The following is a 56,531-nucleotide window of genomic DNA, read 5'->3' as shown; positions in this document are numbered from 1 at the left end:
GACGCAGTCAGCTGACCGGCTACCAGGCCCCTGATGCGGCGTTCCTGGGCTGCTCGGACTCCCGTGTCGCCGCCGAGATCCTCTTCGACTGCGGTCTCGGCGATCTCTTCGTGGTGCGCAACATCGGCCAGATCGCCAACGAGAACACCGTCGCCACCATGGAGTTCGCCGTCGCCGAGCTCGGTGTCGCCGTGATCGTAGTGCTCGCGCATGGCTCGTGCGGCGCGGTGAAGGCCGCGATCGACCAGACCACCGCCCACCCGAGCACGGTCACGCCCGCGATCCGTCGCGAGCTCGAGCTGATCCAGCCGGCCGTGCAGCGCGAGTGGCTCGCCAGCCACCAGGACACCCCGTACGTGGACATGGCGAAGATCGACGCCGACGCCGTGGGCCGCCGCCACCTCGACGAGACCATCCACGCCCTCATGCGCTCCTCGCGGGTGATCAGCGACGCCGTCGCCGCCGGCGAGCTCGGCATCGTGGGCTGCCAGTATCAGCTCGAGGAGGGCCGCGTCGCCCCGATCACCTCGGTGGGGCGCCTGGACATCCGGCGCTGACGGACGACGGCTGCCGGTCCTGCCCGGCAGCCCCATCCCTGCCCCGCTCGGCCCCACCGTCCGGTCGGCCTGCCTCGCCTTGCATAATCCTGGCCAAGCTCGGAGACTCGCAGTTCATCACTGTCGAGCCGAACGAGGTCTCCATGTCCCAGCAGGTCCAGCGCACGGTCGAACTGCTCGACAAGTCGTTCCCGGCGGGCCTCGTCGGCCGCCCGATCACCGCGCTGGAGGCGCCGCTGGCGGATTTCTCCACCCCGCTGCTGGTGCTCGACGAGCAGGCGATGGCGCACAACCTTCAGGTGATGGCCGCGTGGACCAGCGAGCGCGGGCTCGAGCTGATGCCCCATGGCAAGACGACGATGGCCCCCGTGCTGTGGCGCCGTCAGCTCGACGCCGGCTGCACCGGGATCACCGTGGCCACCGGCTGGCAGGCCGATGTGGCGCTGCGCGAGGGCATCCCCACCGTGCAGCTCGCGAACGCCTGCACGGATCCGGCATTGCTGCGCCGGCTCGCTGCACACCTGGCCGAGCATCCCGAGCAGGAGCTCGTGTGCTGGGCGGATTCGCTCGCCACCGTCGACCTGCTGGAGCGCGAGCTGCCCGACGGCTCCCGCCTCGGCGTGCTGGTCGAGCTCGGGGCCGACGGGGGCCGCACCGGTGCCCGGGACGAGGCCACCGCCGTCGCGATCGCCGAGCGCATCGCCGCCTCCACCACGCTGACCCTGTACGGGGCCGCGGGATACGAGGGCGCGCTCGCCCATGACCGGGCTGAGGAGTCCCTGCGGGTGGTCGGCGCCTACTGCGACGCTCTCGCCGCGCTGGTGGAGCGCCTGCGCCCGCTGATCGACGGGACCCCGTGGGTGAGCGGCGGCGGCAGTGCCTACTTCGATCTGGTCGCCGCGAGCTTCGAGACGCTGACCGACGTGCGGGCGATCCTGCGCTCGGGCGCCTACATCGTGCACGACTCCGGTTTCTACCGGGGCATCTCCCCGCTGGACACGACGCGCGAGGTCGCGACGGAGCAGGCCCTGCTGCCTGCGATGCGCGCCTATGCCCGGGTGGTCTCGATGCCGGAGCCCGGCCTCGCCCTGCTCGACGCCGGCAAGCGCGACGTCCCCTTCGACGAAGGCCTGCCCACGCCGGTTGCCGTCGCGAGCCGGCTCGGCGGCGCGGAGCGCCCGTTCACACCCGAGGCCGCCGCGGAGATCACCGCGCTGAACGACCAGCACACCTTTCTGCGCTACACGGGCGATCCGGGCATCGCGATCGGTGACGTGGTCACCCTGGGGCTGTCCCACCCCTGCACAGCCTTCGACAAGTGGCGCCTGATCCCCGTCGTCGACGCCGACGGCAGCACCGTGCTCGAGGCGGTCGAGACCTTCTTCTGAGCCGCCCGCCCGCTACAGGTCGGTGAGCGGGCGTCTGCAGCGGGCAGCCGGGAGGGCCGCCGGACCCGCAGCTCAGAGGACTTTCGGAGCACCGCCGTTGCCGTCCGTCACCAGGACCTCGCCATCGCGCAGTCCCCAGAACGGCTCTCCTGCCGTGGAGTAGCGTGCCGCGACCTCCCCGAGCAGCGCAGTCTCCGGATGTTCTGGTGACTCGAGGTGCGGGACGACTGGTCGATCGAGGATTCCCAATCCGTCGTATCGCACGGTGCCGTGCTCCGCGATGCAGTCCTCCACGGGGTCGCAGTGCTCGAGCCCCGCGAGACTCGGGGCGAGCACGCACGCACCGGCGCTGAATCCGGCGTAGACGAACGCATCCTGGCGCAGGCCCTCGATGATCACCTCGTCCAGGCCGGAGCGAGCCATCGCCATGCGCGCCGTGAAGACATTCCCTCCGCGGATCCACAGGAAGTCCGGCTCTCCGACCTCGTCAGCGATCGTGTCCGGGTCGTGCTGGCGAAGATCGAGGTCGGTCGCCAAGAGTCCGAGCTCGGCAAGCTGCGCGATCTGTCGGCGGGTATCAGCTCGGCGGCGTTCCTCGTCGTAGCCGTCCAACGCATTCGAGACCACTCGCCCCCGCCGCTGCCCGCCGACCAGGCCCGCGAGCACGTCGCCGTGGAGACCGATCTGGTACGACGACAGATAGAGCCTCATGCGGTGACCTTTGCGCGATCCTGCGCGCTCCGCACCTGAACACCGCCGACGAATAGGCGGTCAGCGTGAGCGTTCCTGCTCGTGGCCTCGCGGGAGGAGTGCGAGCACGCCGGCGAGCAGCACTGCGAGGAGCATGACGATGTTGTGGCCGTATTTCGCCGCTGCCGTCACCTCACCCGCCAGCGGGTAGTAGGTGAAGGCCAGCAGCCCGCGCTCGAGGAGAAGTCCGAACGCGACGGCCGCCATCTGCCGCCCCGTCCACCAGGACCGTCGGGAGGCCACGAGCACCCCGGTGCCGAGCGCCGCGGTGACAGCGATCGACAGAGCGGTCCCGAGCCACGTCGGCGGCATGAGATCCGGAACGAGCCCGGCGACGAGGCCCACGATGATCGCCATCCAGATCGGGACCCGTCGGCGGCCATCGCGACACTCGGCCGGCGAACCGGCCCCTCGGGACCTGCGCCCGCACAGCACGGCGATCCCCACCAGAGCGGTGACCACCGCCCCTGCGCCGAACAGCTGGGCCACGCTGCCGGAGTGCGAGGACTCGTCCCCGAGGATCATCAGCGCCGCGAGCAGATAGGCGAGCGCGGCGATCGTCGTGCCGACCCGGCCGAGCCAGGGCGTGCGGGCCCGCCGTGGGGACCAGGCCTCGGCGAGCGCCATCGGTGCCGCGAAGCTGTAGACCAGGTGGCCCATCAGGAACGAGTAGGCGTTGAATCCGCTGAAGCCCAGCGCGGGGATCAGTGTGGGCTCGCGGTTCTCGGCCCAGCCCGCGTACCCGCCGTAGTCGGCGGAGAACAGCGACTGGTCGATGAGGCATGCCTGGGTCACCCCCAGCGCCGCGAACAGGCAGAGCATGCTCGGCCAGCCCCAGCCCCAGCCGAGGCGTCGTGCGAGGTCGCGGGCGAGCAGTGCCGGAGTCCCGTAGAGCGCTGCGAAGAGCACCAGGGAGAACGCCACGCCGCCGAGGTCACCGGTGGTCTCGGCGTACGCGGCCAGCAGCTCCGCACCGATCCCGGCCAACGCCAGCACCGCGAGGATCTGGATGGTGCGGCCACCGCGATGGGTGGGGGCGTCTCGTCGGGCCCTCTCGGGGAGTGTCTTCTCGGAGTGAGGCATACCCGCCACGCTAGGGACGCGCTCTCTGCTCCGCATCGGCCGCGTGGCGGGTTCGCAGCTGCTCGTGCATCAGCTGATCGGATGGTCGAGCCGGCAGTGCACGGACCGGGACGTACGGACGGCACACCCCGTCAGGCCCGCCCCACTCCCCCGGGATCAGCCGCGGCGGATCTCGTCGAGATAGCCGTAGACCGTCACGCGGGAGACCCCGAGCCGGGCGGAGACGAGATCGGCGGCGCGCTTGATGCGGAAGGCGCCGCGCTCCTCGAGCAGGCGCAGCACCTCGATCCGCTCGGGCTTGGTCAGCGCCGGCACGGGCTTGCCGACATGCGCGATGGACTCGTCGACCATCTCCTCGAGCACACTCGAGATATCGGGTCCCACCAGCTCCTTCGGCCGTTCGGCGACGTCCTCGCGGGCCGTGGGCAGGAGGGCGTCCAGAGCGGTCATCGCGGTCTGGACCGGCGTGAGATCGACGTTGATGCAGAAGGCGGCGATGACGTTTCCGTCGTGGTCGCGGTAGTAGGTCGAGGAGCTGATCAGCTCGCGACCGTCGGCGGTGCGGCCGCGGTAGCCGTGGGCATCGTGGTCGGTGCTCTGGTCACGCAGCACCTCGACACCGAGGTTCGTCGATGGCCCGCCGACGGTGCGACCGCTGAGGTGCCCGTTGACGATCGCGGCGACGGAATGGTCGAGGTCGCCCCGGCTCAGGTCGTGCAGCACCACCTCGCAGTGCAAGCCCACCACCGACGTGATCGCCTCCATCAGCGGGGTCAGCGTGCGGTAGGCGTCCTCGAAGGTCGCGAAACGGGCCCGGGGCAGCCCGCCGGCAGCCGTGCTCGCCGCCGCGCCCGGCCCGGCGCTCGGAGCCATGCCCGCCCCCGTCCCCGACTCGGCAGCGGCGCCGGTGCTCGGCCCGGCGCTCGACGTGGTGCGTGCGGGGGTGCTCGGTCTGGTGCGCTCGGCCGTCATCTCCACATCATGACACCCGGGGTAGACATAATCTCTGTCAACCATGTATACAGTCAGTCAACTATTGCTCGTCGAGGAGGACAGCATGTCGTCGATACCAGGCGTCACCGTGCAGCCGGACGCCCCGATCCCCGGAGATCAGGGCCCCGCCGCCACGCTCAGCAGCACCCAGAAGCGCACCATCGCGGGCGGCGCCATCGGCACGCTCATGGAGTACTTCGACTACTACCTCTACGGGCTCGCCTCGGCGGCGGTGTTCCCCGCCGTCTTCTTCTCGTCGGACTCCGCCTTCGTCGCGCAGCTGTCGAGCTTCGCGACCTTCGCCGTCGGATTCCTGCTGCGCCCCATCGGCGGGCTGGTGTTCGGGTACATCGGCGACCGCTTCGGCCGCAAGCTCACCCTGCTGATCACCGTGATCGGCATGGGTCTGACCACCGCCGCGATCGGCCTCATCCCGTCGGACGCCGCGATCGGTCTGGCCGCCCCGATCCTGTTGGTCATCGCGCGCATGTTCCAGGGACTGTTCGTCGGCGGCGAGATGGGCGGCGCGGCGACCATGGTCGTCGAGCACGCCCCCGTCGGCCGCCGCGGCCTGTACGGAGCGCTCCTCATCAGCGGTGCCGGCATCGCCAACGTGGCCTCCGCCGGCATGATGGCGGGCCTGGGCCTGGGCCCGGAGTCGTTCTTCATGACCTGGGGCTGGCGCATCCCGTTCCTGTTCGCCCTGGTGCTCGCGATCATCGCGGTGCTCCTGCGCCGCCACCTCGAGGAGTCCGAGGAGTTCACCCAGCACACACGCGACGTCGCGGACAAGAAGGTCGCCGCGACCTCGCCGCTGCGCGAGGTGGTGCGCCATCCCAAGAATGCGATCCTCGGGATCCTCATCGGCCTGCCGCAGTCGATCGCCGGGTACGTGGTGCTCACCTTCGGCCTCGCGTTCATGGTGGCCGACGGGGTCCCCGCGCAGGTCGGCTTCATCGGCACGATGATCGTGGGCGCCCTGCAGATCGTGATGGCGCCGCTGTACGGCGCGCTCTCGGACAAGGTGGGTCGCCGGCAGGTCTACATCGCCGGCTGCGTCGGTTTCGCGGTCCTGGTGTGGCCCGCCTTCGCGCTGTACGGCACCCACCAGCCGGTCATGATCTGGCTGGGCATGATCATCGGCTTCGTAATCCCGGGCATCGCCATGCAGGGCACCTTGCAGACCATGCTCACCGAGATGTTCGACGTCGAGCAGCGCACCACCGGTGTGAACATCGGCTACCAGCTCTCCAACACCCTCGGCGGCGGCCTCGCCCCGCTCATCGCGACCGCGCTCGTGGGATGGGCGAGCGGCTCGATCTGGCCCGTGGTCGTCTACGTTGTGGTGATCTGCGCGATCGGCGCGGTCGCCACCGCGACCGCCTCGATGCGCCCCGATACGGCCGACGCCGGCCGCCTGAACGCCCTGGAGGGAGCCCGATCGTGACCAGACTGCTGATCCGCGGGGGACGCGTCGTCGAAGAAGGCTCCGTGACCGCTGCCGACGTGCTGATCGAGGGCGAGCGCATCGTCGCCGTGGGCCGCCTCGATCCGGCCGACGCCGCGGGCGCGCAGGTCCTCGAGGCCGACGGCCGCCTCGTGGTGCCGGGCTTCGTGGACGCGCACTCCCACGCCGAGGGCGTCGTCTTCGACCCCGAGGTGCAGCTGGCCCTGCTGCGCCAGGGCGTGACGACCGTAATCGGCGGACAGGACGGCGTCTCCTACGCGCCGGGAGACGGCGCCTACGGTGCGCAGTACTTCGCGGCGATCAACGGCCCGCACCCCACCTACCGCGGGCCTCGCGTCGCGGATCTGCTCGCGACCTATGACGGCGCAGCCCCGCTGAACGTTGCCTACCTCGTTCCCGCCGGCACCGTGCGCCATCAGGTGCTCGGCAGCACGGACCGCCCTGCGAGCGCCGAGGAGATCGCCCGCATGGTCGAGCTGGTCGCGCAGGGCGTGGCCGACGGGGCGGTGGGGCTCTCCACCGGACTCGACTACACGCCCGGCCTCTACGCGGGAGCGGACGAGATCGCGGCGCTGTGCGGTCCGCTGGCCGCCGACGGCCTGCCGTACGTGACGCACATGCGAGGCGGCTACGAGGACAACTCGCAGGTGGGGGTCGAGGAGGTGGCCCGGATCGGCCTCGACGCGGGTGTGCCCGTGCACGTCTCCCACTTCCACACCCGGGCCGACGAGGCGGACCGGCTGATGGCCTGGCTCGAGCACCAGGGCGTCGACGCGAGCTTCGACGCCTACCCGTACACGCGCGGCTGCTCGATCCTGGGGATGACGCTGTTGCCGCCCGCCGTGAACGCCATGGACCCCGAGGAGGCCGCGACCCTGCTGCGTGATCCGGCCGAGCGGGAGCGCCTGCGCCGCGACTGGTTCCCGGGGGTCGACGCGTATCCGAGCCTGGGGCCGGAGTGGCCCGAGCTCATCACGATCGCCCACACCGTCGCCCCCGAGTTCGCCTCGGCGCACGGCCTCACCCTCGCCGAGCTCGCGCAGCGTCGCGGCATCGACCCCATCGACGCCGCCCTGGATCTGCTGGCGGCCTCCCGCCTCGAGGTGAACGTGGTGATGGCGGTGCGCGACCAGCGGCCGGTCGAGGACCTCGGCCGCCTGATCGCCCATCCGGGACACCTGGGTGGCTCCGACGGGATCTTCATCGGCGCCCATCCTCATCCGCGTTCCCGCGGCACCTTCGCCACCTACCTCGCGACCTATGTGCGCGAGCACGGCTTCCTCACCTGGCCCGAGGCGATCGAGCACCTCTCAACCCTGCCCGCTGAGCGGTTCCACCTCGGCCAGCGCGGCCATATCCTGCCCGGGCACATCGCCGACATCGCCCTGGTCGACGGGGACGCGGTGCGCGCGACCGCCACCTACGACGACCCCACCGCCCTGGCCATCGGCATCGACGACGTGCTGGTCGCGGGCCGTCCGGTCCTCTCCGGCGGCCGGCTCACCGGCGACCTCCCCGGCAGCGGCCTGCGCGCCGCACCGGGCCCGCGCTCCCCCGACGCCCGTCCCGCGGCCGGCTTCCGCGCCGAGCCCGACCCCCTCCGCTCCGGCGGCCATGACTCCGACGGCGGATGAACGACCGCCCGTCGGCCCCGCGGGGCCCGTGCCCCGCACCTGACCGTGATCACCCACGACCTCGAGGAGAACGATGACCAAGGAAGCCCTCCACACCGACAACGCCCCGCAGCCCGCGGGCCCGTACAGCCAGGCGATCGTCAGCGGCGACCTGATCTTCACCGCCGGCTTCGGCCCGCAGGATCCGGCCACCGGCGAGGTCTCCTCCGACGTCGGCGAGCAGACCCGCCAGGTGCTGCGCAACATCCAGGCGGTGCTCGCCGAGCGCGGGGCCACCCTGGACGACGCCCTGAAGACCACCGTGCACCTGGCGGACCTCGCCGACTTCCAGGAGTTCAACGCCGCCTACCGCGAGTTCTTCTCCGAGCCGTTCCCCGTGCGCACCACGGTCGGCTCGCAGCTCGCGAACATCCTGGTCGAGATCGACCTGGTGGCCCGCATCAGCGCCTGACCCGCCCCTCGAGTGCGACCGTGGAGCACGTACGCAGCACGGAGAACGCCTCCTCGGCCGCACTCGAGGTCACCGACTCTGCCTCCGCCCGCTCCCGGAGGCGGGTTTGGCGCGATGATCTATGGTCAGGATCTAGGGGTGCCACCGGGTGCCCAGGATCGGACGCACGTGCTGCCACGCCAGAACGACCAGATCACCCAGGACATCGAGAGCGACCGGAGCGGACCGACGACGGACCCCGCGTTCACCCTCGGAGTCTTCGGATTCTCCCGCAAGACGGACGAGTGGCGGGTGCCGATCCACCCCGCGCACCTCGGCCGGATCCCCGCCGAGCTGCGCAGCAGGATCCTCCTCGAGGCGGGCTACGGCGAGCGCTTCGGCATCCCCGATTCCGAGCTCGCCCCGCACGTGGGCCGGATCTGCAGCCGCGCCGAGCTGTTCGAGCAGGCCGACATCCTCGCGCTGCCCAAGCCGCAGCACGAGGACATCCGCGCCATGCGCGAGGGCCAGATCCTCTGGGGATGGCCGCACTGCGTGCAGGACCGCGACCTCACCCAGCTGGCCATCGACAAGCGCCTCACGCTCATCGCCTTCGAGGCGATGAACCACTGGAACCAGGACGGTTCGTTCAACCTGCACGTGTTCCACACCAACAACGAGCTCGCGGGCTACTGCTCGGTGCTGCACTCCCTGCAGCTGCTCGGCTCGACGGGGAACTACGGCCGCCGCCTCACCGCCACGGTCATCGGATTCGGAGCCACCGCCCGCGGTGCGATCACCGCGCTGGGCGCCCTCGGCATCACCCAGATCCGAGTGCTCACCAACCGCGCCGTCGCCGCAGTCGCCTCCCCGATCCACTCGGTGGACATCGTCCAGTTCGCCCATGAGGACGAGCCCTACATGAGCGCGGCCATCACCGACGAGGGCCGGGTCCCGTTGGGCCCGTTCCTCGCCGAGAGCGACATCGTGGTCAACTGCACCCTGCAGGACCCCAACGCCCCGCTGCTGTACCTGCACGAGGGTGACCTGCAGCAGTTCACGCCGGGCAGCCTGATCATCGACGTCTCCTGCGACGAGGGCATGGGCTTCTCCTTCGCCCGGCCCACCTCGTTCGACGAGCCGATGCTGCGCCTGGCGGGCGGCGTGAACTACTATGCGGTGGACCACAGCCCGTCGTACCTCTGGAACTCGGCGAGCTGGGAGAACAGCTCGGCGCTCCTCCCGTTCCTGGAGACCGTCATGGCCGGCCCCTCCGCCTGGGCGGGTGTGGAGACCATCGACAGCGCGATCGAGATCCAGGACGGCGTGATCCGGAACCCTGCCATCCTCGAGTTCCAGGACCGCGAGGCCGCGTACCCGCATCGCTGAGCCGATCGGGTCACGACGAGAGGGTCACGACGAGGGCCGGGCTCGGCGCTCGCTCCGTCTCGAGACGTGCGATCAGTGAGGCGATGCGGCGGGCCGCGGTCGCCTCGCTCGGCGCCGTGAGGATCGGGTGCAGCGCCGAGTAGCGGGCGGTGCGACCCAGCCGCGCGAAGGCAGCCTCTGCGGAGGGCGACGCCGCGAGCGCCGCTGTCAGCTCGGCAGGGGCCTCCGCCGTGGCGGGACCGGCGTAGGCGCGTCCCCAGCGTCCGTCGGCCCTGGCCCGGTCGACCTCGCGGACACCGCCCTCGCGCAGCCGGCCCTCCGTCGCGAGCCGCGCGATGAGCTCGACATTTCGCTGGGACCAGAGCGATCGAGCACGGCGCGGTGTGAAGCGCTGGCGGAAGCTGAGCTCGTCGAGCGTCCTGCGCTGACCGTCGATCCAGCCGCCGCACAGGGCCTCTTCGAGCGCCTCCTGGTAGGTGAGCGTCATCGGCGCGACCTTGCCCTTCTTGGCGAGCATCAGCCACACCCCGTCGGACGAGCCCTCGTTCTCCATCAACCACTCGTGCCACGCCGCGAGATCAGCGAGGACGAGCGGATCCGGTGTCTGCTCTGCGGCCATGTTCTCAGCATGCCCGCTGACGAGGACAGGAGCTGTCCGCCACACGCCGCCTCTGCCGGTCTCGGCGCCTGGAGGACCGCAACCTCCCGTCGAGGGGCGCACTACAGTTCTCGTGGGGACAGTGCGACGGGGGCCGCCAGCAGTTGGGGACCGTTCTCCGCGCGTGGACCGAGGTGCGTGGACCGCGCACCAGCCATCGACGTATGAAGGACGTGAATCGCGCTATGTCGCACCCATCCGACGGGGACCGCTTCGACTCGCCGTATCCGGAGCAGAACCTCTCCGCCGACCAGCCCTGGGCCGATTCCGAGCAGCAGGCCTCGCCGTACGGGGACCAGCAGGCCTCCGGTGCAGCATCGGGCTCCGAGATTCCCAGCCAGGCGGCGCCGGTCTACAGCCAGGGCTCGCCGGCGTCTGGCCAGGGCTCCCCGGCGTACGGACAGGGATCACCCGCCTACGGCCAGGGCTCGCCGGCCGCCGGCGCGCAGATCCCTCAGGACCCGTCCTGGGTCCCCGCACCGAAGCAGGACGGCGAGGCGGGCTTCTTCCGCGCCCTGTTCGACTTCACGTTCACCCACTTCATCACGGTGAAGTTCTCGGCCTTCCTGTACATCGTGGCGTTCGTGGTCGCGCTCCTGCTGTGGCTGGGACAGATCCTCTGCGGCATCATGTTCGGCGCGATGCTGGGCAGCTTCAACAGCTTCTACGGGGAGTCGAGCTTCAACGCCGTGCCCCTGATCCTCGCGATCGTGTTCGGCTGGATCCCCTCGGTCATCGCGCTGATCGCGATGCGTCTGGGTCTCGAGTTCAGCGTCGCGACGGTTCGCACCGCTCAGAACACGAAGAAGATCGCCGAGCAGGCGCAGGCCGCCTGAGGCCAGGGCGGGCAGACCAGGAATACGGGCAGGTCAGCGGCGCAGTCCTGCCCCGATCTCGGCGAAGGTCTCTCGCGTCGTCTCGTCGTTCCAGGACCACACGTCATCGCCGCGCAGCACCACGTCGGCGCCGCCGTCGCAGTAGATGGTCTGCCCGGCGCAATGGCTGTTCTCGACCGAGGTCAGCCAGATCAGCAGGTTCGCGATGGATTCCGGACCCTGATGGCCGTTCAGCGGCATGGGCACATACGCATCGGTCATCGTCCTGCCCGTCTCGCTGGCCAGGAGATCCGTCGTCATCGGGGTGACGACAGTGCCGGGGGCGACGGCATTGACCGGGATGCCGGCCCCGGCCCAGCGGGCGCTGGGCGCCTCGCGCCGCACCCAGCGGGAGATGGCGCGCTTGGACGAGGGGTAGATGACGTTCGCGAGGCGGGCGTCCTCGGCCATGCGGGTCGCGATCTCGTGAGCCGCGATCTCGTCATCCGCGAGCAGCGCGTCCACGAGGGCCGGGACCACGGGCTGCATCGAGGCCATCGAGGACACCAGGGAGACGCGGGGTGCCTCGGAGCGGGCGAGAGCCGGCTGCATGGCCTCGAGGAACTCCGTCATGCCGAAGTAGTTCACCGTCGCCGTGATCGGCTTCGGGATCGACAGGCCCGCGCAGGCGATGACGGCGTCGACGGTGGCCCCGGCGAGGCGGGTGGCCTCCTCGGCGGCGGCGACGCGGCCTTCAGGCGTGGAGAGGTCGCCGGAGACCTCGACGTCGCGCAGGTCGACGCCGATCACGGTGTCGCCGCGCGCGGTGAGGATCTGGGCGGTGGTGCGGCCGATGCCGGAGTCGGCGCCGGTGACGACGTAGGTACGGGACATGGTGGGGTCCTTTCGGGACGGTGGGTCAGCGGGTCTGTGAGCCAGGGCGGTAAGCCGGCGGGCGAGCAGGTCAGTGGGTCGATGGGCCCGGGGTCAGTGGGCGGATTCTGACGTCGCGGACGTCATCCGGCCCACGGATGGAGCACCCTCCGCGGGGGCCAGGAGCGCGTCGGTGAAGCGGACGAGCAGGGTGGACAGGGTGCGCACGTCCTCCGCCTCCCAGTCGGAGGTGGCGTCGGCGAGCATCGCGACGCCCGCGGAGACGAGCTGCTCGTAGGTGCGGCGCCCGTCGGCGGTCAGCGCGATGCGCGCAGAGCGGCCGTCGGACGAATCCGGGGTGCGCTCCACGAGACCGGCGGCCGTCAGGCGCGCGATGAGCTTCGAGGTGGACGGGCGCGTGAGGTGCAGGTCATCGGCGATGACGCTGGGGCGCTCTGCACCTCCCGCGATGCCGAGCACGTACAGCGCACGCACGCCGACGGGGTCCAGCGAGACCCCGCACTCGGCGGTGATCCGGCGCTGGAACTCGAGCGAGGACCACTGCGACATCAGCGCGGTGAGCGCCGTGAGCGTGGTGCGGTGCAGAGCGAGGGTCGGCGCGTCCATGGCGGACACCGTACGCCCATGTGATTGCCTCAGGCAACTACATCGTCGCCTCGAGAACCGCATCGCCTCGCCCCAGCAAGCCTCCGTGACTCCCGTCCACACCAGTCGCACCATGGTGGAGTTGGAGCCGTCACCCTGATACCCTTGAGGCAATAGTTCAGCCCGCCCAGCTACGTCTGGTGTGGGCTGGATCTATCTTCAGGGGAATCATGGCGACAACGACGCCGTTCACAGACATCCCAGGTCAGCTGGCGATCTTGCGTGGCCGCGGCATGTCTGCAGACACGAAATTAGCTTCGCAGTGGCTATCGAGCGTCGGGGACTACCGCCTCAGCGGCTATTGGTACACCTATCGTGGACACCACGCTGATGGCACTCCAACCGACCAATTTCTACCCAACACCTCGTTGGCCGACGTCACCATGCTCTACGAATTTGATCGCAAACTGCGCACCCTGATCCACGACGCCATCGAGCACGTCGAGATCGGAGTCCGGAGTCATGTGAGCTACCACCTTGGCTCTTCTGACCCACTCGCGCACGAGAACAGCGTGCTTTTCCGGCCTTCCTTCGATCACTCCCGCTGGATCGACGTGGCGCGGCGGCGGATTGCACGCGCCCGAGTCCACAGTGAACCCATCCGGCACCACCTCTCCCGCTATAGCGGGAGCGTGCCGATCTGGGTTCTTACCGAAGTTCTCGACTTCGCAGACATCTCAAAACTCTACGAAGGCATGCACTCTCGCGACCAGTGGGCTATCGCCAACCGACTCGGCGTCACCATCGACCTGTCCACCCTGTCGAAGAACCAGCAGCAGAGAGCCAAGAAGGAACACCCGCTCGCGAGGTGGCTCGAGCATCTCTCCATCTTGCGCAACTCCATCGCTCACCACGCACGGGTGTGGAACCGTTCATTCACACCAGCCCCAACTGCCGCTCTCCGAACGATCCCGACACTATCGTCGTTGCCCCGCGGCCAAAGCGAACAACTCTATGGGGCACTTGCCCTCCTCGCCCATCTATTGGGCGGTCTTGCCCCAGGCTCCACCTGGAATCTGACAGTGCACTCCCTGGTCGAGGACGAGTTTGAGCACATCGAGGGTCGGACAACGTCAGAGATGGGCTTTCCCAGCGATTGGAAGCACTATGACCAGTGGTCAATGCGTTGCGGAGACTAGTGACACGTCCATGTGGGCTGCGCTGCTGAGAGAGAATGAACCATGGCCCCGCAGCTCACGATCACCGAGGACTTCCAGCGCGCACTGGACCTGTTGGACGCCGGCAGCCACCTGTTCCTTACCGGCCGCGCCGGAACCGGCAAATCCACTCTGATCAGGCGTTTCCTGGAGACCACGGACCGCAACGCGCTCACGGTCGCGCCGACCGGGATCGCCGCCCTGAACGTCGAGGGATACACGATCCACCGCCTCTTCTCCTTCCCGCTCGGAGTGAGCGAGGAGCTGGTGCGCGGGCCCCGCTACTACCCGGGCCGGTTCGCCGAGACCCTCGCACAGCTCGACACCCTGGTCATCGACGAGGCGTCGATGGTGCGCGCCGACCTGTTCGACGCCCTCGCCGCCGCCCTGGAGCGGTTCGGGCCGCACCCCGGGGAGCCGTTCGGCGGGGTGCAGCTGGTGCTCTCCGGGGACCTCTACCAGCTGCCGCCGGTGGTGCACGACGCCGAGGCGGAGCACATCGAGCACCACTACGGCACCCCGTACTTCTTCTCCTCACGCGCCTTCGACCGGGACTCCTTCCCGGTGATCGAGCTGTCCACCGTGTTCCGCCAGCTCGGGGAAGACCGCCTGGTGGACCTGCTCAACGCCGTGCGCGAGGGGACGCTGCTGGAGGATGCGCGCGCCGAGCTCAACGCCCGCACCGACCCGGAGTTCGAGCCCGAACCGGACGAGTTCTGGCTGACCCTCGCGACCACCAACCGCATCGTGCGCTCCCGGAACCGGCAGATGCTCGAGCGCCTCCCGGACGCCTCGCAGACGTTCACGGCGGAGATCACCGGGGACACCGACGGCTTCGAGCACCCCACCGAGGACCGTCTCGATCTCGCTGTCGGAGCCCAGGTCATGATGCTGAACAACGATCCGTGGGACCGCTGGGTCAACGGCACGCTGGGCCGCGTCACCGCGATCGGCCGCGACCGCGAAGGCCCCGCGATCGAGGTGCTGCTGCGCGACGGCCGCAGCGAGCAGGTGCGCCCCCACACCTGGGACGTGACCCGCCCGGTGGCCGAGGGCGGCAGCCTCACCCACCAGGTGCTGGGCACCTTCACCCAGCTGCCGATGAAGCTGGCCTGGGCGATCACGATCCACAAGTCGCAGGGGCAGACATTGGACCGCGTGGTCGTGGACCTCACCGGCGGCACCTTCGCCAACGGCCAGCTGTACGTCGCGCTCTCGCGATGCACGAGCCTCGAGGGTCTCGTGCTGCGCCGCGACGTGCTCCCGCGCGACCTCAAGTCCGACCCCCGCATCCGCCGCTTCCTGGCGACCGGCGAGGACCGCGCGAGCTCGCTGGGCGAGGTGTACCTCGCGGCCCTGATGGTCGGGAACGTCGGCGACCGCTACCGGCCACGCCCGGTGGAGATCGGCGTGGTCACGGCCGACGGGGACGAGGCGACCACCATCGTGAACCCCACCAGCGACCTGTTCGCCGCCCGCACCGAGTACGGCATCACCACCCGCGACGTGCAGCTCGCCCCGGTGCTCACCGAGGCCTGGGCGGCGCTGTCACCGCTGCTCGCGGGCCGCATCCCCGTCGGCCCCCGGATCGACGAGCAGCTGGGCTGGATCGATTTCGAGCTCAAGCGCAACGGCGTCGTGGAGCGCATGCCGCTGGGCGTCGACGTGCCGGCCACCGGTCTCACGGCCGACGAGCGCGCGGCCCTGCGCGCCCCCACCGCGCTCGAGCGGGCGCGGGCGATCCGCGACCTCGTCGAGCGCCGTCGCGCGGGAGTCGCCGGAACGGGGGCCGACGGCAGCACGACCACCCTGACCGCCGCTGCCGACGCGGGCACCCCGTTCCCGCATCTCGCCCGCGGCCGCGGCTATCTGCTCTCCCGCAGCAGCGGTGAGCTCGGGAACCCCGGACCGGACGGCTTCGTCGTCGGCGGCAACCTCTCCGCGCAGGACGACGCCGCCCAGGTCCTGGCCGAGGTGCTCGAGGCCGCCTGGGCGCGGGTGGTCGCCCACGACCAGGACGTCGTGGACCGCCTGCGCGACGTCGAGACCCATTTCGGCGTGCAGGTCCTGCCCGAGGGACTGGAGATCGCGGGACCGATCGACCTCACGGAGATCCTCGTGCCCGGCGCCCGGGTGTGCTTCACCGGCGAGGTCGTCTCCGCCACGCACGGATCGGTGGATCGCTCCGAGATGGAGCACCTCGCGCGGCAGCGCGGGCTGACCCCGGTCCCGAACCTCACCAAGACGCGCACCGACGTCCTGGTGGTCGCCGAGCGCGGCACCCAGTCGAACAAGTCGAAGAACGCCGCCCGCTGGGACAAGCCCGTGCTCGAGGCCGAGGAGTTCCTGGCGTGGGCGCACGGCGCGGTGTGACGCCCATCGTCCCGAGCCGCACAGCCGGGATTCCTCGGCCGACGACGGCCCGAACAACCTACCGATAAGTACGCTTCACCCCTCCTCGGGATGATCAGCGCATCCGCCGAATCTGTCACGCGGGAATACGCTCACCAGTTCAGGTCACGATTCGCACCAGTTGCTGCAACTGACGGCAACTGGTTTCAGCGGGCAGGTGAGCATCGCATGCTGTGGCAACCCCGAGGACGCAGCCGTCCCGGGATGCATTCGGGAATTCCCGGTGCATCCTGCGGACCCGCCGCAGCCACGAATTCGAACAATGCTGTTTGACGCCGCTTCATGCGGACTCCGAGAGGAAACAATGGGCAATACCCCTATGGGCGATGATCTCTCCGCCCCCGGCACGGTGACCACCGAGACCGGCACGATCCTTGCGCGACCCACGAACCTCGACCCGGGCGTCGCCATCGTCGAGAGCGACGGGCGCCGCCCGGACGCGACGGGCACGAAGGGCACGAAGGGCACCGGCAAGGCCATGGCCGCCATGGGCTTCTCGCAGGCCGTCGACAACTCCGAGGGCGGGTTGATCACCACCTTCTTCCCGCTCATCGGCGCCGCCTTCGGAATCGGCGAGGGAATGCTCGGTCTCCTGAGCGCGATCAGCAAATTCGCCCGCATGATCTTCGGCCCGTTCTGGGCGATGATGGCGGACAAATACGGCCGCAAGAAGATCCTGATCCTGGTCACCGGCGTCTGGGGCCTGTGGACCGTCGCCGCCGGATTCGCCCCGAACTTCACCTGGCTGCTGATCCTCTACGCGATCTCCGTGGTGGGCACCGTCGCCTCGGAGCCGATCATCAACGGCCTGCTGCCTGACCTGTTCAAGCAGTCCCAGCGCGGCAAGGCCTACGGCACGATCCGAGCGATCGGCGCCGGCGTCGGCATCCTTCTCGGCCCGGCGATCGGCCTCTTCGCCCGCGGCGACGACCCGAGCCCCGACGCCTGGCGCTACGCCATGTGGACCATGGGCGCCATCTCCATCCTCTCCGGCGTGCTCATCGCGATGTGGGTCAGGGATCCTCGACAGAACACGGCCTGCGACGACATGATGGCCGAGGCCGGGACGTTCAAGATCTCCGACGGTGTGAAGCTCTTCAAGATCCCCACCATCTACCTCATGGCCGGCATGGTCGTGCTCGTCACGAGCCTCGTGCTGCTCGCCTTCTACCCGAACTTCCTGGTCGTCGAACGAGGGCTCAGCGTCTTCGAGACCACTTTGACCATGTCCTGCTTCTCGATCGGCGCAGTGTTCTCCGCCTTCCTCGGCGGCCGCCTGGCGGACCTGTTCGTGCGGAAGTACGGCGAGAAGGGCCGCATCATGCTGATGCAGATCTACCTGGTCTCGTTCGCCGCGACCGTCGCGATCGCGACCCAGCTCCCCTACGAGGGCTTCGGCGCCGCCGCCCCGATCACCTTCCTGCTGGGTCTGGTGTTCTCGATCGGCTTCTCCGGCTGCGTGCTGCCGATGGTCTCCAACGTGGTGCCCACCCAGCTCAACGCCACCGCCTTCGCGATGCTGTTCTCCCTCATCCAGGGCGGCGTCACCGCCCTCATGGCCCTGGGGCTCGGCTTCGTCGCCGAGGCCTTCAGCAGCCAGACGATGTTCCTGTGGTTCGTCGTCGTGCCGTACCTGCTCAACGCCCTGTACTGGACGCTGTTCTACAGGGTGTACCCCCGGGACGTGGAGCGCCAGCAGGAGCGCAGCGACCAGGTGGCCGCCGGCAGCTTCTGAGCCGGCAGCTTCTGAGCCGCCACCTTCTGAATCGGCACCTTCTGGGCCGACATCGGCGCGGACGACCTGCGGGGGAACCCGCGGAGGTCCGCGCCGATCTGCGTCCGGCCCGGTCCAGCCGACCTCATCCAACCGGCCTCTGCTGCCCGGCCTCGACTATGAGGTTGATGGCGTCTCACGGGCGGCCCGCGCGGAGGCGACGTCGTCCACGATGACGGCGATGTGCAGCATGCTCGCGATCAGGGAGCCGTAGAGCGGCCAGGAGCACCGCGGCAGCTCGGTGTTGTCGGCCAGGTCGAGGGCGAGGCCCGAAAGCCGGTCGGCGATCGGCTCCACCTCCGCATCCGGATCCGCGATCGACCGGCCCGCGTCGCGGACGATCGCGACCCAGCGCTGACGGAAACGGTCGTCCCACTCGCCCTCGGCATAGGCGCCTTCGCGGAGCGTGCGCGACAGGTGCCGGAGGTGCGAGATCCCTTCCTCGACCCGGGCCAGGATCTCCTCGTAGGAGGCCTCCTCGGCATCATCCGCCGGGGTGCCGCGGTGACGGCGGAGGAGGGCACCCGCGCGCCGGGTGCGGGGGTTCCCCCGTTCGCTCTCGCGGGCGAAATGCACCTCCTGCCAGGCGCTGGCGAGCTCCCGGGACATCGACCGGGTCTCCTCCACCCAGGCGTCGGCCCGCTCGGTGTCCCAGGCGGTGGCGAACTCGTCGGCCATGTCGACCAGTACGCCGCCCATCCGGCGGTTGATGCTGTCCACATATCGCGCCGCCTGCTTCTCACGCAGCGGCGGGATGATCAGCAGGTTCACGGCGATCCCCACGGCGACGCCGAGCCCGATCTCCAGGATCCGGTCCAGCAGCAGCGGCTGCTGCTGCCCGAAGCCCGCGCCCAGCACGAAGATCGCGGTGGTCGCGATCGCGACCCCTTCGTCCCGGATCCACGGCACCAGCGCCAGGACCATCCCGACGGCCAGCGCGAGCGCGAAGGTGCCGACGCTGACCCCGAGCCAGGCGCCGATCACGAAGGACAGCGCGACGCCGAGGATCGAGGCGACCAGGGTCTGCAGGCCGCGGGAGACGGATCGGTACACCGTGACATGCACCGTGAGCAGGGCGGTCCACGGGGCCAGGAAGGGCATCTGCGAGTCGAGCACGTCCCGCGACAGCCACCAGGCGACGGTGCCCGCGATCACCGCCTTGGCGATCTGCAGCCAGCCGGTGACTGCCTCGGGCTGCACCGCGGCGGCCCATAGCTTCTGCGCACGTTCCTGCCAGGTGGCGACCATCCTCCGACGGTCTCACACGTCGCGGGCGGTGAGCTCCTCGGGCGGGGCCTCGGTCTCGAGGTGCCGGGCCATCGCCCGGAGGAACTCGATGGCGGCCGGTCGGGCCGACGGCGGCACCAGGTGGGCGATCTCGAGCATCCGCTCGTGCATCCCGCCGAGCCGCTCACGGACCTGGGTATGGGCGTGGTCCGTGGCCACGACGATGCGGGAGCGGCCGTCGTAGGGGTGGGGCACGCGCTCGAGGTGGCCGGACTCGGTGAGCCGATCCAGCAGCTTCGAGGTCGACGCCCCCGAGATCCCCAGGTGCCTCGCGAGCGCCTGCGGGGTCGCGTGATCGTCCCCGGCCTCGTGCGCGATCACGTAGCGGAGCGCGGAGAGGTCCGTGGTGTTCATCTCCATGCCGGCACTCATGCGCCGGCGCATGTCGTGATCAGCGGCGCGGAATCCTCGCAGGGCCGACAGGAGGTCAACGGCCGAATCGTCGCCGTCGTACCAGTACGAACCGCTCGAGCTCCCGCTCGTCTCCCCCGCGCTCTCGACCATCCTCCGATGCTACAGTCAATTTATATAGATAGGCTAAGCATCTCAGGCCGAGCACCTGACGCCGAGCACCGACGAGGAGGACCATGATCGAGACCGCAGGCGAGAGCGCACGGGCACCCGAGGACATGGTGTCCAGCGACCCCTGGGACCACGTGATCCTGATGGACGAGGACCGGACCCCCCTGGGGCTCGCCCCCCGCGCCACCGTCCACACCGCCACGACACCGCTCCACCTCGCCTTCTCCTGCCACGTGGTGCGCGAGGACGGCCTGGTGCTGCTCACCCGTCGTGCCCTGACCAAGCGCACCTGGCCCGGGGTCTGGACCAACTCGTTCTGCGGGCATCCGCGCCAGGGAGAGTCCTTCGCCGAGGCGGTCGGCCGCCACGCCCTCCATGAGCTGGGCCTGGAGGTGCACGGGGTGCGCGAGGCGCTGCCGGACTTCCGCTATCGCGCGGTCGACGCCTCCGGAGTGGTCGAGAACGAGATCTGCCCCGTCTTCGTCGCCGACGCCGCCGGTGACCCGACACCGAATCCCGAGGAGGTCATGGACCTGCGCTGGGTCGCCCCCGGCGACATCGCCGCGCTCGCGGACCTCGCGCCCTGGGCCCTCAGCCCGTGGATGGTGTCCCAGGTCCCCGATCTGCGCGAGAGCCTCGTCCCGTCGGCCGCGCAGTCGTCGGTCCCGGTTCCCGGATCTGCGCCTGCGGGCAGATCATGAGCGCCCGCGACCACGGCGCCGTGGACCGGGAGATCGCGCGCCTGCTCAGGGGCGGCGCCCCCTCCTCGACCGCCGACCACCGCGACCTGTGGGACGCCTTCGCACGGGCTGCCGACGGGGGGAAGCGGTTCCGACCGGCGCTGCTCGCCGCCACCCACGGCGCTCTCGGCGGCGTGCGTGAGGAGGCCGCGATCCAGGTCGCCGCCGCCCTCGAGCTGCTGCACACCGCCTTCGTGGTCCAGGACGACGTGATCGACGGCGATCCGACGCGACGCGGCGTGCCCAGCCTGCCCGGCAGCTTCGCGCAGGAGGTCCGACGGCACGGGGCCTCCGCCGCCGGCGCCCGCCGTTATGGCGACGCGGCCGGCATCCTCGCCGGCGACCTCGGTCTGCTCGCGGCGTTCCGGGCGATCGCCCGCTGCGAGGCCCCCGCCCCCGTGGTCGACCGCCTGCTGGATCTCGTCGAGAGCACCGTCCACGCCTCCGCGGTGGGCGAGCTCGCCGACGTGCGCCTGCAGCTGAACCTGCGGCCGGGCCTGGAGCCCGATCAGGCGGAGCAGTCCGCAGCGCTCCGGGACGCCCTGGCCGTCGCCGAGTTCAAGACCGCCGTCTACTCCTTCCAGTTCCCCCTCCACGCGGGTGCGCTGCTCGCCGATGCCGACGATCCGACCCTCGCCGCCCTCGACGAGATCGGTGGCCTGCTCGGCATCGGCTTCCAGCTGTTCGACGATCTGCTGGGGCTGTTCGGCGAGGAGCGCCGCACCGGCAAGAGCACGCTCGGCGACCTGCGCGAGGGCAAGCGCACCGCGCTCATCGCCCACGCGACCACCACCGCCCAGTGGCCCCAGCTCCAGCCGCTGCTGGGCCGGCCGGACCTCGAGGCCGAGGACGCCCGTCGCGCCCGCACACTGCTCACCGACAGCGGTTCCCGCGCGTGGACGGAGGAGCTCGCCCGCTGGCACCTGACCAGCGCCGTCTCCTCCGCGATCCGCCATCGGCTGCCGGCCGCCCTCGTGCACGCCCTGAGCACAGCGACCGAGGAGATCCTGCGGACCGCCGACCTCATGCTCCCCTCGCAGCCGCCGTCGACCCCGGGCGCGGGGTCGGATCCGACGGTGGCCCCGTCGGCCGATCGCGCCGAGAAGGACACGTCCCTGCACGGGCCCACCGCACTCGGAGCCTCCGCTCAGGGAGCCCCGGCGCACCGCACCCCGGCGACGACAGGACCCTCCTCATGAGCACCTCGGATCGCAGCACCTCCGACCGCACCACTCCTGGGCCCCAGGCCCCGCTGGTCCTGGTCACCGGCGCCACCGGCTACATCGGCGGCAGGGTGATCCCCGAGCTGCTCCGCGCCGGCCTGCGGGTGCGCGCGATGGCTCGGCACGCCGACCGGCTCGACGGGCGCTCCTGGCGGGACGACGTCGAGGTGGTCGAGGCCGACGTCATGGATGCCGCGACGCTGGCCGATGCCCTGGACGGCGTCGACGTCGCCTATTACCTGATCCACGCCATGGGCTGCGGCAAGGGATTCGCCGACCACGACCGCACCGGGGTGCAGAACTTCGCGGACGTCGCGGCACGGTCCGGGGTGCGACGGATCGTCTACCTCGGCGGCATCCATCCCGAGGGTGAGGAGCTCTCCGCGCACATGGCCTCCCGGAAGGAGGTCGGGGACGTGCTCCTGGCCGGCGAGGTCCCTGCCGTGGTGCTGCGCGCCGCGGTGATCCTCGGCTCCGGCAGCGCCTCCTTCGAGGTGATGAGTCACCTCGCCGAGCGTCTCCCGGTGATGATCGCCCCGCGCTGGGTCCACAACCGCATCCAGCCGATCGCCGTGCGCGACGTGCTCCACTACCTCGTCGGCGCAGCCCGCCTCGAGGGCGCACCGAACCGCACCTTCGACGTCGGCGGGCCCGACGTGCTCACCTACGCCGGCCTGCTGCGGGCCTACGCCCGGGTCGCCGGGCTGCGACCACGCCGGATCCAGGCGGTCCCCGTGCTCACCCCGCGCCTGGCGAGCCACTGGATCGGCCTGGTCACGCCGGTCCCCACCGGGATCGCCCGCCCGCTGGTCGAGTCGCTGATCCACGACTCCGTCGCGGCGGAGTCCGACCTCCGTGGGCTCATCGCCGATCCCGAGGGCGGGCTCACCGGGGTGGACCGTGCCATCTCCCTCGCCCTGACCCGGATCCACGAGCTCGACGTGAGCACCGCCTGGCACTCCGCAGCGCCGGCCGGGGCTCCGTCTGCCCCGCTACCCGAGGACCCGCAGTGGGCCGGCGGCATCGTCCGCGGCGACGAACGCAGCCGGCGCGTCGCGGCGACCGCGGAGACGCTGTGGTCCGTCGTCGAGGGCATCGGCGGCGCGAACGGCTGGTACTCCTGGCGTCTCGGCTGGGTCGCCCGCGGGCTGATGGACCGGCTCGTCGGCGGTCCGGGACTGCGCCGCGGTCGCCGTCATCCGCAGCGCCTCTCGGTGGGCGATGCCCTGGACTGGTGGCGGGTGGAACGGATCGAGCCGGGCCGTCTGCTGCGCCTGCGCGCCGAGATGCGCGTCCCGGGTGAGGCCTGGCTCGAGCTGCGGGTCGAGGCCGAGGCCGACGGCGGCTCGCGCCTGCACCAGCGCGCCATCTACCACCCGCGCGGCCTGCTCGGGGACGCGTACTGGTGGGCCGTCTGGCCCTTCCACGGCATCGTCTTCGGCGGCATGCAGCGCAACATCGCCCGCGCCGCCGAGGGTGCCACCACCAGTGCTCCCACCGCCCACCCCCGCACCTCCCGTCGACCCGATCAGGAGTCCACCTCATGACGATACTCCGCCGCGGGGCCGTGACCCTCGCCTTCCTGGCCGCCATGGTCGGCACCGCCATCGGCGTGGGTGCCGTCGGCGGGGACCCGATCGCCGAGGCCGCGGGCGGGCTGCTCGCCGCGGACTCCACCCATCTCGCCCCGGCCTCCTCGGCGTTCTCGATCTGGTCGCTGATCTACCTCGGCCTCGGTGCCTACACCCTGTGGCAGTGGTGGGACCCCCGTGATGAACGCTTGATCGCTGCGCCGGCCATCGCCTCGCTGCTGCTGAACGCCGCCTGGATCCTCGTGATCCAGGCCGGCTGGGTGTGGGTCAGCGTGCCGGTGATCGCCGTGCTGCTGGGTGTGCTGGCCCTGCTGTTCCACCGGATCACGGTGCACCCGGCCCGCAGCCTCCTCGAGCGGGTCGTCGTCGACGGCACCTTCGGCCTGTATCTCGGCTGGGTGAGCGTGGCGACCTGCGCGAACATCGCCGCGGCGCTGAAGGGTGCCGGCTTCCTGGGCTTCGGGGTCCCGGAGGTGCTCGCCGTCGTGGTGCTCGCGGTCGTCGCCGCGCTCGGCATCGCCCTCACGGTGGCGGGGCGGCGCCCTATCGCCGCGCCGGCTGCGATGGTCTGGGGCCTGGCCTGGATCGCCGTGGGCCGGGCCGCCGACGCCCCGCACTCCCCCGTCGTCGCGAGCGCCGCCGTCACCGCGGCTGTAGTGATCACGATCGCCGCGGACACCGGGTGGCTGCGCGACCGACGGGCACCGGACGGGACCGTGCGATGAGCACCCTGCGCCCGCCCGAGGCGCCCGGCGCCCACTACAACCGGGTCGCGCAGCGCAGCGCGTGCACCGTCATCGCGGGCTACTCGACCTCGTTCGGCTGGGCCGTGCGGCTGCTGGAGGAACCGGTGCGCACGCATGTGCGCAGCATCTATGCGCTGGTGCGCGTGGCCGACGAGACGGTGGACGACCCCGACCCGCTGCTGCCGAACACGCTGCGTGCCCAGATGCTCGACGACCTCGCCGCCGAGACGGCGCGCGCGGTGCAGCGGGGCCGTTCCACCAACCTCGTGGTGCAGGCTTTCGCGATCACCGCCCGACGCCACGGCATCGGCCCCGAGCTGCTCGACCCGTTCTTCGCCTCGATGCGCGCCGATCTGGCCGTCTCCGAGCACGACCAGGCGAGCCTGCAGGAGTACGTGCACGGCAGCGCCGAAGTGGTCGGGCTGATGTGCCTGCGGGTCTTCGTCGCCGGGGACGACGCCGCCTTTGCGCGGCTGCGGGAGCCTGCGCAGAGCCTGGGCGCCGCGTTCCAGAAGGTCAACTTCCTGCGCGACCTCGCTGAGGATCACGACCAGCTGGGTCGCACCTACTTCCCGGGGCTGGACCCCGAGAGCTTCTCCGACGCGCATCGCGACCAGCTGCTCGACGACATCGACGCGGATCTCGACCGCGCCGCCGCCGCGATCCCCCACCTGCCCGGCGGCAGCCGTCGGGCCGTGGCCGCCGCGCACGGGCTGTACAGCGCGCTGTCCCGCCGGCTGCGGGCCGCCCCCGCCGCGGAGATCCGCCGCACCCGGGTACGGGTCCCCGATCACGAGAAGGCGCAGATCCTCGCGCGCGTGCTGCTGGGCCGGCGCGCATGAGCGCCTCCGAGACTCGCCCCTCCATCGCCAGCGCTTCCGACCCCCGCACAGCGGTCGTCATCGGCGGCGGGATCTCCGGACTCGCGACCGCCGCCCTGCTGGCCCGCGACGGCTACCAGGTGGACCTGGTCGAGGCGCGCGAGGAGCTCGGCGGCCGCGCCGGCTCGTGGGAGCGCGACGGCTTCCGCTTCGACACCGGCCCCTCCTGGTACCTGATGCCCGAGGTCTTCGACCACTTCTTCCGCCTCCTCGGCACATCGTCCGCCGAGCAGCTGGACCTGCGCCCCCTGGACCCGGGCTACCGCGTGCTCTTCGAGGGATACGAGGAGCCGCTGGACCTCCACGCCTCCGCCGCCCGCAATGCCGACGCCTTCGAGAAGATCGAACCCGGCGCAGGACGCCGGCTCGCGGAGTACCTCGACTCCGCCGGGAACACCTACGACCTGGCGCTGAAGCACTTCCTGTATACGTCCTTCACCTCGCTGCGAGGATTCCTGGACCCGGCCGTGATCACCCGGGCACCCCGGCTGCTGGCGCTGCTCGCCGAGCCCCTCGAGCGGTTCGTCGCCCGGCGCTTCCGGGATCCGAGGCTGCGCCAGGTGCTCGGCTATCCGGCGGTGTTCCTCGGCTCCTCGCCGGACCGCACCCCGAGCATGTACCACCTGATGAGCGCCCTGGACCTGACGGGTGGGGTGCAGTATCCGCAGGGCGGCTTCGCCACGCTGATCGATGCCGTCGTCCGTCTCGCCGAGCGCGAGGGCGTGCGCCTGCACACCGGCACCCGCGCCACGCGGATCCTCACCGCTCCGAGCGCCGCCGAGCGCGGAACCCGGGCCCAGGGACCCGGGGCGCTCCGGCACCCCCAGAGGCTCCGGAGACCCGAGGTGCAGGGAGTCGAGGTGCGAACGGCCGACGGGGACCACCGCACCCTGCGCGCCGATGTCGTCGTCGCCACCGCGGACCTCCATCACGTGGAGACCGCTCTGCTGCCGCGCCCGCTGCAGACCTATCCGGAATCGTGGTGGCGGCGGCGCACGAGCGGCCCCGGCGCCGTGCTGGTGCTGCTCGGCGTGCGGGGCGAGCTGCCGCAGCTGCAGCACCACACCCTGCTCTTCACGCGCGACTGGCACGAGAACTTCGGGGCGATCCGCGAGGGACGCGTCCCCTCCCCGGCCTCGTCCTACGTGTGCCGACCCTCGGCGACCGATCCGTCGGTCGCCCCGCCCGGTCACGAGAACCTGTTCGTGCTGGTCCCCGTGCCGTCGGACCCGTCGCTGGGTCACGGCGGCGAGGACGGGACCGGCTCCCCCGCCGTCGAGCGCATCGCCGACGAGGCGATCGCCCGGATCGCCGAGCAGGCCGGGGTCCCCGACCTCGCCGAGCGCATCGTGGTGCGCCGCACGGTCGGTCCGGCCGAGTTCGCCGAGGATCTCGGAGCCTGGCGGGGCAGCATGCTCGGCCCGGCCCACACCCTGCGGCAGAGCGCCTTCTTCCGCGCCGGCAACGCCTCCCGCCGGGTGACCGGGCTGCTGTACGCGGGCTCCAGCACTCTGCCCGGCATCGGCCTGCCGATGTGCCTGATCAGCGCGGAGCTCATCGCGAAGAGGCTGCGGGGCGACCGCTCCTCCGCGCCGCTGCCCGAACCTGCTGCGCGGACGGCCACGAGCAGCGGGGTCGACGCCTGATGGCCGGGCTGTACCTCGCCGCGCTGCTGGTCCCCTCGGGATGCATGGTGCTGCTGGACCGTCGCTTCCGCCTCGTCCTGTGGAGCACGCCGCGGAGCTCCGCCCGGGCCCTCGTGCTCACCCTCGGAATCGGGATCGTCTTCTTCCTGCTGTGGGATCTCGCCGCGATCGCCTCCGGCCACTACCGCACCGGTCAGAGCCCGGCGATGACCGGCATCGAGCTCCTGCCCGATCTGCCCCTCGAGGAGCTCGTGTTCGTCAGCTTCCTCGCCTACACGACGCTCGTGCTGTGGGGGCTGCTCGCCCGCGCGATGCCCCGGAGGAGAGAGAGCCGGAGGAGGGCGGGATGACCTACGCCCTGCTCGCCGCCCTCTTCCTCCTGCCCCCGGTGCTGGTGACGGCGCTCGCCGCCGTGGTGCGTCGGCCCGGACCACGCTGGTGGGCGGTGACCGCCGGGACCGTCGTCGGGCTGCTGCTCCTCACGATCGTGTTCGACTCCGCGATGATCGCGGCGGACCTGTTCCGGTACGACGAGTCCCAGCTGAGCGGGCTGCGGATCGCGCTGGTCCCGGTGGAGGACCTCGCCTGGCCGCTCGCCGCCGGACTGCTGCTGCCCTCGCTCGCCCTGCTGCTGAACCCCCTCGAGAAGGACCGATGACCACGACCACCGATGCCCCCGGTGCAGTCCGCCAGCTGGTGGGCTCCTCCCGCCCGCTGAGCTGGATCAACACCGCCTATCCGTTCGCGGCGGCTTACCTGCTGGCCGGCGGCGGCCTCACCGTCGCGCTCGTGCTCGGCACGGCCTTCTTCCTCGTGCCCTACAACCTGCTCATGTACGGCGTCAACGACGTCTTCGACCACGAATCGGACCTGCGCAACCCCCGCAAGGGCGGCGTCGAGGGGATCGTGCTGGACCGCCGCTGGCACAGGCTCACCCTGTGGTCCGCCGGGCTGCTCGCCCTGCCCTTCGTCATCGCGCTCCTGCTGCTCGGCTCCCTGGCCTCCGCCCTCGTGCTCCTGGTGGTGCTGGCAGCGGTGGTCGGGTACTCCGCGCCGGGGCTGCGTCTCAAGGAGCGTCCGGTGCTGGACTCGCTCACCTCGTCGACGCATTTCGTGGGCCCCGCCGCCGTGGGCCTGGCCCTGTCCGGCGCACCGCTCACCCTCGCCGCCCTCGCGGCGCTGGCCGCGTTCTTCCTGTGGGGCATGGCCTCGCACGCCTTCGGCGCCGTGCAGGACATCGTGCCCGACCGCGAGGCCGGGATCGGATCGATCGCCACCGTGCTCGGGGCGCGCACGACGGTTCGCCTCTCGCTGGCCCTGTACACCGCCGCCGGGCTCCTCATGCTCGCCGCCGGATGGCCCGCACTGCTGGCAGGACTCCTGGTCATCCCCTACATCGCGAGCATCTGGCCGTACCGCTCGCTGTCCGACGAGCACGGCGACCGCGCCCGTCCCGGCTGGCGGCGGTTCCTGGGCCTGAACCTGCTCACCGGGTTCCTGCTCACCCAGCTGCTGATCTGGATCGCCCTGCGGAGCTGACGCCGCGCCCCCGCCGCTTCGTCATCCCGCCGCCCTTCGATCGTCGACCCTCGACCGATCGGTCCACCCCGAAGCCGGACCATCCCGACTACTTCACCCAGTGGAAGAAGGAGAAGAACAATGCGTGAGACCGTCGGAGAGAAAGTCTTCCGCACCGTCGTGCTCGTGGTCCTCACGGTGTTCGTCGTGGTGCCGCTGTACGTCATGATCACCACCTCGCTGAAGCCGCTGGGCGATGTGCAGGCCGGGTTCTCGTGGATCCCCACCACCCTCACCATCCAGCCGTTCATCGACATGTGGTCGACGGTGCCGCTGGCGAAGTACTTCATGAACTCGCTGATCGTCACCTCAGTCGCGACCCTGTTCAGCGTCGGTGTGGCGACGCTCGCCGCCTACGCCGTCTCGCGCTGGCGCTTCCGCGGCCGCGGCCCGTTCATGACCACGGTGCTGTCCACCCAGATGTTCCCCGGCGTGCTGTTCCTGCTGCCGCTGTACCTGATCTTCGTGAACATCGACGCGACCTTCGGGATCCCGCTGGTGGGCACCCGCATCGGCCTGATCATCACCTATCTGACGTTCTCGCTGCCCTTCGCGATCTGGATGCTGGTGGGCTACTTCGACGGCATCCCCCAGGAGCTCGACCAGGCCGGCAAGGTCGACGGCGCCAGCAACCTCACCATCCTGCTGCGCATCATCCTGCCCGCCGCGCGGCCCGGCATCGTGGCCGTCGCGATATACGCCTTCATGACGGCCTGGGGAGAGGTCCTGTTCGCCTCTGTGCTGACCACGGAGGAGACCCGTACGCTCGCGGTGGGGCTGCGGCAGTACGCCACGCAGACCAACGTCTACTGGAACCAGGTCCTCGCCGCCTCGCTCGCGGTGTCGATCCCGGTGGTCGTCGGCTTCCTCATGATGCAGAAGAACTTCGTCGCGGGCCTCACCGCCGGTGCCGTGAAGTGACCCGCCCCGGCGAGACAACCCGCCTCGGCCTCCCTCCGGAAGGAACCCCATGGAGATCTCCGTCCAGATGTACAGCGTGCGCGAGGCCCTCGCGTCCGATTTCCAGGGCACGGTGGCGCGCCTGGTCGAGCTCGGCCTCACCCACGCCGAGCCGTTCCGTCTGCTCGAGTACCGCGATGAGCTGGTGCGCGCCCGCGAGCAGCAGGCGATCGACTTCCCCAGCGCCCACCAGTCCTTCCTGGGTGAGGACACCGACTTCGCCGCGGTGCTCGACGCCGCTCAGGCCGTGGGCGTGCAGTATCTGATCGACCCGTCGTGGAAGGCCGAGGACTGGGCCGACGCCGGGACGGTCCGCGCCGTCGCCGCGAGATTGAACGAGCGAGCCGAGCAGGCGTCGGCCGCGGGCATCCGCGTCGGCTATCACAACCACCACATCGAGCTCTCCTCGCAGCTGGAGGGCCGCAGCGCCCTCGAGCTCTTCGCCGACGAGCTCGATCCGCGGGTCGTGCTCGAGGTCGACACCTACTGGGCCGCGGTGGGCGGGGCCGACGTCCCCGCCCTGCTCGGCGCGCTCGGCGAGCGCGTGCAGCTCGTGCACCTCAAGGACGGCGACCTCTCCACGGACGCCTCCACGCAGCTCCCCCTCGGTGAGGGTGCCATGCCGCTTGCCCAGACCCTGGACGCCTCGGCGCACGTGGCCCTCGGCGTGATCGAGTTCGACGCGTACGCAGGGGACATGTTCGACGGCATCGCCGCGTCGCTCGCCCACCTGAACAGCGCTGTCTGACCCGACGTACGGCCCCCGCACCATCCACGCCCCGCACCCCGGGGCCCGCTCTCCCGCATCACGAAGGATTGTCTCCATGACCTCCCAGGACCAGACCGGCCCCGTCGGCGTCGGCATCATCGGCGCCGGCACCATCTCCGGCCAGTACCTCGAGAACCTCACGTCCTTCCCGGACGTCACCGTGCACATCATCGGCGACCTCTACCCCGAGGCCGCACAGAAGCGCGCCGAGGAGTTCAACGTCCCCGCCTTCGGCACCACCCAGGACGTGCTGGACCACCCCGAGGTCGAGATCGTCATCAACCTGACGATCCCCACCGCGCACGCCGAGGTGTCCCAGGCCATCGTCGCCGCGGGCAAGCACGTGTGGACCGAGAAGCCGATCACCACGGTCCCGGCCGACGCGACGGCCCTGCTCGAGGCGGCCGAGAAGGCGGGCGTGCGCGTGGGCGGCGCTCCCGACACCGTGCTCGGCGCCGGCATCCAGACCGGTCTGCGCACGCTGCGCGAGGGCTCCATCGGCGCTCCGACCAGCGCCCTGACCCTGTTCCAGTCCCCCGGCCCCGAGTCCTGGCACCCGAACCCGGCCTTCCTGTTCCAGGAGGGCGCCGGGCCCCTGTACGACATCGCGCCGTACTACACGACCACCCTCGTGCTCGCCCTCGGCCCGGTCACCTCGGTCAGCGCCGTGGGCTCCAAGGCCCGCGAGCAGCGCACCATCGGCTCGGGCCCCAAGGCCGGCGAGGTCTTCGACGTCACCGTTCCCACCCAGGTCGCGGCTCTGCTGCGCTTCGAGTCCGGGCAGAACGCGACCGTGCTGCTGAGCTTCGACTCCCCGCACACCCGCACCGGTTTCGTCGAGGTGTACGGCACCGATGCGACCCTCGCGTTCCCGGACCCCAACGTCTTCGACGGCGACTCGGCGCTGACCGAGTACCGCGGCGAGACGGCCACCCCGATCCCCGCCACCGGCGCCGTCACCGGCCGCGGGCTGGGCGTGCTGGAGATGGCCCGGTCGATCCGTGCCGGCGTGCCGCACCGGGCCCAGGGTGCGATCGCCGCCCACGTCCTGGACGTCATGGTGGGCATCGAGACCGCCATCACCGAGGGGTCGATCGTCGAGGTGAGCTCCACCTTCGCCGAGGTCGAGCCAATGCCCGCCGACTTCGACCCCTTCGCCACGACCCTCTGAGTTCTGCTGATCGAGCCGTGCATTACCTGCGTTCTGCCTCCCTGGAACGCAGGTAATGCACGGCTCGATTCAGGTGGACCGACCTGCGCCGGTCAGCCGAGCAGGATCCCGGCGATCGCGGCGCTCATGAGGTTGGCCAGGGTGCCGCCGAGGATCGCCTTCAGGCCGAGCTGGGCGATCTCGGAGCGTCGGCTCGGGGCGAGGCCGCCGAGCCCGCCCAGCAGGATGCCCAGGGAGCTGAGGTTCGCGAACCCGGTGAGGGCGAACGTGGTGATCGCGGCGGTCTTCGGGCTGAAGCTGCCGATCTCGGGTCCGAAGCCGGCGAAGGCGACGAACTCGTTGACCACGACCTTCTGCCCCACGTAGCTGCCGGAGCTGACGGCCTCGCCCCAGGGCACGCCGATCATGGCCATGATCGGGGCGAACACCCAGCCGAGGATCTGCTGGAAGGTGAGGTCACCGGCCCCGAACCAGCCGCCGACCGTGCCCAGCAGCAGGTTGATCAGGGCGATCAGGGAGATGAAGGCCAGCAGCATGGCGCCGACGGTCGCGGCGAGCTTGAGCCCGTCGGCCGCTCCTCCGGCCGCGGCGTCGATGACGTTGGCGTACTGCATCTCCTCGAGATCGTCCTCGGTGGCGTCGGCCTGGTCGGCGTTCTCATCCTCGGCCGACGAGGACGAGGCCACCGTGTCCGCGGCCGCGCCGTCGGCCGCCTTCGCGCCCCGTCCCCCGGAGCGCTTGTTGCTGGCCTCGACCAGGGCAGCTTCCCGCGCCAGGGCGTCGGGGTCATCCTCGGGCACCAGGATCTTGGCCATGAGCAGGGCACCCGGGGCGGCCATGAAGCTCGCCGCGATCAGGTATTCCAGCGGCGCGCCCAGCAGCGAGTAGCCCACGAGCACGGAGCCGGCGACGGTCGAGAGCCCGCCCACCATCACCGCGAACAGCCCGGAGCGCGAGAGCCGCTTGATGTAGGGACGGATCACCAGGGGCGCCTCGGTCTGGCCCACGAAGATGTTGGCCGCAGCGTTCACGGACTCCGCGTAGCCGGTGCCGAGCAGCTTCCCGAGGCCGCCGCCCAGCAGCGCGACGAGCTTGGGCAGGATCTTCCAGTGGTAGAGCACCGCGGTGAGGGAGGCGAAGAAGATGATCACCGGGAGCACCTGGAGGGCGAAGACGCTGCCCTCTCCGTCGGCCGGGATCAGGGGCCCGAACAGGAAGGAGATGCCCTCGGCGGAGGTGTCGATGACGGATTGGAAGGCGGCCGAGACCTTCCCGAGCGCCCATTGGCCGGGGCCCCAGTACAGGACCATCACTCCGAAGGCCACCTGCAGGGCGAGGGCACCGATCACGGTGCGCAGCCGGATCGCCCGGCGGTTGCTGGAGAGGGCGACGGCGATCAGCAGGAGGCCTGCCATTCCACCGAGGCCCCAGAGCAGGTCGACCATCACGCTCACCTCATGACTGCAGATCGGGAACCGGGAATCGGGACCAGAGCCCCGATGCGCGCGCCAGTGTAGGGGCCGACGCCCGGCGGCCCAACCGTCGCCGGTGACAGCGCCGATGACCGAAGATGGACCGTGCACGGATCCCCCGGATCCCCGATCGACCCGCACCCTTGGAGCACTCATGGACCCGACGCCGCACGGCACCCCGCACCGGGAGGCGCTGCTGGCGCACCTCACGGAGTTCCTCGGGGATCAGTACGTCATCGCCACCGACACGACGGTTCCCGGCAGCGCGACAGGTCCCGATGTCTCCTCGGGGCTCCCCGCCCCGATCGACCTGGCCGTGTTCGCCCCGTCGGAGCAGGTTCCCCACGCCACCCTGGTCACGCTCGGTCTGTCCGAGAGTCCGATGCGCACCGAGAGCGGCGAGGAGTACCGGCTCGAACTGCTGATGGGTCTTCCCGCAGGATGGCCGGGCATCGATCCTCCCCAGCCCGAGCTGCTGGAACAGAACCCGAACTCCTGGCCGCTGCATCTCCTGCGGGACACCGCGCGGATCCCGGGTGAGGACGGCTCCACGCTGGACTGGGGCCACAGCATCACGAATCTGGGCACGTGCTACGACCCGTCGGTCCCCTTCACCGGGGCGCTGATCGGCCCGCCCTACGGATACCCGCCGCAGCTGATGAACGCGCCGACCCCCGCCGGTGGCGTGCAGATCCTCGCGGTGCTCCCGGCCACCGACGAGGAGCTCGCGCTGAGGGTCTCCGTCCCCTCAGGTGGCGACATGGTGCTGGACCGCCTCGAGCGGGCCGGGGTCACCGCGGTCCTCGATCCGGCGCGCGCATCCGTGACCGACGGGCCGGCGCCGTGGCGAATGCATGTGCTGCTGCGGGAGCCGGCCGAGCATCTGGGTCAGGTGCTCGAGGGGGTGCTGCCGAACATGGCGGAGCAGCTCGGCGCGCAGGGCATCGACGAGTTCGTGCTGCCGATCGGTCCCGAGCCGCTGCGCTGGCGGGTGGGCGGGCGCTTCGCCCCGTCGGCCCTCGCAGACGACCTCGAGCTCGCCGCGCTGCCGGAGCAGGAGCTCGCCGTGCTCCGCGAGGCGATCACCAGCCACGCCACGGTGCTCACGCTCTCCCCGGAGCGCCCAGGCGACGGCGCGACCGTGGCCGGCGCAGCGGCGATGGCGCAGCTGCTGGTCGAGGCCGGAAAGGCCCTCGCGATCTGGATCCCCCATCAGCGGCATCTGACCACCGCCGCACAGTTCTCGGCAGATATCGCGGCCGGGCTGCCCACCACGTGCCGGGTCCACCCCGAGTCGGCGCTGGTCAGCATCGGCGCCGACGGACCCGGCGCGGACGACGCCGCACGGACCGCCGGGCTCGCGGCGCTCGGCGGCGCGGAGGTGCGGTTCGCCGCGCCCGAAATGACCACGACGCAGAGGATCGGCCGTCTGCACCGGATGATCGCCGACTGCGTCGAGGAGGTCGGCGTCGTCCCGACGGCGGGCCAGCAGGCACGCGTGGACGGCACGACCTACGAGCTGCGACTCGACGCTGCGGCGGGCACAGGTACGAGTACGGATGCGGGCACGGGTCCGGGAGTCGGGTCGGAGGTCCCGGAGCAGGTCCTGCAGATGGTCCCGATCAGCCCCCGGTAGGTTGAGCCCATGGACGCCGACCACCCCCTGCACGTGCGGGCCGACGACACCGCCCCGCCGGATGATCACCTGGTCGCCGAGCTCACCGAGCTGCTGGACTCGGTGGCCGGCCTCGAGGCGATGGCCGAGCGCATGGCTCTGCTCGCCGACCCGCGCCGCCTGCGGATCCTGTTCTGCGTGCACGCCCACCCCGGGGTGCGCAGCTCGGACATCGCCCGGGCCATCGGGGCGAGCGACTCGACCGCCTCGCATGCGCTGGCCCTGCTGCGCGAGGCGGGATGGGTGCGGGCACGACGCGCGGGCCGCGAGGTGCGCTACGAGCTGGCCGACGGGTTCGCCCACTCCCTCCTGCACGATCTCGGCTCCGACCACCTGCCCGGCATCCACCACCACGTGCACGCCTCCGAGGCCTGAGCGTCGACAACCAGCGGCACCGCCCTGCTCCCTGAGTGCCGGATACTTGTAGAGTCCTTCAAGTAGTTCTTCGGACGGTGAGCGGACAGCAGGAGGTGCGGCCATGGCGACCACGACCGGCGCCCGTCGTCCCGACCTCACCGACCCGCTCGGCGTGCGCTCCCGCGCCCGGCGCTCCGCCCTGGTGCTCCTTCTGCTCGCCGCGGCCACCCTGCTCAGCCTGCTGATCTGCCTGGGCATCGGCCCGGTCCCCATCGCCCCCGGCACCACCGCGCAGGTCATCGCCCAGCACCTCGGGCTGACTCCCGCTCCGGCCACGGGATCCGCCGCGGACTCGGCCACCGAGGCGATCATCTGGACCGTGCGCCTGCCCCGGGCCCTCATGGGAGCCGCCGTCGGCGCCTGCCTCGCGATCAGCGGCGCCGCCCTGCAGGCGATGGTGCGCAACATGCTCGCCGACCCGTACATCCTCGGCGTCTCCGGCGGCGCCTCGACCGGAGCGGCGGCCGCGATCCTCTTCGGTGTGGGCGCGGCGATGGGCGAGTACGCGCAGTCGGTGCTCGCCTTCGTCGGGGCCCTCGGCGCGGCCCTGCTGGTGTTCGCGATCGCGCGGGCCGGCGGGCGGGTGACCTCGCTGCGCCTGCTGCTGTCCGGGGTCGCCGTCGGCTACGCGCTCACGGCCGTGACCAACCTGCTGATCTTCTCCTCGGACTCCGCCGAGGGGTCGCGCTCGGTGATGTTCTGGATGCTGGGCTCGCTGTCCCTCGCACGCTGGAACGCCTTCCTGCTGATCGCGGTGCTCGCCGCCGGGATCGGCACGCTCATCATGCTGCTGGGGGCGCGGGTGCTGGACGCCCTCAGCGCAGGCGACGAGATCGCCCACGGCCTGGGCATCTCCCCGGACCGTGCCCGCATCGGCTTCCTGATCGTGGTCTCGCTGTGCACCGCGGCGGCGGTCGCCGGGGCCGGCTCGATCGGTTTCGTCGGCCTCGTGATCCCGCACCTCGCCCGCCGCCTGGTCGGCGCCCGGCACCGGGTGCTGATCCCGGCGAGCGCCCTGCTGGGCTCGCTGTTCCTGCTCTGGGCCGACGCCACCGCCCGCATCGTCATGCAGCCCCGCGAGCTGCCCATCGGGGTGATCACCGCGGCGATCGGCGCACCGTTCCTGCTGATCCTCGTGCGCCGGATGTACGCCCGACAGCACTGAGCGCCCCACTCCATCCCTCTCCCCCGCCCCAGAAAGAGGTCCCCATGGATCTGTCCGCCGCCCGCCGTCCGTCCGCCGGCACCCTCAGCCGCCGCTCGGCGCTCGCAGGGCTCGCCGGAATCCTCGGGATCAGCGCGACGGCCTGCAGCTCGGGGACCGCCGGCGGCTCGACGTCCGGCTCAGAGGGAGCCGCCGGCTTCCCGCTCGAGCTCGCCAACTGCGAGGCCACGCTGACCTTCGACGCCCCGCCGCAGCGGATCGTGCTGCTGGAATCCGCGCCCGTGACCACGCTGGACGGGATCGGGGTGCTGGACCGGGTCGTCGCCCGGGCCGGGGTGTTCCCCCCGGGGTACTACGACGAGGAGCTCGACGCCCGGGTCGAGGAGATCCCGACGCTCTCGGACGACATCGACGCCTCGGGCCACCTGCAGATCTCCCAGGAGATGGTGATCGCCCAGACGCCGGACATCGTGTTCGGCCTGCCCGACGGCGTGACCCGCGAGGCGATGGCCGACGCCGGCGCGCAGGTGGTGGTCCAGGACATCTACTGCGGCACGGACGACGAGCGGGCGAGCTTCGAGACCCTGTACTCCACGATCGCCACCTACGGCCGCATCTTCGACCACGCGCAGGAGGCGGAGGACCTCACGGCTGCGCTGACGGACCGCGTCGCCGTCGTCTCCGAATCCGCCCAGACCCTCCGCGCCACGACGGCCGCGGTGCTCTACCCCTCGCTCGGCGGCGGTCCGCTGTACACCTACGGCGCGGGCTCGATGGTCACCGCGCAGCTCGATGCGCTCGGTATCGAGAACGTCTTCGCCGACACCGCCGAGAGGGTGTTCGAGATCAGCTCGGAGCCGCTGCTGGCCGCCGACCCGGACGTGCTGATCGTGCTCTACCAGGGAGAGGGCGACGGCAGCGACGTCACCGCGGAGATGACCGCCCAGGATCAGCTGACCGGGCTGCGCGCGGTGCGGGACCAGGCCGTGCTGCCCCTGCTGTTCAACTTCGCCGAACCGGCGTCCCCGCTGGTCGTGGACGGGCTGGAGAGGATCCACGAGTGGCTGCTCGAGATCGAGGGATGACGTCGGCGGCCGGCGTTCCCGATGCATCGCAGGCCCCGCCGATCCTCGAGGCCCGCGGCCTCACGCACACCTTCGGGACCGAGCCCGTGCTGCGCGGGGTGGACCTGTCGGTGTCGGCCGGCGAGATCGTCGGCCTCGTGGGCCCCAACGGCAGCGGCAAGACCACCGCCCTGCGAATCCTGCACCGCGAGCTCGTGCCCGACGCCGGGTCGGTGCTGCTCGGAGGCCGCGAGCTGGGCGGCTACTCCGGGCGCGAGCGGGCACGACGCATCGCCGTGATGGCCCAGGAGATCACGGGCGAGGTGCCGCTGACCGTGGCGGACGTGGTGCTGCTGGGCCGCGTCCCCCACTCCAGCACCTTCGGTTCGACGTCCGATGCGGACCTGCAGATCGCGACCCGGGCGCTCGAGGACTCCGGCGCCCTGCACCTGGCCCGGCGGGAGTTCGGGCTTCTTTCCGGTGGGGAGAAGCAGCGGGTGCTGATCGCGCGGGCGCTCGCCCAACGACCGCATCTGCTGCTCATGGACGAACCCACCAACCATCTCGACATCGGCTCCCAGCACCACGTGCTGCAGATCGTGCGCACCAAGGGCGTGGCGACCATCGTGGTGCTGCACGACCTGAACCTCGCCGCCCGCTACTGCGATCGGGTCATCGTGCTGGCCGACGGCCTCGTGCACTCCGCGGGCCCGCCCGGCGAGGCACTGCCCGCCTCCCTGGTCAGCGCCACCTACGGGGTCGCCGCCGAACGGGCCACGGCCGACGACGGCACCGCGCAGTTCCTGTTCCGCGGGCAGGAGCCGCCCCCCGGCCCTGCCGCACCCGGCCCGTCGGCCGCACCTGCCGCACCCGGCGCACCCGGCGCACCCGGCGCACCCGCCAGCCCCCTCTTCCCCACCGCCTCCACCCCCGAGGAGCCCGACGTTGACGCCCACCGCCGACCCCGCCCAGGCCCGCTGGAACGACTACTGGACCCGATACGCGGCCGAGTACGACGAGCACCAGCTGTGCCGCCTCGCCCACCCCGAGGAACGTGAGACCTGGTCCCGGGTCTGGACCGAGGTGCTCCCGACGGGGGCGTCCACGATCCTCGATGCAGGAACCGGCAGCGGGAATATGGCCCTGCTGCTCGCGGGCTCGGGCCACACGGTGACCGGGATCGACCTGGCCACGGGCATGCTCGAGCAGGCGCACGCCAAGTGCGCGGACCATCCGAATCCGCCGACGTTCCTGGTCGGGGACGCCGTGGATCCGCCCTTCGCCCCGAGCACCTTCGACGCGATCGTCTCGCGGTACCTGCTGTGGACGCTGCGCGATGCCCCCGCGGCGCTGTCCCGCTGGTACGAGCTGCTGCGCCCCGGCGGGGTGCTCGTGGCGGTCGACGCCGCCTGGTTCCGGGGCGAGGAGGAGCTGCCGCGCGGGACCGAGCGGCAGGACCACTTCGCGTCGGCCTACGACGCGGAGGCCTTCGAGCGCCTGTCCTTCGGACGCGCCGGCACCGAGCAGATCATCGCCGAGTGGGAGGCGGCCGGTTTCGCGGACGTGCGCGCCGATCCCCTGACCGAGGTGCTCGAGCTGGATCGTGCCCACGGCGTCGCCCCCGGCCACTCCCCGCAGCTGCAGCGACGCTTCAGCGCGCGCAGACCCGACTGACCACCCCTCGCGCGACCGCGCTATATACAACACTGTGTCTCACACACTATGGTGTGAGACATGAGCGAGTCCTTCGACACCCACCTGCAGGAGCTGAGACGCGGCACCGTCGTGCTCGCATGCCTGCAGCTGCTGCGCACCCCCGGCTACGGCTACAACCTGCTCGAGCAGCTCGCGGCGCACGGTGTCCTCACGGACGCGAACACGCTCTACCCCCTGCTGCGTCGGCTCGAGAAACAGGGCTTCCTGACCAGCGAGTGGAACACCGAGGACACACGGCCCCGCAAGTTCTACGTCACCTCGGCGGAGGGCATGAGCCTGGCCGACACCCTCAGCACGGAATGGCACGACCTCACGCGATCGATCGCATCCGTCACCGATGACCCGGGCACCCCGGAGGAGAACTGACATGGCCACCTCACTCACCGAGCGCTATATCAGCGCCACCATCACCTCCCTCCCGCCGGACGCGCAGGACGACGTGCGCGCAGAGCTCGAGGGCTCCATCGCGGACGCCATGGAAGCTCGCCTCGACCAGGGCGAGGAGCCGACGTCGGCCGAACGCGAGGTGCTCACCGAGCTGGGTGACCCCGCCGCCCTCGCAGCGGGCTATGCCGACCGTCCGCTGCACCTGCTGGGCCCCCGCTACTACCTCGCCTGGAGGCAGCTGCTGAGGACCCTGCTGATGATCGTGCCGGTGTGCGCTGTCCTCGCAGTCGCCCTCGCACAGGTGATCGCCGGCGCCTCGATCGGCGCGATCATCGGGCAGGCGATCGGCGTGGGGGTCACCGCCACGGTGCATCTGGTCTTCTGGGTGACGCTGGTGTTCGTGCTCCTCGAGCGTGCCGGCGCGGACACCGGCCCCGGCTGGGACGTGGATCAACTGCGCGAGCCGACCTCGACGGGGACGGGCCGGGCGGACCTCATCGCCTCCCTCATCCTGGCCGCGGCCGGCGTGGTCGCCCTCCTGTGGGACCACTTCATCGGCTTCCTCAGGATCGACGGGGAGTCGCTGTCGATCCTGAACCCCGGGCTGTGGCCCTGGGCGATGGCCGGCCTGCTCGCCCTGATCGCCCTCGAGGCGGTCCTGGCCGTCATGCTCTCTGCGAACGGTCGTTGGACCGTGCGGCTCGCAGTGCTCAACACCGTGCTCGCCATGCTGGCCATGACTCTGGTGCTCACGTTGCTGGGCAACGGACTCCTGCTGAACCCCGACTTCCTCCAGACGGTGTTCATCGACAACGGCGTCGAGCCGGACTCGATGCGGGTCCTCGGAATCCTGACGTGGTTCATGCTCGTGGGCATCCCGGTGTGGGACATCCTCGACGGCTGGCTGAAGACCCGGCGCGACGCACTCCGCTGACCCCGGGTGACCCGCGGCGTCCGCGCTCAGAGCTCGGTGGTGGCGGTGCCACCGGGTGGGCGCTCCCCGACCACCTTCGCCTTGAGGATCTGCGCGAGCCCAGCGGCCTTGCCCCCGGGCAGGCCCCAGAACTGCGCGGATTCGCCGCTGACCCGCAGCAGCCCCAGGTCCGGGTCGTCCGGACCGTCGGGGAAGTAGGCGGCCGCCCGCTTGGTCCACAGCTGTTCCACCAGAGAGCGGTCCTCGACGAACTCGGCATGTCCCGCGACCGACAGCCACGACCCTGCCTGCGAGATCGAGAGGTTCACCTGCGGTCCGCTGCGCAGCGCCTCGGCCTGGCCGCCGCGCAGTCCGACGAAGAACCAGACGTCCGCGTCGTCGGTCACGCCCTGGATGGACAGGGGGTGAGACAGGAGCTTGCCGCCCGGGAGCGCCGTGGTGAGCATGACGAGGTCGGCGTCGCGGAGCGTGTCCACCACGTCCTCCAGGGCCAGGGTGTCGTCGGTCATGAGGGGTCCTCCCGCGTCGCCGGTGCTGTCCCGGCCGACGGTACTCGCACCCTCCGATCCCGGGTACGGACCCGACCGTTCGGTACCGATACGGGCCTGGTCGCACGGGTCTCCGACGCACCGGCATCCTGCGCGCGCCCATCCCGCCTGCGACGATTTCCTGCTAGCACGCCCCTGGCCCTTCGACCACCACGCGCGGTGGTACCGGGGAAGGTCGGAACGACCCTCGGCACGGGCCCCGCAGTGCCGTATTTTGACGAACGTGACCACACACCTCGCGCAGTCCGCCCAGGATCCCGGCCTCGGCACGCCCGGCGCTGTCGCCCCCGGCATCACCGTCGGCGTCTCCGCCGCCGTGGGCCGCACCCCGCTGATCCGTCTCGACCACCTGTTCCCCGACTCGGGCGTCGAGATCCTCGCCAAGCTGGAATCCGTGAATCCCGGCGGCAGCACCAAGGACCGCCCGGCGCTCGCGATGGTGCGCGACGCGATCGCGAGCGGCCGCCTCTCCGCCGGCGGCACGGTCGTCGAATCCAGCTCCGGCAACCTCGGAGTGGCCCTGGCGCGCGTGTGCACCGCGCACGGCGTGCGCTTCGTGTGCGTGGTCGACTCCCGTACCAACACCACCACCGTGGCCACCATCCGCGCACTCGGCGGGGAGATCTCCCTGGTCTCCGAACCGGATCCCGAGACCGGCGACCTGCTCACGGCCCGGTTCCGCCGGGTCGAGCAGCTCCTGGAGCAGATCCCCGGCGCGGTGAACCTGTTCCAGTACGGCAACCCGGCGAACCCCGGCGCCCACGCAGCAGGCACCATGCGCGAGATCGCCGAGGCCACCGACCACCGGCTCGACGCGCTGATGGCCGCCGTGAGCACCACCGGCACCATCGCCGGCTGCACCGCCTACATCCACGACTCCGGCATGGCGACCCGCACGATCGCGGTCGACGCCGTGGGCAGCGTCCTGTTCGGCGGCACCGCCGCCCCGCGCCCCCTGCCGGGCCTCGGGGCGGGCGTGGTCACCGACATCTCCCGCACCGTCGAGCCGGACCAGGTGGTGCGCGTGAGCGGTGCGGACTGCGTGGTCGGCGCGCGACTGCTCGCCCGCCGCGAAGGGATCCTCGCCGGTGCCTCCACGGGCGGGATCGTCCACGCGCTGGGCACGCTCGTCCCCCGACTGGAACCCGGCACACGGCTCGCATTCATCGTGCACGATGGCGGAGTGCCCTATCTCGAGACCGTCTACGACGATGCCTGGGTCCAGCAGACCCTCGACGCCGATGCCGACGCCCTGGCCGCAGCGACCTCGTCCCTGCTGGCCACTGCCGCGCGTGGCTGAGCGCGCCCCCGGAGCGCCCCTGCGCCTGGTCGTGATCGGGGCCGGCCCCAAGGCCCTGTTCGCCCTCGAGGAGCTCGCCGCGCTGCTGGTCGGTCACCCGGAACCCGTCGGGCGCCCTGGGGCCGGCTCCCCGCGAGAGCTCCTGGAGATCACTGTCCTCGACCCCGGCGAGCATCCCGGCACCGGAGCCGCCTACGACCTCTCCCAGCCTCCCGAGCTGCGGCTGAACGTCGGCTCCGGGATCCTCGATGCCCCGGCTGCCGGCGCCTTCGCATCCTTCCCGGACTGGGCGGCGCGGGAGCATCCGGAGCTGGCCGAGGAGCCGTACCCGCCGCGCGCCGTCGTCGGCCGCTATCTGACCGAGCGCTGGCAGCGGATGCTGGAGTCCCTCGCCCCGTTCGGGACTGTCCGCCTGCTCCGCGACCGCGCCGTCGCCGTCCATCGGGACGCCGACGGATGGCTGGTCTCGCGAGGGGAGGGCTCGGCGCCGCTCGCGCCGGCCGACGCAGCTGAGACCCCCGCAGCTCCGGCTGGCGAGATTCCCGCCGACGAGGTGCTCGTGGCGACCGGCCACGCGGCGGGGCACGACAGCTCCCTGGCGACCGCGCGGGCCTCAGGCCGGTGGTCTGCTGGGCTGCCGCTGCGCCCCGCCGTCCTGCCGGTCGGGACCATGCTCGCGGCGGCTCACGTGCCACCCGGGTCCCGGGTGGCTGTGCGGGGTGGGGCCCTGACCTTCATCGATGCTGCCCTCACGCTCACCGTCGGCCGCGGCGCCCGCTTCCACCCCGATTCCGCCGGATCCGGGCGGCTGCTCCACGAGCGCAGTCCCGAGGAGCCGTCTGCGATCCTCCCCACCACCCGCCACGGCCTGCTCCTGGAGGCGAAGCCCGATCCGGGAACCGCCCTGCCCGACGCTGCTGAGGCGGCGATCGAGGAGGGCCGACGCCAGCTGGCGTACGAGACCTCCCTCTCCGGCTCCCTGACCCCGGATCAGGTGCTCGAGATCGTGCTGGGCGTCGCCGCTCGGTTGCTCGACGATGTCGATTCCGATGTCGATGTCGATGTCGATGTCGACACCGGCTCGGCGCCAGCCCTCGCCGTGCGCCGCACGCTCGGCGAGGGCTCCGATCCCGAGCTGCCCTCCGGGCCAGGACGCGCCGCGGAGGCGCTGCGTCGCAGCGTGGCCGTCGCCGAGGGCAGCCGGAAGCCAGGGCCCAGCTGGGCCCTCGGCCGCGCCTGGGTGCTGATGTATCCCCAGATCACCGCGGCGCTGCGAGACTGCACGGTCGACGAGACGGCCTGGTCCCGGTTCCGGGAGGCCGAGCTGGTGCTGGACCGCTTCGCCTTCGGGCCGCCCCTGGACACCGCGCGCGAGCTGCTCGCGATGGTCGACTCCGGCGCGGTGGACCTGTCCTGGGTCGACGCCGGCACCACGATCACCGCGCAGGGGATCCAGGGCCTGCCCGCCGGCTCTGCCTCGGCCGATGTCGTGGTCGATGCGGTCCAGCCCCCTCCTGGCCTGGTCGGCGTCTCCGATCCGCTGGCGCGACACCTGCTGGAGACGGGCCTGGTGTCGGTGCGTCCCGGCCGTCGCGGCGCGGTCATCGACCCCGACGCCACCGCGATCGCGCCCGACGGGAGTCGCGTCGAGGGACTGGCGCTCCTGGGCCGGCCGACGGAGGACCACGTGATCGGCCACGACACCCTCAACCGCCATCTGCATGCCGAGCCGGGGCTCTGGGCTCGCCGCCTCGGCGCTCGACTTCTCGGCGCACGCCGTCCCAGCCCGCGCCGTCCCAGCCTGCAACGACCCGACGTCCCCGACGTTCCCGACGATGCGGATCTCCGGTCCGGCTGCCAGGGCCTGCCTCCGCTGACCGCGCGCCTGGAGCCGTGGATGCGCGAGCTCCTCGCCGATCCCGTCGCCTGCCGCGACCTGCTCGAGGATCACGGCAGCCCGCTGAACGTGCACGACTTCTCGGCGCTGCCCCGCAATGCCTCCGAGCTGTCGGACGCCGCCGCAGAACAGGGCGTCGACCTGCGCATCTTCGTGGCGCGCAAGGCGAACAAGACCCTCGGTCTGATGACGGCGGCGCAGAACGCCGGGCTCGGGCTCGACATGGGCAGCGAGCGCGAACTGGAGCAGGCCCTCGAACTCGGTGTCCCGGCACAGGACATCGTGGTCACGGCGGCCATCAAACCGGCCCCGCTGCTGCGCCTGGCACTGACCTCCGGGGCGATGCTGGTGCTGGACAACCTCGACGAGGCCGCCGCGGTCGACGCCCTGCTCGCCTCGCCCAGCTCCGTCCCGGCCCCCACCCGTCGGCCCGTCGCCCTGCGGCTCGCGCCCACGCCGAGCGAGACCGTCGGCCCCACCCGGTTCGGAGAATCCGCGCGCACCTGGCGCGAGTGGGCCCAGTCCCGCGACCCCGTCCAGGACGCTCTGCGCCTCGACGGCATTCACTTCCACCTGCACGGCTACGACCCCCTCGCCCGCGCCCATGCCCTCGCCGAGGCGGTCGGCCTGGTCGATGCCCTGCGTGCGCTCGGTCACCGACCTCGGTTCATCGACATCGGGGGTGGGATCCCCATGTCCTACCTCGACGACCCCGAGGAATGGGCCACCTTCTGGAGCGCGCACGAGGACCGGACCGGCACAGCGGATAGCTCGCTGACCTGGCGCGGGGAACCGCTGCGACAGGTGTATCCGTATCACCAGGACGTGGTGCGCGGCCAGTGGCTGACCACCTTCCTCGCCGCCGAGGTGGACCCGGGGACCACGGCCGCCGACGCCCTGCGCGAGCGCGGCCTGGAGCTGCGCTGCGAGCCCGGGCGCTCGATGCTCGACGGCTGCGGCATGACCCTGGCCCGAGTCGTCCAGCGCACCTCCACGAGCGACGGGATCCCGCTGGTCGGGCTCGAGATGAACCGCACCCAGTGCCGATCCACCTCGGATGACTTCCTCGTGGACCCGGTGCTGGTCCGCGCCGGCGCCGTGCCGCCGCAGAGCACATCGGAACCGGTGGACGCGTTCCTGGTGGGCGCCTACTGCATCGAGGCGGAGCTGATCCAGCGTCGACGTCTGCGCTTCCCACACGGGGTCCACCGAGGAGACATCGTGGCCCTGCCCAACACCGCCGGCTACCTCATGCACATCCTGGAGAGCGCCTCGCACCAGATCCCGCTGGCCTCCAACATGGTGCAAGGCCCGGACGGTTGGCGGCGCGACCGGATCGACGCCGTCTCCCCGCTGCGCCCCTGGGCGGACCCTGCGAGCTGACCCGCTCTCATCCGGCCTGCTGCCCGGCATGTCGGTCCGGCTGCCGCCCGGCATCTCGTTCCGGCTGCTGCCCGGCATGTCGGTCCGGCTGCTGCTCGGCGCGGCGGGTCGCCGCCCAGCTCGCGAGCAGCCTCATCCGCTCCTCGGACTGCGAGCCCGGCTCGGCGGAGTAGACGATCATCGCGCGACCCGGCTCCGCCGTGAGCACGAGCTCCTCGTAGGCGACGGTCAGCTCGCCGACCACCGGATGCTCGAAGCGCTTCGTCCCGGACCCGTGGGTGTGCACGTCGTGCGCACCCCACAGCCGGCGGAAGGTGTCACTGCACGTGGACAGCTCACCCACCAGGTCCTGGAGCGTCGTGTCGTGCGGGTCCTTCCCGGCTTCGACGCGCATGCTCCCCACGCACATCTGCGCGAACCGCTCCCACTCGGGATAGAAGTCCTTCGAGGCCGGATCGAGGAACTGGAAGCGGGCGAGGTTGGGGATCCGTCCCGCCGTGCCGTCACCGATCAGCGGCGAGTAGAAGGCGCGGCCCAGCTCGTTGGTCGCCAGCAGGTTCTGGTACTGATCGCGCACGAAGGCGACGCCGTCGGTCAGGGAGTCCAGCGCCCACTGCAGGGCGGGGCGCACCGGAGCGGGGGTCGCGGCGCTGCGCCGACGGGGCCGGCCCGACGTCGGGATGCCGTCCGCCGCGCGGGCCAGATCCAGCAGGTGGATGCGCTCCGTCTCGTCGAGCTGCAGGGCCGTGGCGACCGCATCCAGCACGGAGGCCGACGCCCCGGCGATCGCCCCGCGCTCGAGCTTGGCGTAGTACTCGACGCTCACCCCGGCGAGCATCGCGGCCTCGCTGCGACGCAGCCCCGGCACCCGACGGGACCCGCCGCCCGCGGGCAGCCCTGCGGCCTGCGGCGTCACCTTCGCACGGCGCGACATGAGGAATTCGCGAACCTCGGCTCGATTGTCCATGCCGCCACCTTAGGACCGCGCGAGCCGCGCCGCCCGGCCGGAGAGGTCCCCTGCCGGTACACCCCTCGGCAGGGACTCCCCCAGGCCGCGTGCAGGTCGTGGAATGGGGTCATCACCCGAGCGATCCCGGTCCCCGGACCGGACCTGATCGGACGGGAACGACCCAGCACGAAGGAGCACCCCATGCGCGCAGTCATCATGCATGCCCCCGGCGACGTCCGCGTCGAGGAGCGCGAGGACCCTCGGATCATCGATCCGACGGACGCGATCATCCGCCTCACCGCCACCTGCATCTGCGGCTCGGACCTGTGGCCCTACCGCGGCGCCGACCAGCCCGATCACCAGCACATGGGCCACGAGTACGTGGGCGTCGTCGACGAGGTCGGTTCCGCCGTCGAGACCCTGGAGGTCGGGGACTTCGTCGTCGGCTCCTTCGTGATCTCCTGCGGCACCTGCGAGATCTGCCGCGCGGGCCACCAGTCCCGCTGCGTGAACGCGGTGTTCGTGGACGGCGCGATCGGCACCCAGGCCGAGAGGGCCCGGATCCCCTTCGCCGACGGCACCCTCGTGGCGACGCCCGGCCAGCCGGACGCCGCGCTCATCCCCTCGCTGCTCGCCGCCTCCGACGTGCTCGGCACGGGCTGGTTCGCGGCCGACGCCGCCCAGGCCGGTCCCGGGAGGATCGTCGCCGTGGTGGGCGACGGCGCCGTGGGCCTGATGGGCGTGCTGGCCGCGCAGCAGATGGGCGCCGAGCGCATCATCGTCGTCAGCCGCCACGCCGACCGGCAGGCGCTGGCCCGCGAGTACGGAGCCACCGACATCATCGAGGAACGGGGCGACGAGGGCGTGGCGCGTCTGAAGGAGCTCACGGACGGGCTCGGCGCGCACTCCACGATCGAGGCCGTCGGCAGCCAGGAGTCGATGATGCAGGCGATCCGCTCCACCCGCCCCGGCGGATCCGTGGGCTTCGTGGGCGTCTCGCACGACGTGCAGATCCCCGGTGACGAGCTGTTCTTCTCCGCCGTCCACCTCCACGGCGGCCCTGCTCCGGTGCGCCGCTACCTGCCCGAGCTGATCCAGCTCATCTGGGACCGGGTGATCGATCCGGGGAAGGTCTTCGACCTGATCCTGCCCCTGGCCGACGCCGCCGAGGGCTACCGCGCCATGGACGAGCGCCGCGCCACCAAGGTGCTGCTGACCCTCTAACCCCGCCCGCCGGGGACCAGCATCACCACCTCGACCCCACACCCCACCCCGAGAAGGGCCCATGACCGCCACGATCCCGCCAGCAGCCCCCTCGCCGGCACCCTCCCCGGACGCTGCGTCCAGCACCGCGTCCCCGCACGCACTCGCTCCCGCTCCCGCGAAGCTCCCGGCCGTCACCTACGTGCTCACCGCAGGCACCTTCCTCATGGGGACCACCGAGTTCGTGGTCGCCGGGCTGCTGCCCGCCGTCGCGGCCGACTTCTCCGTGAGCATCGCGGCCGCGGGCCTCGCGATCACGGTCTTCGCGATCGGCATGATCGTCGGGGCCCCGACGATGGCGCTCGCGACGCTGCGTGTACCGCACCGGGTCACCCTCACCGCGGCGCTGCTGGTCTTCGCCGTCGGCCACGCCATCGGCGCCCTCACTCCCGACTACGCGGTGCTGCTGGGCACCCGCGTGCTCACGGCGATCGCCACCGGAGCGTTCTGGGCCGTGGCCTCGGTCGCCGCCGTGAACGCCGCCGGTCCCCGGGCCAGCTCACGAGCCCTGGGGATCGTGCTGGGCGGCGGCATGCTCGCCAATGTCCTCGGGGTGCCGCTCGGGGCCTTCGCGGGCCAGGTCATCGGCTGGCGGGGCACCTTCTGGGCGCTCGCGCTGCTGGCCGCGGTGCTCTCCGTGGTGATCGCGCGCAGCGTGCCAGGCACCTCCCCGGCCGACGAACCAGCGCCCGCACCGTCGGCCGACGGGCCCGCGCCCGCCCCGTCGATCCGAGCCGAGCTCGCCGCCCTGCGCTCCGGGAGGCTCTGGCTCGTGCTCGCCACCTGCGCGATGGTCACGGGCGGCGTGCTGTCGATCTACAGCTTCATCTCCCCGATCCTCACCGACGCAGCCGGCCTCCCGCAGGCCTGGGTCCCCGCAGCCCTCATGGGCTTCGGCATCGCCGCACTGATCGGCTCGGTACTCGGCGGCCGGATGGGTGACACCCATCCCCTGGCCACCCCGCTGGTCACGAGCATCGCGACCCTCGTGGTCGCCCTGGCCCTGCTCCAGTTCGCCGCGGTGCCGGCTGCGGCGCTCGTGCTGTTCGTGCTGCTCGGACTCGTCGGCCTGTCCGCGAATCCGGTGCTGGTGGGCCTGGCGAACCGTTACGGCGGAGAGTCCTCGACCCTGGCCACGGCGATGCCCACCTCGATCTTCAACCTGGGCACGGCGATCGGCACCGGCATCGCCGGGGCCGGCCTGGCCTCGGGGCTGGGCACGCGCGGACCGCTGCTGGTCGGCGCCGTCGGCGCGGCCCTGGTGCTGATCCCTCTGGGCCTGCTGATCCTCCGTGAGCGGGGTACGCAGCTCGCACGCTGACCTCCCCCGCCCGTGCGGAGTCCCTCGGTCGCACGGGACTCCTCGACCGCCCAGGAATCATCGGCTGCACGACCGCTGCTCGCCATGGTCCCTGTAGGACGGAGGCGAGCTCTGCTCACATCCGGCGGGAATAAACTTGCGGACCGTCCCGTTGTAGGAGACTGTAGCGGTGGTGGACAGCTGGAGTCCGCGGCGAAGACCGGTGACCGAACACCGATCTGAGCGCCTCATGGACGAGTAACTCCCGGCTCAACAGCTGCTGCCACCGAAGCGATGCGCGCGACCTTTCCACACCGCGCGACCGTGCAGCCATCGGCCCGACCTTGCGGAGAACCGCAGAGTTCAGGCCTGCAGCACGTGCGCTTCCGGGCCGCCGCCCACCAGGGCAGGCATCCCGGTGACATGACACCTCGCTGGTGAGAGTCCAGCACCCACATCATCGCGTCGGCTCCGGTCGACGTCGCATGCGTCAGCTATCTGCTGGCGCCGAAGGAGAACACCATGACAACCCTCAGCACCACCTACAGCCCGACCACCCCGGCAGCACCGACGGCCCCGAGCGCCTCTCAGCGCTCCGGCACCCGCACGGTCGTGTTCCGCGACCAGAGCGCCGGCGTGCGCTACCTGACCAGGTCGGATCGCCCGACGGACCTCTCGACGACCTGGGAGGACGGCAACGTCTACCCCGTCATCGAGGTGGATCTGTCCTCCGCGGCCCATCTGGCCGGCCATCGCCGCACCGGCACGGCCGGTTCTGCCGGCCGCTCCGGTCGCGCCCGCCGTCGCCGCTCGAAGAGCGCCGCCGCCCGCAGCTGACCCCGCAGCCGGCGCAGACCCGGCATCTGCCACGCATCGGCAGCGGCCGATCACCTCGAGCCGTGCACTCCCTGCTCAGACCATGGTCTGAAGGCAGGTGGTGCACGGCTCGATCGTCGTTCCCCGTTGTCCCGACAGCGATGCCAGGGGTGAGGCGGACAAGTGACTCAGGCGGTCAGGCGGTCAGGCGGTCAGGCGGTCAGGCGGTCAGGCGGCGGAGCGTTCCCGGTGCGCCGCCACCGCCGCCTCGGCATCGGCCATGACCAGCATGCCGTTGATGTGTCCCCCGGCGAGCGACCCGGCCGCGGCCGACGGCCCCACCTGGGCGCTGGGATCGGTGACGTTGCCGGCCACCCAGACCCCGGGCACCTCGGTGGCTCCGGCGAAGCCGCTGGAGATCTTCTCGCCCATCCCGCCGGGCACCTCCTCAATGGCAAGACCCAGCGCGTCCAGGCCCTCCAGCCGCGGGTGCATCACGGTCGCTGCGACGAGCACGGTGCGCGGCACGACCTCTCCGCCGACCAGCCGCACCCCCGCGACGGAGCCGTCGTCGGAGGCGACGATCTCCTCGATCCCGGTCTCGATGACGGGGATGCCCCGGGCGGCGCAGCGCTCCCGGGAGTCCTCGTCGAGCTCGAACCCGTGGACGAAGACGGTGATGTCCTCGCTCAGCTGACGGAACATGAGCGCCTGGTGGAGGGATGCCGGGCGGGTCGCGATGATGCCGATGGCTTCACCGCGCACCTCATAGCCGTGGCAGAAGGGGCAGTGGACGAGCCCGTGCCCCCAATGCCGGGCGAGGCCCGGGATCTCGGGCAGCTCGTCGCGCAGCCCGGTCGCGACCAGGAGCCGGCGGGCCGTGAGCCGGCGACCGTCCGCGAGATCGACAGTGAAGCGCAGGTCCCCGTCGGCCGACGGCTCCGCGGCCTGCGCGGAGGTGACCTCGCCTGGCACGATGATGCCGCCGTACCGGCGCACCTCCTCGCGCCCGCGCTCGAGGTACTCCGCCGGCGGCGTGCCCTCGTTGCCGAGCAGGCCGTGGATGCCCTCGGCCGGGGCGTTGCGAGGATCTCCGCTGTCGATCACGACCACCGAGCGGAGGGAGCGGACCAGCATGAGCGCGCTGTTGAGACCGGCGGCGCCACCGCCGATCACGACGACATCCACGAGGTCGCCGAGGGCGTCGAGGGCGTCGGGCACGGACGAGTCGGACAGGGAAACGGGAGCGGGCGTATGTGGTGACGTCATGCTCCCGACGCTAGACAGCGTTGCCGCACATGCATAGACTTTTGCGCATGACGCAAGGAATCAGAGATGTCGACAGCCTCGTGCGCCAACGCCTTCGTGCTCTGCGTCTCGCCCAGGGCCTGTCGCTCGGGGACCTCGCGGAGCGCGCACACCTCAGCCCCTCGACGCTCTCGCGGATCGAGAACGGGCAGCGACGCCTCGCCCTGGATCAGCTGGTGCTCCTCGCACGCGGCCTCGACACGAGCTTGGACGAGCTGGTCGAGGTCCAGGAGGACGAGGTCGTCTCGAACGCGATGATGGACCGCGGCCTGGACTCCCTGCACTGGTCGGTGCGTCGCTCCCCCGGCACCACCATCCTGCGCCGCCGCGTGACCGGGCCGCCGCCCGCCACGGATCGGGCGCGAGCCCACCCTGGCCAGGAGTGGCTCGTGGTGCTCTCCGGAACGCTCACCCTACTGCTGGGCGATCGGCGCTATCGGATCGAGGCGAACCAGAGCGCCGAGTTCGACACGATGCTCCCCCACGCCTTCGGCGCCGAGGGCGGGCCCGTCGACGTGCTGATGATGGTGGACCGCGCCGCCCGACGCGAGCACCGCGAGGGCGACGACGACGCGGGCTGACAGCGGGCAGAGAGGCCCCACTCGCCGTCGCTCTTGACACGCGCGAAGTTCGCAGTGCAGGATCCTCGTCATACGAATAACGTCCAGCGGATCACACTGGCGCCGCTGCGCGGACGCAGCCGAACTGGCCGACACGGCCGACGCAACCGACGCACGACGAACCGACGCACGACGAACCGCACCGAGTTCACATCCGCATCCGACCCCGAGGAGGGGCCATGGCACAGCGCCCCACCATGCATGACGTCGCCGCCGCCGCCGGCGTATCGCAGGCCGTCGTGTCCCTCGTGCTCAGCGGATCGTCCGCCGGTCGGGCCTCCGAGACCACGGCCCAGCGCGTCCGAGATGCCGCCGCGAAACTCGGATACCGCACGAACCTGCAGGCCAAGAGCCTGAAAACGGGCGTCACGGAGATCATCGGGCTGGTTGGCGACGAGGTCGCCACGTCACCGTTCTCCGGCATGATGATCAAGGGCGCGCAGGACCGCGCCTGGCAGGATCAGCACACGCTGATGACCGTCGATACCGGCGGTGACGACGATCTCGAGCGCGCGGCGATCGAGACGATGCTGTCCCATCGGGTCCGCGGAATCATCTACACCGCGATGTACCACCGTGAAGTGACGGTCCCGGCCGCCGCCCTCGACACCCACGTCGTCTGCCTGAACGCTCGCGATCTCGACGGTCGAGCTCCCAGCGTCATCCCCGACGAGGTCACGGGAGGCTACGAGGCCACCCGCAGCCTTCTCGACGCCGGCCACACCCGCATCGCCATGGTCAACATCCACGACACGCTGCCTGCAGCCCGAGGTCGACGTGAGGGATACGAGCGGGCACTGCTCGAGGTGGGCATCGAGGTGGACCCGGAACTGGTCTACCAGGGTGAGGGCATCCAGCGCTCCGACTTCGAGGCCGTCCGCCACCTGATGGCCCTGCCGGCGCCGCCCACCGCAATCTTCTGCGGCAACGACCGCAGCGCCCTCGGCGCCTATCAGGCACTGGCCGAGCTGAGCCTCCACGTCCCCGGCGACGTCTCCGTCGTCGGCTTCGACGACCAGGATCTGCTGCGCGACTTCTTCCATCCGGCGCTGACCACCGTCCGCCTCCCCTTCGCCGAGATGGGCGACAAGGCCGCCGCCCTGGCGCTCGACCCCTCTGCGCCGGCGGACGTCCACCTGGTCCACTGCCCGGTCATCCACCGCAAGTCCGTTGCCCCGCCGAAAGGACGATGATGTCGCACTCGCTCACCGCCACCGATGTCGGAACCACGTCGCCGACCGATTCCGACCCCGGCGCTCCACCTCAGGGAGCATCGCCCGGGCCTCCGCCCCCGCGCGCCAGAAAGCACCTCCCGACCCGCATTTTTCAGGCCTGGCAGTTATACGTATTACTCGCCCCGGCGCTCATCTACCTCGTCGTCTTCAAGTACTGGCCGATGTACGGGGCCCAGATCGCGTTCCGCGACTACAACCCGGTCGACGGGTTCTTCTGGAGCCCTTGGGTGGGGTTGGACCACTTCGTCGCCTTCGTGACCTCGTTCCAGTTCGAACGGCTGGTCGCCAACACGCTGACGATCAACACCGTCGGCCTGCTGGTGGCGTTCCCGGTCCCGATCATCCTCGCCCTCATCGTGAACCAGCTGCCCAGCGAGCGGTTCAAGCGGATGACGCAGACGATCCTCTACGCGCCGTCCTTCATCTCCGTCGTGGTCATCGTGGGCATGATCCACCTGCTGTTCTCCCCCAGCTCCGGCATGGTGAACCACGCGATCTCCCTGCTGGGCGGCGAACCGATCTTCTTCATGGGGACGCCTGAGTGGTTCCGGCCCCTCTACATCGGCTCGGACATCTGGCAGAACGCCGGCTTCTCGATGATCATCTACCTCGCGGCGCTGACGGCCATCGATCCGTCGCTGCACGAGGCGGCCCGGATGGACGGCGCGAATCGTTTCCAGCGGATCCGGCACATCGACATCCCCGGGATCCTTCCCGTCATCACGATCCTGTTCATCTTCGCCGTGGGGAACATCTTCAACCTCGGGTTCGAGAAGGTCTATCTGATGCAGACGGACCTCAATCTCCCCACCTCCGAGGTCATCAACACCTACGTGTACAAGACCGGCCTGCAGAACGCCCAGTTCAGCTACTCAGCAGCCATCGGGCTCTTCAACTCCGTCCTCAACCTCCTGCTTCTCCTGACCTTCAACTGGGTCGCGAAGAAGGCCAACCAATCGAGCCTGTGGTGATGAACATGTCGAGCACCCTGTCCCCCGCGAAGAACTCCCCGCGCAGGGAGCCCTTCCACCGCCGCATGGCAGATCCTCTGTTCGGCGTGGTCACCTACGGCCTGATCGCCGTGGCGATCGTGCTGATCGTCTATCCGCTCTACTTCATCGTGATCGCGTCGATCTCCGACCCGAGCCTCGTCCAGCAGGGCAAGGTCGTCCTCTTCCCCCGGGGGATCACGTTCGACGGCTACCTGACCATCTTCGGGACCTCGACCATCGTGCGCGGGTTCGCGAACTCCGTGCTGTACACGGTGGTGGGCACCGCGCTCAGCGTGACCATGATCCTCACCGGCGCCTACGCCCTGAGCAGGAAGGACATGCCCGGACGCAACCTCTTCATGATCCTGTTCGTCATCACGATGTTCTTCGACGGCGGCATGATCGCCCGCTACCTCGTGGTGAAGGAGCTCGGCATGCTCAACACCATGTGGGCGGTCGTACTGCCCGGCGCAGTCGGGGTCTGGAACCTGATCATCGCCCGCACGTTCCTCCAGCAGAACCTCTCCCCAGAGCTGCGAGAGGCCGCCCAGCTCGACGGTGCCTCCGACTTCCGTTTCTTCTTCGGCATCGCGATCCCGCTGTCCAAGCCGCTCATCGTGCTGATGGTGATGATCCATCTCGTCGCGAACTGGAATGCGTTCTTCGACGCGATGATCTACCTCAACGACGAATCGAAGTATCCGCTGCAGCTCATCCTGCGAAATGTGCTCATCCAGTCCCAGGCCTCGGCCTCCGGGATGGACATGGCCTCCATGGACAGCACGGCCGCCGCCCAGAAGATGGGCGAGCTGCTCAAGTACTCGATGATCGTCGTCTCCACGATCCCGCTCCTGATCGCCTTCCCCTTCCTGCAGCGCCACTTCATCAAGGGCGCCACGCTCGGCGCTCTGAAGAGCTGACCCCGCATCCCCTCCCTGCATCACCCCCTCACTGCATCACCGTTACGAAGGAGTACCGCCATGCTTTCTCGCCGTCATTTCACCCTGTCCGCCACCGCTCTCGGCGTCACGATGCTCGGGGTCTCGGGCTGCTCCCGACCCTCGGAGCGCACCACCGAGGATCTCTCCTCCGACGTCGGCATGACTGACTCCGGCGTGCCGATCGTGACCGAGGAGCTGACCCTCGCCTTCGGCGGCGCGAAGTCCGCGCTCGCCCCGGACTTCGAGACGATGGAGCTGGTCAAGACCTGGAAAGACGATTCCGGCATCGAGATCACCTGGAACAACGAGCCCGACGAGGTCTGGGGGGAGAAGAAGAACCTGTTGCTGGCCAGCGGCGAGCTTCCCGACGCCCTGTTCAACACCGGGCTCTCCGATGCCGAGGTCGCCAAGTACGGGGCCAACGGCACCCTGATCGCCCTGGAGGACCTGATCGAGGAGAACGCCCCCACCCTGGCGGGGATCCTCGCGGAGCGACCGGACATCAAGGCCGCCATCACGGCATCCGACGGGCACATCTACACCCTGCCCTCCGTCGAGGAGATGGGCCTGGTCGAGTTCCCTCGCATGCTGTTCCTCAACACGGACTGGCTCGAGGAGTTCGACCTGGAGATGCCCACGACGGTAGAGGAGTACCACCAGGTTCTGCTGGCCTTCAAGGAGAATGTGCCCGGTGGCGTCCTTCCCCTGTCCTTCCTCGAGGTCAGCGACATCGCGGACCTGATCGCGGCGATCGGCGGGCAGCCCGACAACCCCGATCACCGCATCGTCCAGGACGGCAAGGTCATCTACACCGCGAACACCGAGGGCTTCCGCGACGCGATCGCCGAGCTCCACACCTGGTACGAGGAAGGACTCATCGACCAGGAGTCGTTCTCCCAGGACTACGTCAAGTTCGTCTCCAAGGGCAAGGCGGATCCGCAGACCCTGGGATCGTTCTACTTCTGGGAGATCCCGGAGGTGGTCGGCCCCGAGCGCGCGGACCAGTACGCGATCGTGCCGATCTTCCCCGGCCCCGACGGCGTCCAGCGGGCCAGCGTCGCCAACAACCAGGAGATCAACCGCGGCGCCTTCGCGATCAGCCGCACCAACGAGTACGCCGCCGCCACCCTGCGCTGGGCGGACATGCTCTTCGACCCGGTCATGAGCGCCCAGGCCAACTGGGGCCCGATCGGCATCTCGCAGGAGATCAACGACGACGGACTGCTCGAGCAGATCCCCGTGGGCGAGGGCGAGACCGAGCAGGAGCGTCGGGTGAAGGTCGCCCCCGGCGGCCCGAAGATCATCACCGCGAAGGACTTCGAGACGGTCGTGCTCGCGGAGCCCCGGGCCGCCGAGCGCCAGGCCCAGATCGCCGAGCACTATGAGCCCCATCGCGCCAACGAGAAGTACCCACCGGTCATGCTCTCGGTGGACGAGTTGAACCGGATCAGCACCATCGAGACGGACATCAACACCCTGGTCACCGAGAAGATCGCCACCTGGATCGTGAAGGGAGGCATCGAGGACCAGTGGGAAGGCTACGTCGCCCAGCTGGAGAGCATCGGCCTTCCCGAGGTCGTCGAGGTCTACCAGACTGCCTACGACCGTTTCACCTCGAACACCTGACCTCGAACACCCGATCACCCAGACGGCTCACCACCACGCTCCGCTCTGGACGCGGTGTCCCCAGCCGGCCCCACGACAATCGACTGAGAGACCATGACCATCACCTCCCCGTCCCGCCAGCGCACCGATCAGCATCGCCCGCAGTTCCATCTGACCCCCGAGGCCACCTGGATGAACGATCCCAACGGGCTCATCCACCACGACGGCGTCTGGCATGCGTTCTTCCAGAACAACCCCTTCGGCAGCACCTGGGGGAACATGTCCTGGGGCCACGCGGTCTCCGATGACCTCGCGACCTGGACCCACCTGCCGGTCGCACTCCTCTGCTCCGAGACGGAGATGATCTTCTCCGGGAGCATCG

The 56,531-nt window shown here is 70.7% G+C and carries 53 protein-coding genes (2 of these 53 running past the window's edge); 41 read left to right on the top strand and 12 right to left on the bottom strand.

The annotated features are described in order from the left end of the window. Positions 1-557, top strand: partial view of a carbonic anhydrase gene (locus INT49_RS05325; RefSeq protein WP_193116676.1) — the 3' portion only. It extends 106 nt beyond the left edge of the window; 557 of the gene's 663 nt are visible here — the last part of the coding sequence; the start codon falls outside the window, past its left edge; its stop codon occupies positions 555-557. Positions 558-700: 143 nt separating this feature from the next. After that, on the top strand, positions 701-1,945 hold the full coding sequence (locus tag INT49_RS05320; RefSeq protein WP_193116675.1) for an alanine racemase: 1,245 nt from the start codon (positions 701-703) through the stop codon (positions 1,943-1,945). A 72-nt stretch (positions 1,946-2,017) separates the two neighbouring features. On the opposite strand, the gene INT49_RS05315 is transcribed toward INT49_RS05320, so the two are convergent. The 3 genes from INT49_RS05315 to INT49_RS05305 form a co-directional block, all read right to left on the bottom strand. After that, positions 2,018-2,656 (bottom strand): Type 1 glutamine amidotransferase-like domain-containing protein, encoded by a 639-nt coding sequence (locus INT49_RS05315; protein ID WP_114307478.1) that lies wholly within the window; start codon positions 2,654-2,656, stop codon positions 2,018-2,020. A 60-nt stretch (positions 2,657-2,716) separates the two neighbouring features. Continuing rightward, positions 2,717-3,778, bottom strand: coding sequence for a hypothetical protein (locus INT49_RS05310; protein WP_193116674.1), 1,062 nt, complete (start codon positions 3,776-3,778; stop codon positions 2,717-2,719). 156 nt (positions 3,779-3,934) lie between these two features. Further along, positions 3,935-4,651 carry a helix-turn-helix transcriptional regulator gene (locus INT49_RS05305; RefSeq protein ID WP_193116673.1) on the bottom strand — a complete coding sequence of 239 codons (717 nt, stop codon included), beginning with the start codon at positions 4,649-4,651 and terminating at the stop codon, positions 3,935-3,937. A gap of 184 nt (positions 4,652-4,835) precedes the next feature. Between INT49_RS05305 and INT49_RS05300 the strand changes: the two genes are divergently transcribed. The 4 genes from INT49_RS05300 (at position 4,836) to INT49_RS05285 (ending at position 9,692) form a co-directional block, all read left to right on the top strand. Beyond that, on the top strand, positions 4,836-6,218 hold the full coding sequence (locus tag INT49_RS05300) for an MFS transporter (protein WP_193116672.1): 1,383 nt from the start codon (positions 4,836-4,838) through the stop codon (positions 6,216-6,218). Further along, positions 6,215-7,873, top strand: a complete 1,659-nt coding sequence (locus INT49_RS05295; protein ID WP_193116671.1) for an N-acyl-D-amino-acid deacylase family protein — start codon at positions 6,215-6,217, stop codon at positions 7,871-7,873. The genes INT49_RS05300 and INT49_RS05295 overlap by 4 nt, the downstream gene beginning before the upstream one ends. A 73-nt stretch (positions 7,874-7,946) precedes the next feature. After that, positions 7,947-8,324: a RidA family protein gene (locus INT49_RS05290; RefSeq protein ID WP_193116670.1), complete on the top strand. Its 378-nt coding sequence runs from the start codon at positions 7,947-7,949 to the stop codon at positions 8,322-8,324. 204 nt (positions 8,325-8,528) lie between these two features. Further along, complete coding sequence (locus INT49_RS05285) at positions 8,529-9,692, top strand: N(5)-(carboxyethyl)ornithine synthase (RefSeq protein WP_319021521.1); 1,164 nt, start codon at positions 8,529-8,531, stop codon at positions 9,690-9,692. 10 nt (positions 9,693-9,702) lie between these two features. Here the strand turns inward: INT49_RS05285 and INT49_RS05280 are convergent, their stop codons facing one another. Continuing rightward, positions 9,703-10,311, bottom strand: coding sequence for a YdeI/OmpD-associated family protein (locus tag INT49_RS05280; RefSeq protein WP_193116668.1), 609 nt, complete (start codon positions 10,309-10,311; stop codon positions 9,703-9,705). 224 nt (positions 10,312-10,535) lie between these two features. On the opposite strand from INT49_RS05280, the gene INT49_RS05275 reads away from it, so the two are divergent. Continuing rightward, positions 10,536-11,186, top strand: coding sequence for a DUF4282 domain-containing protein (locus tag INT49_RS05275; RefSeq protein WP_193116667.1), 651 nt, complete (start codon positions 10,536-10,538; stop codon positions 11,184-11,186). Positions 11,187-11,219: 33 nt separating this feature from the next. Here INT49_RS05275 and INT49_RS05270 read toward each other — a convergent pair whose 3' ends face one another. Continuing rightward, the gene (locus tag INT49_RS05270; protein WP_193116666.1) at positions 11,220-12,059 is read right to left on the bottom strand and encodes an SDR family oxidoreductase; all 840 of its coding nucleotides are present in this window, start codon (positions 12,057-12,059) and stop codon (positions 11,220-11,222) included. Positions 12,060-12,152: 93 nt separating this feature from the next. Further along, positions 12,153-12,665: a MarR family winged helix-turn-helix transcriptional regulator gene (locus INT49_RS05265; protein ID WP_193116665.1), complete on the bottom strand. Its 513-nt coding sequence runs from the start codon at positions 12,663-12,665 to the stop codon at positions 12,153-12,155. Positions 12,666-12,874: 209 nt separating this feature from the next. On the opposite strand from INT49_RS05265, the gene INT49_RS05260 reads away from it, so the two are divergent. The 3 genes from INT49_RS05260 (at position 12,875) to INT49_RS05250 (ending at position 18,008) form a co-directional block, all read left to right on the top strand. After that, complete coding sequence (locus tag INT49_RS05260) at positions 12,875-13,843, top strand: Abi family protein (protein WP_193116664.1); 969 nt, start codon at positions 12,875-12,877, stop codon at positions 13,841-13,843. 42 nt (positions 13,844-13,885) lie between these two features. Beyond that, the gene (locus INT49_RS05255) at positions 13,886-16,234 is read left to right on the top strand and encodes an AAA family ATPase (protein ID WP_193116663.1); all 2,349 of its coding nucleotides are present in this window, start codon (positions 13,886-13,888) and stop codon (positions 16,232-16,234) included. 343 nt (positions 16,235-16,577) lie between these two features. After that, positions 16,578-18,008: an MFS transporter gene (locus tag INT49_RS05250; protein ID WP_193116662.1), complete on the top strand. Its 1,431-nt coding sequence runs from the start codon at positions 16,578-16,580 to the stop codon at positions 18,006-18,008. Between the two features lie 156 nt (positions 18,009-18,164). On the opposite strand, the gene INT49_RS05245 is transcribed toward INT49_RS05250, so the two are convergent. Both INT49_RS05245 and INT49_RS05240 read right to left on the bottom strand, forming a co-directional pair. After that, positions 18,165-19,295, bottom strand: coding sequence for an FUSC family protein (locus INT49_RS05245; protein ID WP_193116661.1), 1,131 nt, complete (start codon positions 19,293-19,295; stop codon positions 18,165-18,167). 12 nt (positions 19,296-19,307) lie between these two features. After that, positions 19,308-19,838: a MarR family winged helix-turn-helix transcriptional regulator gene (locus tag INT49_RS05240; protein ID WP_193116660.1), complete on the bottom strand. Its 531-nt coding sequence runs from the start codon at positions 19,836-19,838 to the stop codon at positions 19,308-19,310. A gap of 83 nt (positions 19,839-19,921) precedes the next feature. On the opposite strand from INT49_RS05240, the gene idi reads away from it, so the two are divergent. The 12 genes from idi to INT49_RS05180 all read left to right on the top strand — a co-directional run bounded on the left by idi (position 19,922) and on the right by INT49_RS05180 (position 31,162). Further along, on the top strand, positions 19,922-20,557 hold the full coding sequence (gene idi / locus INT49_RS05235) for an isopentenyl-diphosphate Delta-isomerase (RefSeq protein WP_404801943.1): 636 nt from the start codon (positions 19,922-19,924) through the stop codon (positions 20,555-20,557). Next, the gene (locus INT49_RS05230; protein ID WP_193116659.1) at positions 20,554-21,795 is read left to right on the top strand and encodes a polyprenyl synthetase family protein; all 1,242 of its coding nucleotides are present in this window, start codon (positions 20,554-20,556) and stop codon (positions 21,793-21,795) included. The genes idi and INT49_RS05230 overlap by 4 nt, the downstream gene beginning before the upstream one ends. Next, the gene (locus tag INT49_RS05225) at positions 21,792-23,366 is read left to right on the top strand and encodes an SDR family oxidoreductase (RefSeq protein WP_193116658.1); all 1,575 of its coding nucleotides are present in this window, start codon (positions 21,792-21,794) and stop codon (positions 23,364-23,366) included. Before INT49_RS05230 ends, INT49_RS05225 begins: the two co-directional genes overlap by 4 nt. Then, complete coding sequence (locus INT49_RS05220) at positions 23,363-24,136, top strand: tryptophan-rich sensory protein (protein WP_193116657.1); 774 nt, start codon at positions 23,363-23,365, stop codon at positions 24,134-24,136. The genes INT49_RS05225 and INT49_RS05220 overlap by 4 nt, the downstream gene beginning before the upstream one ends. Continuing rightward, a complete protein-coding gene (locus INT49_RS05215) occupies positions 24,133-24,999 on the top strand; it encodes a phytoene/squalene synthase family protein (protein ID WP_193116656.1) in 867 nt (288 codons plus the stop codon). Before INT49_RS05220 ends, INT49_RS05215 begins: the two co-directional genes overlap by 4 nt. Further along, positions 24,996-26,684 (top strand): phytoene desaturase family protein, encoded by a 1,689-nt coding sequence (gene crtI / locus INT49_RS05210; RefSeq protein WP_193116655.1) that lies wholly within the window; start codon positions 24,996-24,998, stop codon positions 26,682-26,684. Before INT49_RS05215 ends, crtI begins: the two co-directional genes overlap by 4 nt. After that, the gene (locus INT49_RS05205; RefSeq protein ID WP_193116654.1) at positions 26,684-27,034 is read left to right on the top strand and encodes a lycopene cyclase domain-containing protein; all 351 of its coding nucleotides are present in this window, start codon (positions 26,684-26,686) and stop codon (positions 27,032-27,034) included. The genes crtI and INT49_RS05205 overlap by 1 nt, the downstream gene beginning before the upstream one ends. Further along, entirely contained in the window at positions 27,031-27,342 is a 312-nt protein-coding gene (locus INT49_RS05200; RefSeq protein ID WP_193116653.1) for a lycopene cyclase domain-containing protein, read from the top strand. The genes INT49_RS05205 and INT49_RS05200 overlap by 4 nt, the downstream gene beginning before the upstream one ends. Beyond that, the gene (locus tag INT49_RS05195) at positions 27,339-28,223 is read left to right on the top strand and encodes a prenyltransferase (RefSeq protein ID WP_193116652.1); all 885 of its coding nucleotides are present in this window, start codon (positions 27,339-27,341) and stop codon (positions 28,221-28,223) included. The genes INT49_RS05200 and INT49_RS05195 overlap by 4 nt, the downstream gene beginning before the upstream one ends. Positions 28,224-28,343: 120 nt before the next feature. Then, on the top strand, positions 28,344-29,183 hold the full coding sequence (locus INT49_RS05190; RefSeq protein WP_193116651.1) for a carbohydrate ABC transporter permease: 840 nt from the start codon (positions 28,344-28,346) through the stop codon (positions 29,181-29,183). Between the two features lie 49 nt (positions 29,184-29,232). Beyond that, complete coding sequence (locus INT49_RS05185; protein WP_193116650.1) at positions 29,233-29,970, top strand: sugar phosphate isomerase/epimerase family protein; 738 nt, start codon at positions 29,233-29,235, stop codon at positions 29,968-29,970. Between the two features lie 76 nt (positions 29,971-30,046). Beyond that, on the top strand, positions 30,047-31,162 hold the full coding sequence (locus INT49_RS05180; RefSeq protein WP_193116649.1) for a Gfo/Idh/MocA family protein: 1,116 nt from the start codon (positions 30,047-30,049) through the stop codon (positions 31,160-31,162). 92 nt (positions 31,163-31,254) lie between these two features. Here INT49_RS05180 and INT49_RS05175 read toward each other — a convergent pair whose 3' ends face one another. After that, a complete protein-coding gene (locus tag INT49_RS05175; RefSeq protein WP_193116648.1) occupies positions 31,255-32,607 on the bottom strand; it encodes a NupC/NupG family nucleoside CNT transporter in 1,353 nt (450 codons plus the stop codon). Between the two features lie 181 nt (positions 32,608-32,788). On the opposite strand from INT49_RS05175, the gene INT49_RS05170 reads away from it, so the two are divergent. From INT49_RS05170 to INT49_RS05135, 8 genes are all read left to right on the top strand, one after another. After that, on the top strand, positions 32,789-34,270 hold the full coding sequence (locus INT49_RS05170; protein WP_193116647.1) for a suppressor of fused domain protein: 1,482 nt from the start codon (positions 32,789-32,791) through the stop codon (positions 34,268-34,270). 9 nt (positions 34,271-34,279) lie between these two features. Next, entirely contained in the window at positions 34,280-34,684 is a 405-nt protein-coding gene (locus tag INT49_RS05165; RefSeq protein ID WP_193116646.1) for an ArsR/SmtB family transcription factor, read from the top strand. Between the two features lie 103 nt (positions 34,685-34,787). Then, positions 34,788-35,891 carry a FecCD family ABC transporter permease gene (locus INT49_RS05160; RefSeq protein ID WP_193116645.1) on the top strand — a complete coding sequence of 368 codons (1,104 nt, stop codon included), beginning with the start codon at positions 34,788-34,790 and terminating at the stop codon, positions 35,889-35,891. Positions 35,892-35,935: 44 nt separating this feature from the next. Continuing rightward, entirely contained in the window at positions 35,936-36,976 is a 1,041-nt protein-coding gene (locus INT49_RS05155) for an ABC transporter substrate-binding protein (protein ID WP_193116644.1), read from the top strand. Then, entirely contained in the window at positions 36,952-38,013 is a 1,062-nt protein-coding gene (locus tag INT49_RS05150) for an ABC transporter ATP-binding protein (RefSeq protein WP_319021518.1), read from the top strand. Before INT49_RS05155 ends, INT49_RS05150 begins: the two co-directional genes overlap by 25 nt. Beyond that, positions 37,901-38,629, top strand: a complete 729-nt coding sequence (locus INT49_RS05145; RefSeq protein WP_193116643.1) for a class I SAM-dependent methyltransferase — start codon at positions 37,901-37,903, stop codon at positions 38,627-38,629. Before INT49_RS05150 ends, INT49_RS05145 begins: the two co-directional genes overlap by 113 nt. A gap of 60 nt (positions 38,630-38,689) precedes the next feature. After that, entirely contained in the window at positions 38,690-39,037 is a 348-nt protein-coding gene (locus INT49_RS05140; protein ID WP_193116642.1) for a PadR family transcriptional regulator, read from the top strand. Position 39,038: 1 nt separating this feature from the next. Further along, on the top strand, positions 39,039-39,992 hold the full coding sequence (locus INT49_RS05135) for a permease prefix domain 1-containing protein (RefSeq protein ID WP_193116641.1): 954 nt from the start codon (positions 39,039-39,041) through the stop codon (positions 39,990-39,992). Between the two features lie 26 nt (positions 39,993-40,018). Here INT49_RS05135 and INT49_RS05130 read toward each other — a convergent pair whose 3' ends face one another. Next, the gene (locus INT49_RS05130; RefSeq protein ID WP_193116640.1) at positions 40,019-40,501 is read right to left on the bottom strand and encodes a pyridoxamine 5'-phosphate oxidase family protein; all 483 of its coding nucleotides are present in this window, start codon (positions 40,499-40,501) and stop codon (positions 40,019-40,021) included. 262 nt (positions 40,502-40,763) lie between these two features. Here INT49_RS05130 and sbnA point away from each other — a divergent pair, with 262 nt between their 5' ends. Then, a complete protein-coding gene (sbnA, locus tag INT49_RS05125) occupies positions 40,764-41,840 on the top strand; it encodes a 2,3-diaminopropionate biosynthesis protein SbnA (RefSeq protein ID WP_319021517.1) in 1,077 nt (358 codons plus the stop codon). Further along, entirely contained in the window at positions 41,833-45,120 is a 3,288-nt protein-coding gene (locus INT49_RS05120; protein WP_193116639.1) for an FAD/NAD(P)-binding protein, read from the top strand. Before sbnA ends, INT49_RS05120 begins: the two co-directional genes overlap by 8 nt. A gap of 7 nt (positions 45,121-45,127) precedes the next feature. Here the strand turns inward: INT49_RS05120 and INT49_RS05115 are convergent, their stop codons facing one another. Then, positions 45,128-46,087, bottom strand: coding sequence for a helix-turn-helix domain-containing protein (locus tag INT49_RS05115; protein WP_193116638.1), 960 nt, complete (start codon positions 46,085-46,087; stop codon positions 45,128-45,130). A 183-nt stretch (positions 46,088-46,270) separates the two neighbouring features. Between INT49_RS05115 and INT49_RS05110 the strand changes: the two genes are divergently transcribed. The 3 genes from INT49_RS05110 to INT49_RS05100 all read left to right on the top strand — a co-directional run bounded on the left by INT49_RS05110 (position 46,271) and on the right by INT49_RS05100 (position 49,469). Beyond that, positions 46,271-47,293 (top strand): zinc-dependent alcohol dehydrogenase family protein, encoded by a 1,023-nt coding sequence (locus INT49_RS05110; RefSeq protein ID WP_193116637.1) that lies wholly within the window; start codon positions 46,271-46,273, stop codon positions 47,291-47,293. A 61-nt stretch (positions 47,294-47,354) separates the two neighbouring features. After that, a complete protein-coding gene (locus tag INT49_RS05105; protein WP_193116636.1) occupies positions 47,355-48,653 on the top strand; it encodes an MFS transporter in 1,299 nt (432 codons plus the stop codon). 501 nt (positions 48,654-49,154) lie between these two features. Beyond that, positions 49,155-49,469 (top strand): hypothetical protein, encoded by a 315-nt coding sequence (locus INT49_RS05100; RefSeq protein WP_226849760.1) that lies wholly within the window; start codon positions 49,155-49,157, stop codon positions 49,467-49,469. 207 nt (positions 49,470-49,676) lie between these two features. Here INT49_RS05100 and INT49_RS05095 read toward each other — a convergent pair whose 3' ends face one another. Next, complete coding sequence (locus INT49_RS05095; RefSeq protein WP_193116635.1) at positions 49,677-50,717, bottom strand: NAD(P)/FAD-dependent oxidoreductase; 1,041 nt, start codon at positions 50,715-50,717, stop codon at positions 49,677-49,679. Positions 50,718-50,764: 47 nt separating this feature from the next. Here INT49_RS05095 and INT49_RS05090 point away from each other — a divergent pair, with 47 nt between their 5' ends. From INT49_RS05090 to INT49_RS05065, 6 genes are all read left to right on the top strand, one after another. Beyond that, on the top strand, positions 50,765-51,337 hold the full coding sequence (locus INT49_RS05090) for a helix-turn-helix domain-containing protein (protein WP_193116634.1): 573 nt from the start codon (positions 50,765-50,767) through the stop codon (positions 51,335-51,337). Between the two features lie 218 nt (positions 51,338-51,555). Beyond that, positions 51,556-52,569 carry a LacI family DNA-binding transcriptional regulator gene (locus INT49_RS05085; RefSeq protein ID WP_226849759.1) on the top strand — a complete coding sequence of 338 codons (1,014 nt, stop codon included), beginning with the start codon at positions 51,556-51,558 and terminating at the stop codon, positions 52,567-52,569. Next, complete coding sequence (locus INT49_RS05080) at positions 52,566-53,582, top strand: ABC transporter permease (RefSeq protein ID WP_226849758.1); 1,017 nt, start codon at positions 52,566-52,568, stop codon at positions 53,580-53,582. The genes INT49_RS05085 and INT49_RS05080 overlap by 4 nt, the downstream gene beginning before the upstream one ends. After that, positions 53,582-54,523 (top strand): carbohydrate ABC transporter permease, encoded by a 942-nt coding sequence (locus INT49_RS05075; protein WP_193116633.1) that lies wholly within the window; start codon positions 53,582-53,584, stop codon positions 54,521-54,523. Before INT49_RS05080 ends, INT49_RS05075 begins: the two co-directional genes overlap by 1 nt. 60 nt (positions 54,524-54,583) lie before the next feature. Continuing rightward, the gene (locus INT49_RS05070; protein ID WP_193116632.1) at positions 54,584-56,170 is read left to right on the top strand and encodes an extracellular solute-binding protein; all 1,587 of its coding nucleotides are present in this window, start codon (positions 54,584-54,586) and stop codon (positions 56,168-56,170) included. A gap of 93 nt (positions 56,171-56,263) precedes the next feature. After that, positions 56,264-56,531 carry the beginning of a GH32 C-terminal domain-containing protein gene (locus INT49_RS05065; protein ID WP_193116631.1) on the top strand. It continues 1,151 nt past the right edge of the window, so only the first 268 of its 1,419 coding nucleotides appear in the window; the start codon lies at positions 56,264-56,266; its stop codon lies off the right edge, out of view.

This window comes from Brachybacterium tyrofermentans, assembly GCF_014897585.1.
Taxonomy (GTDB): domain Bacteria; phylum Actinomycetota; class Actinomycetes; order Actinomycetales; family Dermabacteraceae; genus Brachybacterium; species Brachybacterium tyrofermentans.
The sequence above is the reverse complement of the archived record's forward strand: the minus strand, read 5'-3'. Positions and strand labels throughout refer to the sequence as shown.

Bases quoted from the DNA above. Each gene is read 5' to 3' on its own strand.
- INT49_RS05320 (WP_193116675.1), top strand. From the start codon at position 701: ATGTCCCAGCAGGTCCAGCGCACGGTCGAACTGCTCGACAAGTCGTTC.
- INT49_RS05315 (WP_114307478.1), bottom strand. From the start codon at position 2,656: ATGAGGCTCTATCTGTCGTCGTACCAGATCGGTCTCCACGGCGACGTG.
- INT49_RS05310 (WP_193116674.1), bottom strand. From the start codon at position 3,778: ATGCCTCACTCCGAGAAGACACTCCCCGAGAGGGCCCGACGAGACGCC.
- INT49_RS05305 (WP_193116673.1), bottom strand. From the start codon at position 4,651: ATGGCTCCGAGCGCCGGGCCGGGCGCGGCGGCGAGCACGGCTGCCGGC.
- INT49_RS05300 (WP_193116672.1), top strand. From the start codon at position 4,836: ATGTCGTCGATACCAGGCGTCACCGTGCAGCCGGACGCCCCGATCCCC.
- INT49_RS05290 (WP_193116670.1), top strand. From the start codon at position 7,947: ATGACCAAGGAAGCCCTCCACACCGACAACGCCCCGCAGCCCGCGGGC.
- INT49_RS05280 (WP_193116668.1), bottom strand. From the start codon at position 10,311: ATGGCCGCAGAGCAGACACCGGATCCGCTCGTCCTCGCTGATCTCGCG.
- INT49_RS05275 (WP_193116667.1), top strand. From the start codon at position 10,536: ATGTCGCACCCATCCGACGGGGACCGCTTCGACTCGCCGTATCCGGAG.
- INT49_RS05270 (WP_193116666.1), bottom strand. From the start codon at position 12,059: ATGTCCCGTACCTACGTCGTCACCGGCGCCGACTCCGGCATCGGCCGC.
- INT49_RS05265 (WP_193116665.1), bottom strand. From the start codon at position 12,665: ATGGACGCGCCGACCCTCGCTCTGCACCGCACCACGCTCACGGCGCTC.
- INT49_RS05260 (WP_193116664.1), top strand. From the start codon at position 12,875: ATGGCGACAACGACGCCGTTCACAGACATCCCAGGTCAGCTGGCGATC.
- INT49_RS05255 (WP_193116663.1), top strand. From the start codon at position 13,886: ATGGCCCCGCAGCTCACGATCACCGAGGACTTCCAGCGCGCACTGGAC.
- INT49_RS05250 (WP_193116662.1), top strand. From the start codon at position 16,578: ATGGGCAATACCCCTATGGGCGATGATCTCTCCGCCCCCGGCACGGTG.
- INT49_RS05245 (WP_193116661.1), bottom strand. From the start codon at position 19,295: ATGGTCGCCACCTGGCAGGAACGTGCGCAGAAGCTATGGGCCGCCGCG.
- INT49_RS05240 (WP_193116660.1), bottom strand. From the start codon at position 19,838: ATGGTCGAGAGCGCGGGGGAGACGAGCGGGAGCTCGAGCGGTTCGTAC.
- idi (WP_404801943.1), top strand. From the start codon at position 19,922: ATGATCGAGACCGCAGGCGAGAGCGCACGGGCACCCGAGGACATGGTG.
- INT49_RS05230 (WP_193116659.1), top strand. From the start codon at position 20,554: ATGAGCGCCCGCGACCACGGCGCCGTGGACCGGGAGATCGCGCGCCTG.
- INT49_RS05225 (WP_193116658.1), top strand. From the start codon at position 21,792: ATGAGCACCTCGGATCGCAGCACCTCCGACCGCACCACTCCTGGGCCC.
- INT49_RS05220 (WP_193116657.1), top strand. From the start codon at position 23,363: ATGACGATACTCCGCCGCGGGGCCGTGACCCTCGCCTTCCTGGCCGCC.
- INT49_RS05215 (WP_193116656.1), top strand. From the start codon at position 24,133: ATGAGCACCCTGCGCCCGCCCGAGGCGCCCGGCGCCCACTACAACCGG.
- crtI (WP_193116655.1), top strand. From the start codon at position 24,996: ATGAGCGCCTCCGAGACTCGCCCCTCCATCGCCAGCGCTTCCGACCCC.
- INT49_RS05205 (WP_193116654.1), top strand. From the start codon at position 26,684: ATGGCCGGGCTGTACCTCGCCGCGCTGCTGGTCCCCTCGGGATGCATG.
- INT49_RS05200 (WP_193116653.1), top strand. From the start codon at position 27,031: ATGACCTACGCCCTGCTCGCCGCCCTCTTCCTCCTGCCCCCGGTGCTG.
- INT49_RS05195 (WP_193116652.1), top strand. From the start codon at position 27,339: ATGACCACGACCACCGATGCCCCCGGTGCAGTCCGCCAGCTGGTGGGC.
- INT49_RS05190 (WP_193116651.1), top strand. From the start codon at position 28,344: ATGCGTGAGACCGTCGGAGAGAAAGTCTTCCGCACCGTCGTGCTCGTG.
- INT49_RS05185 (WP_193116650.1), top strand. From the start codon at position 29,233: ATGGAGATCTCCGTCCAGATGTACAGCGTGCGCGAGGCCCTCGCGTCC.
- INT49_RS05180 (WP_193116649.1), top strand. From the start codon at position 30,047: ATGACCTCCCAGGACCAGACCGGCCCCGTCGGCGTCGGCATCATCGGC.
- INT49_RS05175 (WP_193116648.1), bottom strand. From the start codon at position 32,607: ATGGTCGACCTGCTCTGGGGCCTCGGTGGAATGGCAGGCCTCCTGCTG.
- INT49_RS05170 (WP_193116647.1), top strand. From the start codon at position 32,789: ATGGACCCGACGCCGCACGGCACCCCGCACCGGGAGGCGCTGCTGGCG.
- INT49_RS05165 (WP_193116646.1), top strand. From the start codon at position 34,280: ATGGACGCCGACCACCCCCTGCACGTGCGGGCCGACGACACCGCCCCG.
- INT49_RS05160 (WP_193116645.1), top strand. From the start codon at position 34,788: ATGGCGACCACGACCGGCGCCCGTCGTCCCGACCTCACCGACCCGCTC.
- INT49_RS05155 (WP_193116644.1), top strand. From the start codon at position 35,936: ATGGATCTGTCCGCCGCCCGCCGTCCGTCCGCCGGCACCCTCAGCCGC.
- INT49_RS05140 (WP_193116642.1), top strand. From the start codon at position 38,690: ATGAGCGAGTCCTTCGACACCCACCTGCAGGAGCTGAGACGCGGCACC.
- INT49_RS05135 (WP_193116641.1), top strand. From the start codon at position 39,039: ATGGCCACCTCACTCACCGAGCGCTATATCAGCGCCACCATCACCTCC.
- INT49_RS05130 (WP_193116640.1), bottom strand. From the start codon at position 40,501: ATGACCGACGACACCCTGGCCCTGGAGGACGTGGTGGACACGCTCCGC.
- INT49_RS05115 (WP_193116638.1), bottom strand. From the start codon at position 46,087: ATGGACAATCGAGCCGAGGTTCGCGAATTCCTCATGTCGCGCCGTGCG.
- INT49_RS05110 (WP_193116637.1), top strand. From the start codon at position 46,271: ATGCGCGCAGTCATCATGCATGCCCCCGGCGACGTCCGCGTCGAGGAG.
- INT49_RS05105 (WP_193116636.1), top strand. From the start codon at position 47,355: ATGACCGCCACGATCCCGCCAGCAGCCCCCTCGCCGGCACCCTCCCCG.
- INT49_RS05100 (WP_226849760.1), top strand. From the start codon at position 49,155: ATGACAACCCTCAGCACCACCTACAGCCCGACCACCCCGGCAGCACCG.
- INT49_RS05095 (WP_193116635.1), bottom strand. From the start codon at position 50,717: ATGACGTCACCACATACGCCCGCTCCCGTTTCCCTGTCCGACTCGTCC.
- INT49_RS05090 (WP_193116634.1), top strand. From the start codon at position 50,765: ATGACGCAAGGAATCAGAGATGTCGACAGCCTCGTGCGCCAACGCCTT.
- INT49_RS05085 (WP_226849759.1), top strand. From the start codon at position 51,556: ATGGCACAGCGCCCCACCATGCATGACGTCGCCGCCGCCGCCGGCGTA.
- INT49_RS05080 (WP_226849758.1), top strand. From the start codon at position 52,566: ATGATGTCGCACTCGCTCACCGCCACCGATGTCGGAACCACGTCGCCG.
- INT49_RS05075 (WP_193116633.1), top strand. From the start codon at position 53,582: ATGAACATGTCGAGCACCCTGTCCCCCGCGAAGAACTCCCCGCGCAGG.
- INT49_RS05070 (WP_193116632.1), top strand. From the start codon at position 54,584: ATGCTTTCTCGCCGTCATTTCACCCTGTCCGCCACCGCTCTCGGCGTC.